This is a genomic window from Mucilaginibacter oryzae (assembly GCF_003148845.1).
Classification (GTDB): domain Bacteria; phylum Bacteroidota; class Bacteroidia; order Sphingobacteriales; family Sphingobacteriaceae; genus Mucilaginibacter; species Mucilaginibacter oryzae.
The window spans coordinates 1-57671 of the sequence record NZ_QGHA01000008.1 but is presented as its reverse complement, the minus strand read 5'-3'; the positions used below and the strand labels follow the sequence as shown (position 1 = coordinate 57671).

The window sequence follows — 57671 nt, the reverse complement described above, 5'->3', positions numbered from 1 at the left end:
CAAAAGGATCCGTTATTGGTTTACAAATTTGAAGCTTTTGAATTGTTCCGAGGCATGTTGGCCAATGTGAACAAGGAGATTGTTAGCTTCCTGTTCCGCGGTGGCATCCCGGTTCAGCAGCAGCCTGAAGAGGTAAGGGAAGCAAGGCCCGAACCTAAAATGGACCTGCGCAAAATGAAAACCACCAAGGCCGAGGTTGTAGCCGAAAACAACGGCGTACCAGTGGATGATTTTCCGCAGGAGGCACAAAAAGTAACCCCGGTAAGGGTTGAAAATAAAATTGGCAGGAACGATCCATGCCCATGCGGTAGCGGCAAAAAATACAAAAACTGCCACGGCGTAGGGCAGAATTAAGAAGTAGACAGCCCCACCCAAACCCTCCCAGGTAGGGAGGGCTTAAAAAAAATAGTTCAATAATAATTAAAACAAAAAGTCTCCCCTTCCGGGGGAGATTTAGAGGGGGGCTATGAAAGCAGTATTTGATCAATCAACCAAACAAACGATAATCAAATACTGCTTTTTCGTTTTATTACTATTCGCATCAACCCATGGCCTGGCCCAAACGCGCGGCAAGGTGGTAGTGGTGAAAGATCCGCTGGTTGATTCGCTGATAGCCAAACGATTTTCACTAAGCGGTGTAAACGGCACAGACGCCACGGGGGTAAGCTACGGTTACAGGGTACAGTTTTTTAGCGGCTCCAACCGCAGCGCCGCGTTTAATGCCCAGGCCAAACTGCAGGCCCAATACCCGGAGCTGCGTACCTACATCACTTATCGCGAACCTAATTTTAAAGTAAAAGCGGGCGATTTCCGTACCCGGCTCGAGGCCGAAAAACTGGCGCACGAGTTACGGTCGTCCTTTTCAAGTATATTTATTCTTTCCGAAAAAATTAATCTTCCTAAAGCGGACACCAATAATGATTAAAGAGCAAATACAGGAACTGTCAGCCAGAATATTTGATGATGTAGTGGCCACCCGTCGCCACCTGCACGCCAATCCCGAATTATCGTTTCACGAAATCCAGACTTCGGCCTACGTTGCCCGTAAACTGGAAGAATTGGGTTTAGAATACCATAAAATGGCCGATACCGGCTTGGTAGCTCTCATACAGGGCGAAAAGCCCTCGGATGCATCAAATGTTGTTGCTTTACGTGCCGATATGGACGCGTTGCCGATACTGGAGGCCAACGAGGTACCTTACAAATCGCAAAATCCGGGCGTAATGCATGCCTGCGGTCATGACGCGCACACTTCATCATTATTGGGCACAGCCCGCATTTTAACCGAACTAAAAAGCCGGTTTGCAGGTACGGTAAAGCTTATTTTCCAGCCTGCCGAAGAAAAACTGCCCGGTGGCGCCAGCCTGATGATTAAAGAGGGCGTTTTGGAAAACCCGAAACCGGCCGCGGTGATCGGTCAGCATGTGATGCCTTTGATTGATGCCGGTAAGGTAGGTTTCCGCGCAGGCAAATACATGGCCTCTACTGATGAGTTGTATGTTACCGTTAAAGGTAAAGGCGGCCACGGCGCGCAGCCTCAGCAAAATATCGACCCGGTAATTATTACCGCCCATATATTAACCGCCCTGCAACAGGTGGTTAGCCGCTTTGCCGATCCTAAAAGCCCATCGGTGCTTTCATTCGGTAAAGTGATTGCCAACGGAGCAACCAACGTGATCCCGAACGAGGTTTACCTGGAGGGTACCTTCCGCACCATGGATGAAAAATGGCGCGAAGAAGCCCACAAACGCATGAAAAAAATGGCCGAAGGCATTGCCGAAAGCATGGGCGGAAGCTGCGAATTCAACATTATGCGCGGTTACCCATTCCTCATCAACGAAGAAAAACTCACCAACGCCACCCGCGGCCACGCCGAAGATTATTTAGGTAAAGAGAACGTACTCGACCTGGATATCTGGATGGCTGCCGAAGATTTCGCTTACTACTCGCAGGCGGCCGATAGCTGCTTTTACCGTTTAGGTACCCGTAACGAAGCACGAGGTATTACCTCATCAGTACATACGCCTACTTTTGATGTGGAAGAGGACGCATTTAAGGTAAGTACCGGATTGATGGCTTATTTGGCTGTGAAGCAATTAGGAAACTAATACTCTTGAGGCGAAAGGCAAAAGGTTAAAGGCGAAAGGTTTAGCTGCTTTGCTATTTCGCCTTTAACACTTCACCATAATATGAAGGCAAAAATTCAGTTACCTTTCACCTATAAATAGGGGCAAAAAATGCAGTTACCTTTTACCTTTCGCCTAATTTCACCATGAAAAAACTCTTCCTGTTGCTTATCCTCGCCACTACAGGCTTCACCGCCAGGGCCCAGCAAATTAACCGCTTTAACCCGGATACCATCCGTACGATAGTGATCGATTCGCTGGTGGATATCCGCTCCCATAAACTTAATGCGCAGGATTTTATCGATGCTGTTTTAGCCGATACCGGTTTTTACAAGGCTTTTCAAAACATGAAAAAATTTGGCTTTACTGCGGAGAACCGGATTTTTACCTATGATAATAAAAACCGCGTAAACGGCCGAATCTACAGGAAGATAGAACACAGCAACGCCGCCGGAAAACATAGAATGGAGTACATAGCCAAAAAGGACAGCGGCGATGTGTACAAAAAAAATGGCAAGTACCAGTTGTACACCGTGGAGATGTTCGATTTTATTTTCATGAATGCCTACAACTCCGATTTTACAAAAGGCGATGCGCTGCCTGGCTCCGGGGGTAAAAATGAATCGTACAAAAGCAAGCTCAAAGCGCTCATCTTTACGCCGGGGCGTAAAATAAGCGGCATCCCCTTCATCAGCAGCAAAACCGAAATATTTGGCAGCGATATGCGCCAGTATTATTACTATGAATTTGCGCGCGGCAAATACCTCGATACCATCCCGGTTTACCGCTTTAAGGTGCGATGTAAACCCAGCACATCAGATAGTGATACCATGATCAAAGAAATGACCACCATTTTTGATGAGCGAACCTTCCAGATCCTCGGCCGCTATATTGATATGAAATTCAGCAATATGTTCTTTGATTTTAATGTGCAGATGAACATCGAACTGAACAATTTTAATGGCGAACCATTACCAACCAAAATTACTTACCAGGGCAACTGGAATATCCCTTTCCATAAAGAAGAGCGGGCAAGCTTTTTGATTGTGCATAAGGATTATAGCCCCCTAACCCCCTAAAGGGGGAATTTATAAAAACGCTGCCGCAGTTCTCCGACCCGTGGTAAAACAGCTTCAGTTTATAAACCGATCTGCATTCAACACATATTCAATGATCCGTTCTTCCTGGTTAAAGGGGGCAAGTTCGTCTAACCCCATCGCTTTAATAGCGACAGCGATTAATTCTTTATCACCTGCATTTGCAGGGAGCAGTTGTTTTTCCGAAAAATGCTTTCCTGCCTCCAGTATGGCTTTAAGAGGGATTAGCCCTATCAGTTCGCTGCCGGTTACCCGAACGCCATATGTGGCAGCCTTCGCACATACTTCCTCAAACACCTGGTGAATAGGGGTGATGTTGATATTGGTGAGGTTCATGGATACCTGGGCGGCGCCATACTCTTCTATATACCAGCCTATGGCTTTTACCGCTTTTAATGAGCCGGGAATGGTTTTGGCCTTACCGTTTTCATCATAAACAACTTTACCTTTTACGGGGTCGCCCTCACGCAAAACCCGGCCGGATTCGCGCACTTCTGAGGCGATGGTATTGGCAAGGTCGACCGATTGGGTATTGAGGTTGATATTGTAGGCTATTAAAAAGTCACGCGCGCCTATCACCGTAGCCCCGCGCTTAACATCATTTTCTGCCGGGCCAAAATCCGGGGCCCAGCCTGGCTGTTTAATCTTGGTAAAAAAACCTTCATATTGACCGGCACGTATCACCGAAAGGTTACTCCGCCGTTTATCCGGCTGTGCTGCTTCATATAAATAAACAGGAATCTGTAGTTCTTCCCCCACCCGTTTGGCAAGGCGGATAGCATAAGCGGCTGTTTCCTCCATTGAAATACCACTTACCGGTATCAGCGGGCAAACATCCGTAGCACCCATGCGCGGATGCTCGCCTTTTTGTTTGCTCATATCAATCAGCTCTCCGGCTGTTTTAATAGCACGGAATGCTGCTTCTATCACCCCGTCAGGTTCGCCGGCAAAAGTTATTACAGTACGGTTTGTAGCCTTGCCCGGATCGACATTCAACAACCTCACATTATCTACACCCTCAACGGCGTTGGCTATTTGTTTGATGATATCAATGTTTACGCCCTCGCTAAAATTGGGCACGCATTCAATCAGTTTATTCATAAATAATTAGTATAGCTGTATACAGCGCCGGTAAACATGGAGTTGTTTCAATTACCTTGCCTGCCGCTAAAATAATTAAAACCATGGTTTTCTTTAAAACAGCCGTGATATTCTTCCTGGCAAATCTATAAGGGCTTACGTGTTTTTACTTATTCAACTCACGTGTTTTTACTTAAAGCTGTAGTCTAACTTTTCAATAGCTTAGCTACTAAGCATCAACCCTTACTCAGCATAAATGAAAGACAATAAAGAGACAAGCCCACCAGAAGAAAACAAAGAAGTAACCAAACCCGCGTTTTCAAACACCGTAACGGTATGGATAGGCATAGTGAGCTCCATAATAACTATTATACTCACAGTATACACCACTTCAAACAAAGTAAGGCTGGATAAACTGGAAAACAGCCTTAACGAAAGATCGACAGAAATAGAAGAATCGAAAGAGCGGGTGGCCCGGTATCAATGGGTTTATTCTTTATATGGCGATTTAAACAGCACCGATGTGCGTAGAAAGAACTTTGCTGTGGGACTGATTACCCTCGCCTTAAACGATAATGAATCGAAAAAACTATTCTCGGCCCTGCAGACCTCAACAGATACTGTTTTGCAAAGCGTTGGACAAAGCGGGCTTCGGGCTTTAAAAGCCTCTGCCATTAATACCGAGCTGGCATCCTTGATATCCAAAGTGGACACCTCCAACACCGCCGCCAGGATCAGCGCTGTTGGCGAACTGGAGAAAAAATACGCCTCATCCCCCGAAGCTATCACTCAAATACTGAATTTTTACAGTAACGAAAACATCTCAACCCTATCGCCTGATGGTATTATTAACGGTCTGTATTTTTTAAACCGTACCGATCCAACAGTATGGAGCCAGCAACAGGTACAACAGGGACAGGATATAATTCAGCGGATTTTAGCTTTAAAACCGGGGCCAAACACGGAAAGAGAAGTGAAAAAATTCCGGGTTATTTTACAAACGGCCGCGAAAGGGAAATAAACAATAACTAACCTTATACCAACGCTTGCGGATCAATAATCATAATCAGCGCATATATTAAAACCAATGTAGCCGCCAGGCAAATTAAACCGGCAAACAGGGCCCGCCACATGCTAAATGTTTTGCCGCCGGTGGCAATGTGTCTGTTTATTTGCTGTCCTTGTAAGCTTTGCACCAGCAATTGCGTACCCCAGGCATAAGCCAAAGGAACTATAAACTTAGGAAAGCGCTCGACATTGATGGTAAGGCCAACTACTAAACAAACCAATATTAACGCGATACCAGCAATTACCCAGGTAACAATAACCTTGTCGCGTTGGTTAAAAGCTTTATAATTTTGTGATACCAGGTAACCGGCAGCCAAGGGGCCAAACAAAAACGTAGTAACACGAATAGTATTAACGGTGTATATTTTAGGCCTTTGCGCTGCTACTTCCTCTTCGGCCTGAACATAATGTGTCATAAGGTTTAGATTAATGTGGCGACTAATATAAAGTTTCCAAATCGATTTCGATAGTTGTTAACATTGAAAGCCCATTGAGCTTAGCAACACAATAATTGATACAAATAAAACAGCTACCGTAATAGCCAATATCAACAACCCAATACCTAAGCCCTTCTCCCAGGCAAAGGCATCTCCGCCACCGGCATTATATGCTGCCATCTGTTCGCCTTGAAAAACTTTTGTTAAAAGCAATGCTATTATTGTATCAATAACCGGAATAAGGAACCACAAATTGGTGACAAAAGGGATAGCTTCAAAGGCTATGATAATACCTATTTCAATTATTACCGCCACGAGCCAGGTAACCAGCACCGCCTTGGGCCTGTTAAATGCCTTAAAGTTTTTAGAGAGCATGTAGGCGGTCGCTACCGGTCCTCCTAAAAAAGTTGCAATGCCTATGGATGTATAACTGTATATCCTGAAATTGTATTGTGTAGGTTGTTCTAATGCCTGGTTCAAAGTTGTTATGATAAGATTAAATATCTAAGATATTGTTTTTATCGCATTATCAGGGAGTAAAAACCTCAATAGTTTCATTACCGACTATTGCAAGCTGTTTGGTTTGCGGATTAAACACAATTTGGGTCAGATTTTTCGACCCAACAATACTTGATCGTTGTTTACCGCTGTTAAAATGTTCAGCTTTATCTACTATCTCCCCTGTATTAATATTAATGATTTTTGGATACTCAAACGTGTCCCAGGCCAGCTCCCCATCAATTGCGAAAAGATTCCCAAATTCAACATCAACTTTAACGGGGGTAGAGATGGTATCTGTTTCGATATTCCAAACAGCGATATGGTTCAGTGGAAAATGTTCTTCCTCATCATCAATAACTTCGTTTGACGAGCCGATAAGCACTTTTGAATCATCGATAAAACTTGCGGTACAGATCTCGGTAGATGAGTTATGACGTAACCTGGGTTTATCAAGAAGGAGTGGATTATTCAGACACTCATCAATATCAAATACGAAAACATCGTCCAAAGGGTGCCAAAACCAACCTTTGCTTATTAAGAATTTGCCAGATGGACTTACCTCTAACCTTGAATGGAAAAAATCCATGGGGTCCCGATCCGATATATTAGTAACGATTTCGCCTGTTTCTACATTCTCAAAATCAAGCCGGCAATATTTAATAGGGCAATGTACCAGATAAGTTGTATCATTAACAGTAATAAAAGCAGCAGGGTACTCGTAGGCGTCGGCATTATAATACGATCTGTTAATCTCGCGTAGCAAATCGCCGTTTTTTAATAACAAACCTTTGGTGCCGAGTTTTTGGTAAATAAAAGCATATTCTCCATTATCGGACGTTATGGCTCCATCAAAACTATAAGCATAAGAATCTCTGAAACGTTCTGCATTTGTTCCATCCATGGCATATTGCCGTCCGGCACTCGCCCAATCTATAATGGTACCATCAAACCAGGAAATAGTTGTGATATAGTTTGCCGTGATTGTTTTGTGTTCCATTTAAAAATAATTAATACCGCAATCACTTCGCAAACATCACCTTCAAAGCCGTAACCTGCTTAACACACCGTGCAGGTTTCTTCTCGTCCTGAACAATGATACGGAAAGGCCCGTCGGTTGGCGCTAATGGTTGGCCGTCAACTTTATCGGCCAAAATAATAGCCCGGTCTGTAAATGCTTTGTCCAGTTCGGCCAGGGCAAAAACAACCCGGTAACCATCGGCAGCTTCAACCAAAAGATATTTTGCCATGCTTTTTCCGTGCAGTTCGGCACCCAGCGTAACGCCTGCTTTGGTAAGGATCTCAGACAAGTACACACCCGAATAAGTATGCTCCCTGCCATCCTTTTCTTTACGGATAACGGTAGTTTGTTGGTACTGCTGCAATTCGGCAGGGCCGATACTTAATGGAGCGGAAACTTCGCCGGTTACTTTTACGGTAACGTCTTTTGCTGTTTGAGCATAACCCGCTCCGGCACTTAACAGTAACCAAAATATAACTACGTATTTTTTCATGAGTATAATATTGTAATGTTCGTAAAACTTAGGGATATTCAACAGGTAAAATCAATTACAGGCATAATCCTCACCTATGCTCTTAATTTTTTCTGTTCCCTCAACATTTGCGCGTAATCCATCCGGCGTACCATGGCGTTAACGGTACAGGCTATGCGGTTGGCCCGGGTTGCTTCGGTTTTAGCGCTATCAATCCATTTGATAAAATACCCCCGGTGACTTTCGGCCAGGCTCATAAAAAAATCATTGCCTTCAGGCTCATACTCCAGGCATTCCTGCAAATCGGCCGGGATAGTGAATTTGAAATCATCGTCGGGCCCGAGCTGTACCCTGAGCATAGCGCCGCGGCCCTTACGCAGGCTTTTGCAGATTTCTCGTTTAATCGATAAAATAAAATTGCCCTCGCCCATAGGCATCAGGGCCATGCCGCGCACTTCCAGTTCGTCAAGTTTGCCTTTTACACGGAAAGATTTTTTATTTCCGGGCTTCATTTGCTGCGCAACATCGGCCGGGATCTCGATATAGGTCCAGCCGGTTTTCTCTCCCTGTTCAGCAAATTGCAATATAATGGTGGTAAAATCAACCATATGTGTTATTTAACCGCATATTACCGTGATGATCACTAAAAAATGTGCGAAAATGTTAAATGTTTGTTAAATCACTCAAATAAGCAATTAATGCTGTAACGGAACGCCGGTTGGGTGTGTCTTATGAGTATAAAAACAATTTGAAAATTAGCACATAAAAACCTTAAAAACAACAACAATATGAAAACTTTAAAATCACTTATGCTTGGCTTAGCTTTATTAGTAGCAGGTGCAACCGCCAATGCAGCAACTAAAATAGATGGAGAAAACCTTACCAAAAATTTCGCGATCAATACTTATATCGATGCCATGACCCGCGGCAAATTGAGCGGCTTCAGCGAGGTGGTTGACCCATCGGCTAAATTCAGCATGCTGCGTGGCACCAAGGTTTTAAGCTTTGATAAAATGCAGGTAGTTGATCAGCTAAAAGCTACAAAAAACACCGAGCAGGATTGCGTTACCAGCACCTCGGTTGTTGAAAGCAATAACGACCTTGCTGTAGTAAAAGTTGATATGAAATACAGCACTTTTACCCGCAGCAACTATGTAACCATTACCAATACCGGCAGCGGCTGGAAAATCACAAACGTGTACAGCGTTTTTAAATAAGCAAGTTTTAGTTTAGTGTTTAATATGTAAGTAGGTAAAGGCCCCGTTGGTTAAGGGGCCTTTTTTATGAGATTAATTTTAAACAGATTGCTCATTGAAGGCCGCTAAAACCCAATCGCTTGTTAAAACGGGGCTCCTTGGCGTACTTTGCTATTACACGCTACTCCTACGGAGTATTAAAATTAGACGGGATTTGACAAAGTTTGCCCAGCTACTCCGGAGGGGTGCCGTGTTTATAGTTTCATTCAACAAAATCTTTTTGGGCTCCTGCGGAGCCTCGTATCTGCAACTTTTTATTTCACCAGCGGATCAAGCACTCTCTGCCATTGATCATAGCCCTTACTATTTAAATGCAGGTAATCATTATTAAACAAACCCGAATCGGGTTGAATTGTACCGGGTTTATAAATAGCCGGAACCAGGTCAACGTAATGACTATGCGGCTTATCTTTCAAATACGTTTTCACCAGATCATTAGCCGCATAAACCACCTCATAATACCTGGCGCGCACCGGACTCGGTTTTATCGACATAAAATAAACCTCGGCCTTTGGCAACTTCCCGTGTATCATTTCCCAAAGTTTGGTAAACGAGGTTAAAACGTCCTGTGCCGATTTCCCGGCTGCGATATCATTCTCGCCCGCATAAATAAAAATTTTGCGGGGCTGATAAGGGAACAGGATATACGGCGTATAGTAGTCGGCTATCTGCCAAAGCTCACAGCCGCCAACACCGCGCCTGATGATGGGCTTACCGGCATAACGCTGTTCCAGGTCGGTCCATTTGCGGATGGATGAACTACCGATAAACAGGATGCCGTTTTTGGGCGGAAAACTGATACTGTCCTGGTGCTTAAATGCCCGGATCTCGTCAGCAAACGGGAAGCCCTGCTGGGCAAACACACCGGCGCTGATGAACAGACCGATGAACATTAAAAAAAGTTTGTTTTTCATTACTGGGTAGCTATGCGTTCTTCAAAAAATAAAAACGGCAATTGGTTTTCAATACCTTTAATAATCCAAACCGGACCGCTTTCGGCATGCAATATAATTTTTATGGATTGATTTTGCTTCTTTTCGCATTCGGCCAGTACCTGCAGGCATGAGCCGCAGGAGGTAATGGGCTTGATGATCGGGAACTCATCCGAGTGAGCAGTTACCGCCATAGCCTCGATAGGATCATCAGGATGGTTAGCCCCCCAATTAAATAAAGCCACACGCTCGGCACATAACCCGGAAGGGTAGGCTACGTTTTCCTGGTTGCTGCCATAAATGATTTTGCCGCTTTGCAGGCGTAAAGCTGCGCCTACACGGAATTTTGAATAGGGAGAATGGGAGTTTTTAAGCGCTTTCTGCGCTTCGAGGCACAGGTCGCGGTCGGTTTTATGGAGATCAGCCAAAGATTCATATTCGTCGAAGGCTATTTTAATTTCATGGTTTATCATATATTATCCACCGATGTTAAAAAATCGGGGGATACAAGATAAGAAAAAAATCTGACAATAAGGAAATTTGAAATCTTTTTGCCATTGCTGTGTTGTTACCAACAATAGTAAAGAAGGCGGCTTTTAGCACACGGATAATGAAATTTTAATCACACCTGAATAAAAAACTCCCATTGATTTTTCGCGATTAAAATGTTAATGAAAAATATTTAATTTTAATACGCTTTAATATTTCTATTTATTTAATATTGTAGTGTCTAAACCATCTGCAATGAAAAAAACTATAAACCTAACCCGAAAGCGATCACTGATTTTTCTTTTAACTTTTATTATTTTAACTGCTGTAGTTTATAGCTGTAAAAAAGATGTGAAAAACACCAATCAGCAGGATATTAATACCCCTTTGGTAGCTGAGGCGAAAAACTGGTATGAAAGCGCCTATCCAACCGGTAACAGTAAGCTAAGCACCATGGCTACTACTACCGATGGCCCGGATTATATCCAGATGTTTAAACCCGACTGGAAGCATACCGCCACCTATGCCCGCTTTAACGATGATGTTATTGAACTGCCTTTAGATGAAGCTACTTCGACAAAATTGGGCATCGGCTTAAAAAGCGACGAGGCAACCGACCCTGTTTATGATCAGGCTTACAGCCACAGCTCATTCCTGATGCTGAAACGCAATGGCAAATACCGAAGCTTTATCATGACGATAATTGCCGACCCGGCTTACCTTAAAAACGACCTGAGCAAGTTAAATGGTAATAAGTACAATAAACGTGACAGCGATTTTACCGGTGTTGTTTTGTATGCTACGCCCAAAGGCAAATTTATTAATGGCTGGTGTTACAAAAACGGCAAGATAACCGAGCATATCGCGCCGGGTAAAATTACCGATACCACAACTACCACAGGAAAGCGAAATACCACGCAAGGGATTAAAACAAACACATACTCTGTAACTACATGTAAAACATGGTTACAGATATCTTATGTGGTTGGCAGCTCGTTACCACCTACCGTAACCGAACTTGAAACCAAGTGTACTACCGTCAATTTCGATACCGGTGGTGGCAGCGGTAGCGGCAGTGGGTCGTCATCAGGCAATGGTGGTGCCGGGGGCGGAAGCGGCACCACCATTGCCTGATGCCACTTCATTACCGCCCTGCGACCAGGCAACGCCATCAATGGAATCAACCAGGATTGTGCTTAACGGCAATACATCAGGAGGGCACACCCCTACCGATCCCTATAACCCGACAAACCCTACCGGGCCCACCAATCCCAACGATCCTAATCCGGGTTTCCCACCACCCGATGATCCCGGGCCGACTGTTAGCCCGTGTTATGTGGTTAATACAATTACGAATAATGTGCAAAACCCTTGTCTGAAAAACATGGTAGATTCAACAATGGTTTCCGGAATAAGTAATCAAATAAACAGTTTGATTAAAGATGTATTTGGCGGAACAGAAAAATTAAACTTAACATTCGTGGATAACGTAACTTTAGCGTCGGGTGTAGAGGGGCATACTGAGATGAACGGAGGGTTTGATGATTTTGGTAACCTGAATATTCAAATCCAGTTAAACAAGGATGAATTGCCGGGGTATTCACAACAATACATTGCAACAGTTATAATGCATGAAGCTTTACACGCATATCTCGAAGCCAAGGGTGTTGATCCTAAAAACCAACATGAAAACATTATAATTGACTACGTTAACAAAATGAGTGCTTCCTTGAAAATCATGTTCCCCGGATTAACGCTATCCGATGCAAAAAATCTTTCTTTAGGAGGTTTAGATCAAACAACTACTTTTTTGTATACAGTAGCAAGGGATATGAAATTGAGTGGCGACTTCGCCGCCACTCAATCAGCATATTCAATAGGTTCATTAGGTAAAAGATGTAAATAGTTATTATGAAAAAGTTATTTGTAGGTATATTATTTTTAGTCGGGTGCTCTTTAAGTTTCAATTGCGCAAAAGCACAAGACAAAATATTAGGAGAAGGAAAATACAGACATACACTATCAGACAGTCTGCTAAGTGAGTTTTCAAGTACTGTATACGATAGTTTTTATAATCCATCCTACATGGCAACAACAACCTCCACATTTGCAATGCTTAAAATCGATATTGACATAGCCGGTAAAGTAAAAGGAATAACGTTTTCCGACAGTGCAGATTCAACTTTCGTTCAGGCCTTCAAAAATAGAAAAAAGAGACATGATGACAAGGCAACGCTTGAAAAATATGCCAAACTAAAAATGTACAAAGACGTGTCACTTTTAATTCCGGTAAGTTTCGAACCTAAGCTCCCTAACTCAGATAAACATTATACAAATAGCTACTTCGAGTCATATCTCAGGTTTAATCATGAAGATTTCACGGGAAAAGCAATAATTCTTACCCCCATTTTTATTCCGGTACTGGCAAAAGGGGAAAGATAGTAATGTAAAAAGAGTGGAGATACCGTTTTCTTAACAACTTCCTTGCCACCAAGCATAAAATAGAACAAAGATTTACTGGGGCAAAAACTACAAACAATTTTTGTGTTATTTACCGTCAATTTCGATACCGGAGGTGGCAGCGGTAGCGGCAGTGGGTCGTCATCAGGCAATGGCGGTGCCGGGGGCGGAAGCGGCACTTCAACTTCGCCCGATGCCACTTCATTACCGCCCTGCGACCAGGCAACGCCATCAATGGAATCAACCAGGATTGTGCTTAACGGCAATACATCAGGAGGGCACACCCCTACCGATCCCTATAACCCGACAAACCCTACCGGGCCCACCAATCCCAACGATCCTAATCCGGGTTTCCCACCACCCGACGATCCCGGGCCGACTGTTAGCCCGTGTTATGTGGTTAATACGATGCCATTGACTATTAAAACAGATAGTTTATCTAAACACTTTCCCTGCGCAACGAAACTTATTATTGAGAAATTGGCAGCAATCGGAGTATACGCTAACTTGGTAACTCCATTTTTAACAACTCAAAGACCTGACATTATTTGGCAAGACGGTTCTTTACCTTGGGCGGCTTCAATACCTAATAGTACGGAAAAGTCCTATAAGCTTGGCGAAACTCAACCTCTATCATCAGGAATCGGTCAGAGTGCTGTTGTTACATTAAACAGACAAATGTTATTGCATAGTTCGAAACTATTAATTGCCGCTGCTATAATCCATGAAACTATGCATGCTTATATAAATTATGGACTTTCAACAGCCCAAGACGACGCCTCACAAGGATATGTTAATTTCAGTAAAGATAATTGGCTATTACCGATAGATCAGTGGTGTACCATAGATGGCTTACCTTCTAATTACAGTAATCATTTAGTAATGTTAACGTCCTACTTCGATCAGGCAGTAACAGCTTTAAAAACCTGGGATAACGCAAGCCATACTGATGAACAATATGCAATGGCTATATTATATGGACTTAACACTTCAGATCCAACAGCTCCTGCTACTCAAATTTCTAATTTACAACAAGCTTTTGATGCTATTAAAAAAAAGTATTCGCTTACAGAAACACAGCTAAATACATTCTATCTTAACTCACTAAACTCCAATGATAAACTTTCAGGTAATTGTAATTAAGAACAAATGAAATATCTTTTAATTATATTTTTGTGTTTAAACATTTTAGGCGCATACGCCCAAAAACGTATCAATAACATTGATAGTATATACTACCTTGTAGACACTGCAAATACTCCATTAAAAGATAGGATGTGGGATATTGGCATAGAATCGCAATATAAATATTTAACTATTAAATGCCCATGTCTTAAATTTAACATTGAACCTACTTTTATCTACAAACTAAAAGATCCGGGGCAAAAAATTAACGACGGCTATTTTTCAAAACTCAAAATTGTTAGTCTTGCAAAGCTTATTGAGCTTACAAAAAAAACCACTGATTTGACAGCACAAACCTTGTATATCTTCTATATTATAGAAAAAGATGCCAACGGAGGATATATTTATCACAAAACAAGGTTAATACAACCTCGTAAAAAGGAAGTTAGTATTGAATATGAGAATATACCATCTGAGGCAAATCATAAACAGTAAACCCTACCGGGCCCACCAATCCCAACGATCCTAATCCGGGCTTCCCGCCACCCGATGATCCCGGGCCGACTGTTAGCCCTTGTTATGTGGTAACTGACATAACTAATAAATTAAACGGATGTAACGGAGATGTTGTTAATAAGCTTATCAGTAAAGACTTAACAGGTAAGATAAGAGATATCATCCAGGATATCTTCAACTCATCTGATAATATTAATTTAAACTTTGTTGAAAGCTCGGATACTAAGGGGGTCGCTGCAAGTTCGAACATAATTCAAAATGGCAGCGTTGTAAATATAGAAGTTAGAATAAATACAAGTATATTGCCATGGGGCGCATCGCAAGATTATAAGGGATCTATAATCCTTCATGAAATTTTACATGGTTACTTTAATTACAAGGGAATTGATTTTAAAAACCAACTAAAACAGCACAGCGATATTGCTCATAATTACATAAATGATATCGCTTCTATTCTTCAGCAAGCATTTAAAACAGACGCTGAAAATGCTAAGGCTCTCGCGTTTGGAGGCCTAAAAGACTTTGCGATAGCATACCCCGGAGAATATGATCAATTACTTCAGGATAATGGCCTTACAGAATCTAAAAGAAATAGCGATGCAGAATTTCAACGGGCCGGATTAAACGGAATGCCATGTAAGTAATAATGATAAACGAATTATGAAAAAAAAATCTTATTAATCTTAGTGTTATTAACATCATTGGTACCCGTGACAATAGCGCAACATAATACAAAAGATAGCGTAATTCGAAGCTTTAACGATCTTAAATGGAGTTTGAGGAATTATTATAACCCCATTGATGATTCTGTTAAAAATAATTGCTGGCAAGGTTGTGTGTTTATCCGCTTTAAAATTAGCAGAAATCAGAAACTTGTTAATATTGCTTTTACCAAGCATACGCCAGTTTTTGTAGCTGAAGCAATAAATCGGGGAATTGCGAGAATAAACCAGCGAGGTTTGGATATTAAAAAGGTGCGAGGTGAAACGGAAAAAGTTTACCTGTTACCTTTTATTATTTACAATGACGATGGTTGTGGATTTATGACGGGATGGGAGGACAATAATTATAAACCGGACGAAAAAATAACAATGCGGCAAATGACCTACCATCAATCCACAAATTCTATTAGAAACATTCTCAACTTTACAGATGAAGAAGAACTGAATTTGATCAATTGCGTTTTGCTTGCCCCTGTAGAAACACCAATTGTAATGTACTAAACATTTTCATGAGGGGCAGGACATTAATATACTCAGACAATTTGTCACCAAATTGCTCTCAAGAGTATATTGCCCGGTTAATGCACTACATGCCTACTTAACCACTACTAACAATTTTGATTCGTGGCAACACTCAATTATTGCAACTACATTTGTTACGCAGATGTCAGTCGATTTACAGCAAATGTTTCCAACATTGAATAAGCAGACGCAACGAATCTCTCTTGGAGTGGTTTAGAAAACACCGACTCGTTTAAACAAACTGTAGGAAATGATATTACAACACAAGGAAATTACGTTGCTGCATTGTTAGCTTATACAACCGGAAGTAAAGGCACCAAATGTAAATAAAATGTTATGAAAAAATATTTAAACTTTCTGATCGTTTTCTTTTTTTTCTTTTGCATAAGCAATTCAAACGCTCAAATAAAATTCAATACAGACATTAAATCCATCCGGAACGAAAAATTTAAACGAAGTCCGGCAGATAGTCTATATTTTGAAATCAATAATTTCATATACCGAGCCTTTTATAACCCTCTTTATATGAGCAATAAAAATCCAACGTTTGCAGTTTTAAGAGTTGACATAACCTGGAATGGCCAGGTTACAGATATGAGATTTTCGGATAGTGCCGATTCTGTTTTTATCAAAGCATGGAACGAAAAACTCAAAACGCATGATATTAAAGCTACTTTCAGGAGATATGCTATAGCAAAATCATATGAATATGTTTCTTTATTAATCCCTGTAAGTTATGAGCCGATGCAACCAGAATCTGATAAGCATTATACAAACAACTATTTTGAGTCGTATATGAAATTTAATAAAAGGGATTTCGAAGGGAAAGCAATTATTTTAGCACCCATTTTTATACCGGTACTGGCAAATGGAGAGATGTAATTTGATGTCTGAATACAAACGGTAGCGGCGGTGGAAGCGGATGCCGACCATGTCCAGTTTGACCGCAACCTCGAAAACATCAGCACCACCCGTAACAAGGAAGCAGGTACCCGTTTCGCGGTTGAAGCCGATACTTCATTGCAGGATTTTTACAGCAAGTGGGACCGCTTTGCAGCTACCCCTGTAACTACCCAAAGCTACCAGGCTATGTACAACGCCTTGAACCCTGCCGAAAAGAAACTGTACGATAGCAAAAACTACTTTTACGAGGTAAGCTTCACCAACAAAGGCGGCCTGGTAACCCCGCTGCTTATTGAGTGGACTTACGCCGACGGCACCAAAGAACCAGAGAAAATTTCTGCCTACATCTGGCGTAAAAATGAGAATAAAATAACCAAGGTATTCGCGAAAACCAAAGAGGTGAAAGGCATCAAACTGGACCCATACCGCGAAACCGCCGATATTGACGAAAGCAACAACAGCTGGCCAAGAGAGTACGCCCCATCAAGGTTTGAGTTGTTTAAACAGCAGACCCTGCCAAGAGGCGCGACATCCGGCGCTAATCCGATGCAGGAAGCAAGGAAAGGTGGACAGTAAAGTTTTATAAAAGTAAACAGCCTCCAGATCGAAGATCGGGAGGCTGTTTACTTTATTGGGTTCTTTTTTAATGAAATTTAAATCAGTAAGATTTAGTTATCTTAGTTAATAAATCTTATTTACTTAATGGCTGGCGTAACTCCTCTTATTGTAACAGCGTTTGAAAAATATAAAAACGTAATTTTTAATGTTAATGTAGATTTAAATTTTTGGACAAGTTTTATAGACAAGAACATTGACAGCTATCAATATACAAATGGTATTCCCAACGATATATACGATGCAATATTCGGGGTTTACGATTGGGATGTTTCATCTGGCACAGGATATTTAAAATCCAATATTCTGGGACGGACTATTCTTAAAAGTGATTTAAAACGCGAGAGACAAGATTTCTTTTCATGGGTACGCAATTTGGCTGTTTTGAAAAGTTATAACGCATTGGAACTTTTTCTACACCAAGCAATTTGGATCGCTTATTTTCCGAGCGAAAAAAATCCCATCATTAGTAAAAAAGCGGCAGATAACTTACAGAACAAAATTAAAGAGTTTCTTGTATTAGCTGGTTTACCAACTGATACTAAAAACAATCGCCATATCATGGTTTTGTTAAGATGTAAAGCGTTAGGATATTCGATATTCTTGGACAGCCCTATGAATGTAGATCTAATTACGACCTGGGCTAATTTTTTTGAGATGTTTTCTGTTTTAAGAAATGTTATAGCTCACCAAGGTACTGTAATCAATAACGATACTTTAAACGAAATACAGTCAAAATCTAAAGATATTTTCAAAAGACATTTTGATGTAGTTAGTGATCAGTTTAAAGAAAAAAACCTTAAACCTAAGGAAGCTGATTTTGATAATTTTATTAACATCGTTAATACATTTGCTTTGAATTCTGTTAAAATAGCATTGGGCGAATGCGATTTTAAATTCCTAAACATGTATTGAGTTTTGTGATAAGAAATAAATGAATTCTCAGATTGAAACGGTTATAGGTTTAGTTGATCATAATATTCTATCAAATGTTCCGTTATATCGAAAATGAAAGCAATCTCTTTTTTCATACTCGTATGCATGCTGCTCATTTCCACCATACCTGGAAAAGCCGAGCAAACTATGAACATGAAAAATTGCTGCCATAAAATGGCCAATATGCCGCAAAAGCATCATGGTACTTCAAAAGGTTGCGATGGTGGTATGTGCGTAACCATGCTATCGTGCAATAATTGCTGCTTTTTAAAAACCGAGCCAGTTAAGGTAGAAGCGCAGGCTATCACTGTTGATAGCAAAACAACCCTGCCGTATTTAATAGGTAACTTATCAGGTTACGCCAACACCTGCTGGAATCCTCCGAAAGTTTAAATGAAAAGAACATCTGCCAATCCTCAATAGCGTATCTTTTTATTTAAACATTCAATTTAAAAAATCATGAAAAAATTTCTTTTCATCACTACTGTGATGCTGTTTACTTTGGTTAATATCTCATTTGCTAATACACCTTGCTGCAATAGCAAAATGAACCATTGCACTAAATGTGCAAAATCATGCACCAAGCCAACCTGTTTGGATAATTGCAGTAAAACCTGCAAAGCCGCGGGCGATTGCAATAAAACTTGTAGCAAGTAATTTATAGGAAAGGCCGGGATCAACACCGGCCTTTCTGTATTTATATCCTACTGCTCATTAAGCAAAAATTTATACTGCCGGTGTTGGCTCAAACAAGCTTGCGTAGTTCTTCCGGTAGGCAAACAACAAAAACACCTGTAACACAATCACCGCCAAACCAATTGGCAAACCGGCCGGTGCCAAAATGGCATGGAACAGAAATATATTAAGCGAAATAGGCAGTAAAATCAGCGTAAATAACGCGGTGTAACGGTTAATGAGTAAAAACAGACCGGCAACTATTTCAATTATCTTCATATATTGAAAAAAGTAGCCCGAGCCAAACAAGCCGCCGCTAAATGCCTGTGCTTTATCGCTGATAGGTGGTTGGGCCATGTGCAAAAACTGGAAAAAGAAATTTAAACCAAACACCACGAACACCAGGCCCGGCAAAACGCGGGCGATAGCACTGCTATTTTCATAATTAAGGAGTTTAAATATAAGGTTATACACTAAGTTTAGTAATTTAAATGACATAATCAAATCCCCTCATGTATAACCTGCTAATGGGGCATTACTTTTGATAAAACAGGAGATATGAACATTCAGAAAATAACTTTTGGCAACGGTTGCTTTTGGTGCACCGAAGCCGTTTTCCAGGCACTTAATGGTGTAACATCAGTAACGTCGGGTTATATGGGCGGTAAGGTTTTAAACCCAACATATGAGCAGGTTTGTACAGGCGCCACCGGCCATGCCGAGGTGATCAGCCTGGAATATGATGCCGATAAATTATCGTTTGATGAATTGTTGCTGGTTTTCTTTAAAACGCACGATCCAACCACGCTTAACCGCCAAGGTAATGATGTGGGCACACAATACCGCTCGGCTATATTTTATTATAACGATGAGCAAAAACAGGCTTCGGAGGCCATGATTAAAAGGTTAACCGACGAACACGTTTTTAACAGCCCGATAGTAACCGAAATAACCCCAGCCAGTACATTCTATCCGGCCGAAGATTATCATCAAAACTATTTTAACGATAACTACAACAAGCCGTATTGCGCCTTTGTTATCCAGCCAAAACTCAATAAATTTGCCAAGGAGTTTAAGGATAAAATTAAACCGGAGTTGTTGTAAAAAGCTTCATCTCTTAAATAACCAAATTATTTGTCATCCTGAGCTACAGCGAAGGATCTTCTTCGATAAGCCGGGCGGCTATACAGGGCGAAGAAGATGCTTCGTTCCTCAGCATGACATAGTTTGTTATTTATTATCTGCCTTTTCTCCATCAATCACTATGAAAAAAAGCTACAGCTATCTTTTATCAGGCCTGTTATTATTCAGCGCCTGTTCGTCCGCAAAAAAAACAGTTTCAAATACAAGCATCACTAATGATGGCAAGGTTTGGGCATCGTTATGGCAGCAGCGCGCCGCCGAATACAAGGCATTGTGCTTCCAGGCCTACAATATAGCTAAACTCAGGGTTGACGAAGGGATAAAGAAAACGGGCGATAAACCCTGGGCCATAGTAACCGATATTGACGAAACGGTTTTAGATAACAGTCCGTACGATGCGCACCGTGCCCTGCGCAACCTGGATTACAGCGACGCCACCTGGAAGCAGTGGACAGATAAAGCCATTGCCGATACCGTACCAGGTGCACCCGCTTTTTTAAAATACGCGGCATCAAAGGGCGTAACCATTTTTTATATTACCAATCGTAATGAAAACGAGCGCACATCAACTTTAAAAAACCTGCAGCTGTATAACTTACCCAATGCTGATGACGCCCATTTACAGTTAAAAACTACTGTATCAAGTAAGGAAGCGCGCCGCATCAATGTTTTGAAAACGCATAACATCCTGTTGCTTTGCGGTGATAACCTGCCCGATTTTGATTTACTGTATGACAATCACCCGTCGGAAGAGAGTCGTATCGCCACTACTCAAAAGCTAATGAAGGACTTTGGAGACCGTTATATTGTTTTGCCGAACCCCTCGTACGGCGATTTTGAAGGCGCGCTTTTTCAGTTCAATTATAAACTCACACAGGCTCAGAAAGATTCTGTAATCAAGGCAAACATCAAAGCCGATCAATAACCAATAAGATGTTTTTTAGTCTCCCTTTGCGGGGAGATTCACAGGGGGCTTTCATAACTTTTTACCCCGCTTTGCGTATAATCGACACCATGAACCGGTTTTATCGGGCGGCTAAAGCTTTCGGGTTAGCCCCTAAGCGCTTATAAAATGTTGCGCCGGTGTCATAATGTTGCGCTATAATGCGCATAAAAGGTAAATAAATTGCATTTTTGCATACTACATTATTCAGTTAACCCCCTGTTTAACTATGAGTGATAAAACTATTCTGGTTTGGTTTAGGAATGACTTGCGTATTCGTGATAACGAGATTTTGTTAGAAGCTGTACGCAAGGCCGATAAAGTACTGCCGGTTTATTGTTTTGATCCTTATTATTTTCAAACAACCGCTACAGGGGGGCATAAAACAGGAAGTTTCAGGGCGAGGTTTTTATTGGAGGCGGTAGCCGACCTGCGAAAAAACCTGCAGGCTTTCGGTGCTGAACTGTTGATCAGGATCGGTAATCCCGCCGGAATTATTCCCCTGCTTGCCGAAGAATACCATGTAAGCGAAGTTTACCATCACCGTGAGGTGGCTTACGAAGAAACCAGGATCTCTGAGCAGGTAGAGGCCGCCCTTTGGAAAATGAAGCTTAACCTTAAGCACTTCATCGGGCACACCATGTACCATAAGGAAGATCTTCCTTTTCCGATAAAAGATATCCCCGACAGTTTCGCGGTATTCAAGAAAAAGGTGGAGCGCGAGAGCAGTGTGCGCCCTGTTGTACCAACGCCCGATCATATTACTGTTCCTGAAATAGCCGACGCGGGAGAACTGCCAACATTACATCAATTAGGCTTAACCGAGCCTGTTGACGATCCGCGCGCTACCGAAAACTTCCAGGGTGGGGAAACCGCGGCTTTGGTTCAGTTGCATAAAAGTCTTGCAGGTATTGATAGCCCTGCCAAACAGAAGGGTAAAAATGGCAACGATGCATCAACCAAACTTTCGCCGTGGATGTCTATCGGCTGTATATCGCCAAGGCAGGTTTACTGGGAAACTCAAAAGTATGGCAATAACGGCAACCTGTTAAAACTCGAGCTGCTTTGGCGCGATTACTTCAGGTTTATGTTTAAAAAACACGGCCAGAAATTTATCAGCGCCAAAAACCAGGCTGCCGAATTAGCTGCCGACCAGAACGCGCTTTTTGAAAAATGGAAACTCGGCGAAACCGGTGTACCATTAATAGATGCCGCCATGCACGAGCTTAATGCTACCGGATATATCAGCAATCAAAACCGGCAGATAGTGGCCAATTATTTGGTAAACACCCTTAAAGCCGATTGGACAAAGGGTGCCGCCTATTTTGAAGAAAAGCTGATTGATTACTCGCCGGCCAGTAATTGGGGCAACTGGGCTTTTATTGCCGGTGTTAATGATGCCAAGGAAAGTAAGTACGCTATTGCCACCAAATTGCCTAAAGAACTGGAAGCCAAAACCGATTTTGTGCTCACCTGGCAGCCGTCATCAATTGATGAGGCCGGGGATTTGGTGGAAGCGTAATAAGCAACTTGTTTTATTAGAAATCAAGTAATGTGGCCGTCTTAATCTCTTTTACGGCGCTTAATCTGTGATCGTTGGTAAGGAAATAGTCTGATCCATGTATTAGTGCTGTCGCTATCTGTAAAGCATCCGGTGTCCTCAGATGATATTGCGACTTTAATTGGGCAGCTCGCTCTGCTATTTTGTTCGAGATTTCGAAAATCTGAATCCCATCTGCATTTAAAAGGATGTTTTTGTATTGCGAAACCAATTTTGGTTTCTTCTCCTTTATAGGTTTAACTAATACTTCTAAAAGAGTGATCGACGAGGTGATAAAAATAAATTCATCATTGTCGTTTGCGGAGAAGCATTCGCGTAATTTATCTTGATAAGTTGAATGTCCTTCAATAAAATAAATTAAAGGAGCTGTGTCGAGAAAAACTCGCTTACGATAAAAGTTCGTTATAAAATTTGGTCTTTCTGTTAATGTTGCCATTACCACTGGCGCTCGTGGTCAACATAATCATCTATATCTATTTTACTCCAAACGGATGCACCTAAGCCTGATATAGATGACAATTTTACCTTACTTTTCTTTTGTTCCGGTTTGCGAATCATCAATGCGAGCTTTTCAAAAAGACTTTGCTGAGCCTCCCTATCAAGCTGTTCTACCTGTAGTAAAATATCATTAATATTTAAATCCGTGTTCATATTAACAAATATAACGAAAATCTAATTTACTCGTTTAATAAGCCATTTACATTTAATCATCCTTTCATCAATCAAAAAACGAGCTCCTTTGTTACTTACGGGTAAAATCAGCCTAACACTGGTTAAATTTCTTTGCAATTAATTATGAAGTATATAACGGTATATGTTTACTTTTGTGCCGTTTTAAAGATCAGTTTAACATGGATCGTCTCAATTATATCAATAGCGGTAACGCTGCCTACATATCTTCCCTATACGAACAGTACAAACAGGAGCCGGAATCAGTAGATTACGGATGGCAAAAATTTTTTGAAGGCTTTGATTTTGGTAAAGATACCGAAGCTTCAGCCGCCATGCAGCCGGGTGTAGTTGGCGAAGCCACTCCCGAGCATTTCCTGAAAGAAATAAGCGTTTTAAATATGATTGACGGCTACCGTTCGCGCGGGCATTTGTTTTCAAAAACAAACCCGGTACGTGAGCGCCGTCATTATTACCCGGGAAAAGATCTTGAAACTTTCGGTTTAACTGATGCTGATCTGGATACCGTTTTTAACGCGGGCGTTGAGGTTGGCTTGGGTGCCGCTACATTGCGCGATATCCGCCAGTTGCTGGAAGATACCTATTGCCGCTCAATTGGCGCGGAATACAAATACATCCGTAACCCTATAAAAATTAAATGGTTTGAAGAGCGGATGGAAAGCCGCCGCAATACGCCATCGTTCACCCTTGATGAGAAAAAGGAAATGCTCAGCAAACTGAACGAGGCGGTAACCTTCGAGAACTTTTTGGGAACCAAATTTTTGGGTCAGAAACGCTTCTCGTTAGAGGGTGCCGAGGCACTGATCCCGTCTATGGATTCTGTTATTAAAAACGGTGCCGACCTGGGTATCGAAGAGTTCATCATCGGTATGGCGCACCGTGGCCGTTTGAACGTGCTGACCAACATTATGGAGAAAACTTATAAAGAAGTATTCTCCGAGTTTGAGGGTAAAAACTACGATTCTGAATCACCGTTTGGCGGCGACGTGAAATACCATTTAGGTTTCTCAACCGATGTGCAAACCAAAAGCGGTAAAAAGGTTCACCTGAGCCTTTGCCCTAATCCATCGCACCTGGAGGCTGTTGACCCGGTTGTAGAGGGGATTACCCGTTCAAAAATCGACTTTAAATATGGCGGCGACCATTCAAAAATCGCCCCGATCCTGATCCATGGCGATGCTTCAATTGCAGGCCAGGGCATTGTGTACGAAGTTTTACAGATGGAAAAACTGGATGGCTACCGCACCGGCGGTACTATTCACCTGGTTATTAACAACCAGATTGGTTTTACCACCAACTATAAAGACGCCCGTTCAAGTACCTATTGTACCGATGTGGCTAAAACTGTGCTATCGCCGGTATTCCACGTAAATGGCGACGATGTTGAAGCTTTGGCTTACGTGGTTAACCTGGCTATGGAGTACAGGCAGGTGTTTAACGAGGATGTGTTTATCGATATCCTCTGCTACCGCCGTTACGGGCATAATGAGGCGGATGAGCCTAAATTTACCCAGCCATTGTTGTACAAGGCTATTGAGGCGCACCCTAACCCGCTTAAAATTTACAACCAGAAGCTGATTGACGAAGGCAGTATTGACGCGGAATTTTTGAAAGGTATGGAGAAAGCCTTCCGCGATGAGTTGCAGCAAAAGTTGGATGAAGTAAAATCGGAAGAGCGTTTTACCGATACCATCGCCATGTTTGAAGGCGCCTGGAGCGGTTTGCATTTAGCAAGCCATAAAGAACTGGTAAAGCCGATTGATACATCCGTTCCGGAAGAGCAATTACTGGAAATAGGAAACAAGATCACCACGTTGCCGCCAAATAAAAGCTTTTTCAAAAAGATCGAAAAGCTTTTTGAAGACCGCAGCGCCATGGTAAACAATACCAAAGTGTTTGACTGGGCCATGGGCGAATTGCTGGCTTACGGTACCCTGCTAAAAGAAGGTTACCCGGTAAGGTTAAGCGGCGAGGACGTTAAACGCGGTACCTTCTCACACCGTCATGCGGTATTAACCTTAGTAGATTCGGAAGATGAATTTACGCCGCTGGCCGATATCAACGCAGAAGCTAAACTGAGCATTTATAATTCGTTATTATCTGAATACGGCGTATTAGGTTTTGAATATGGCTATGCCCTTGCCAATCCTAACGCTTTAACCATCTGGGAAGCGCAATTCGGCGATTTCTTTAACGGTGCACAAATCATCGTTGACCAATACATTGCCAGCGCCGAAACTAAATGGCAGCGTGGTAATGGTTTGGTAATGTTGCTGCCACATGGTTACGAAGGCCAGGGCCCCGAACACTCATCGGCCCGTGTAGAGCGTTTCCTTGAGCTTTGTGCCGATGATAATATCCAGGTGGCTAACTGCACTACGCCTGCAAACTTTTTCCATATTTTAAGGAGACAGATGCACCGCGATTTCAGGAAGCCGCTCATCATCTTTACACCGAAAAGTTTACTGCGCAGCCCTAAATGCGTATCTCCGATTGAGGATTTCACCAACGGCAAATTCCACGAGCTGATTGATGATACCTATGCTGATCCTAAAAAGGTGAAACGCGTACTGTTTTGTACCGGTAAGGTTTATTACGATTTGCTGGAGAAACAACAGGCCGATAAACGCAAAGATGTTGCCATAGTACGTATTGAGCAATTGTACCCAACCCCGATAACGCAGATATTAAAGGTTAAGGCCAAATACGAAAAAGCTACCGAATTTATCTGGGTGCAGGAAGAGCCGGAAAACATGGGTGCATGGCCATACATTTGCCGCAAGTTCCATAACGATCACCTGATTAACCTGAGCGTGGTATCGAGGATTGAAGGTGCAAGTACTGCTACCGGTTTTGCCAAGCAGCACGCGGCGCAGCAGGCTTACATTGTATCAAAAGCGTTTGAAGCGCCTGCAGGCAAAGTAGTTAAAGAAGCTATTAAAAAAACAACAAAGAAAATGGCTGATGCCGGTGCTGATTGATCATATTATCATTAGTCTCCGCAATTGAAACATCCATTTACAAAAAAAAAATCTACAAAACGATCATATGAGTTTAGCGATTAAGGTGCCTACCGTAGGCGAATCAATTACTGAAGTAACCCTTGCAAGCTGGAAAAAGAAAGATGGCGACCGCGTTGAAATGGACGAGGTGATTGCCGAACTGGAATCAGATAAGGCTACTTTTGAGCTTACTGCCGAAAAAGCCGGTACTTTAAAAATTGTTGCCGCCGAAGGTGATGTTTTAGCCATCGGGGCTGTTGTTGCCAGCATTGAAGATGGCGGCGCTGAAGCTGCTGCCCCTGCCCAGGCAAAAGAAGAAGCAGCGCCCGCCGCCCAGCCGCAACCTGAAGTTGTTGCTAACGCGCCTGCTCCGGCACCGGTAGCTGCTGCCCCTGCTTCGGGTTCAGAATCATTGGAGATCAAGGTACCAACCGTAGGGGAATCAATTACCGAGGTAACTTTATCGCGCTGGATTAAAAAAGACGGCGAAGCGGTTGCAATGGACGAAGCTATAGCCGAACTGGAATCAGACAAAGCTACTTTTGAGCTTACTGCCGAAAAAGCAGGTACTTTAAAAACCTTAGCCAAAGAAGGTGATGTATTGCCTATAGGTGCCGTTGTTTGCACCATTGAAGGTGCCGGTGCTGCTCCTGCTGTTACACCGGTTAGCCAGGCCGTTGTAAACGCTACCGACGAATCGCCGCGAGGTGGTGCCGCTGCCGAAAGCGCTAAAACTTATGCATCAGGCACTCCGTCGCCTGCTGCTGCCAAAATATTAGCTGAGAAAGGCGTTGCCGCCGGTTCGGTAGCTGGTACCGGTGTTGATGGCCGTATTACCAAAGGTGATGCCCTGAACGCGCAAGCCGCCCCTGCTAAACCAGCTGCCGCTCCTGCCGCCGCCGCTGCAATTACGACTGCTCCTGCCACTGCTGCGGCATCCGGCGAGAGAAGCGAGAAACGTGAAAAAATGACTTCGTTGCGTAAAACTGTTGCCAAACGTTTGGTATCGGTTAAAAATGAAACGGCTATGCTTACCACCTTTAACGAGGTTGATATGCAGCCTATCATGGAGTTGCGCGCTAAGTACAAAGATAAATTTAAAGAGAAACACAATGTTGGCTTAGGTTTCATGTCGTTCTTTACCAAAGCGGTTACCGAGGCTTTGAAAGATTGGCCTGCTGTTGGCGCACGTATTGAAGGCGATGAGATTGTATACAGCAACTTCGCCGATATTTCTATCGCCGTGTCTGCTCCTAAAGGCCTGGTGGTTCCGGTAATCCGCAATGCAGATAGCATGAGCCTTGCCGAAATTGAAAAAGCCATCGTAGTATTGGCTGGCAAAGCCCGCGAAAACAAACTGACCATCCCTGAAATGACAGGCGGTACCTTTACCATCACTAACGGTGGTGTTTTTGGTTCGATGCTTTCAACCCCTATCATCAACGCGCCGCAATCGGCCATCCTGGGTATGCACAACATTATTGAGCGCCCGGTAGCTGTTAACGGACAGGTGGTAATCCGCCCGATGATGTACCTCGCTTTATCTTACGATCACCGTATCATCGACGGTCGTGAGTCGGTAAGCTTCCTGGTAAGGGTTAAACAACTGTTGGAAGATCCTGCAAGGTTACTATTGGGCGTTTAATCCCGCTTTACTTTAGATATTGAAAAGCCCGGAGTTTTTATTGCTTCGGGCTTTATTTTTGAATTACTGTTTCAAAAACACCTTCGCTACATCCACCTTTAGCTTATCTACCCACATCTGGTACATTTTAGGCGAGGGGTGCAACCCGTCACTTGCCAAAAGCGTAAGATCATTGGCGGCAAGGCGCGAAATGCCTGTTATGTCGATATAGTTAACATGATTTTCAGTACTGATCGCGGCGTTGATCGCGTTAAACTGGTCAATCTGCGGACTGATCGTATCGCCCCTGCCGTTGGCATAAGGCGTAACGCCGTAATCGGGTATAGATAGTACAAATACATGGCTATGGTTGCCGCCCGCAAATTTAATGGCTGTATGGAGTAGCTGCTGAAACTTACCCCGGTAATTATCCTGGCTCATACCGCGATATTGATCGTTTACGCCGATAAGCAGGGTAACCATATCATAAGTTTTGTTTTTGACCTCACTTTGGTTAATGGCCTCAATCAGTTCGTCGGTAGTCCACCCGGTGCGGGCTATAATGGTTGGCGCAAGTATTTTGATACTGTAACCTTGTTGAGCCAACAGGTTCGGAAAGTTCTGATCATGCGGCACATCTTCACCAATGGTGTAAGAATCGCCGAGGGCGAGGTATGTAAGGGTATCCTGTGCCACAATAGCTGGTTTTGTAGGGGTGATATACCCGTTTGGCGTCGGCGTGTTTTTGTTTACGCAGGCCGAAAGGGCAAAAATGGTAACTAAATTTAAAATGACGATCCTCATTTACAATATCTCCATACCAAAAAGTACGGAAATATGGTGTTTAAGGATTTGTTTTACTTCATTAATATCCACAGGGTGGCCCAGCTCTTTCCGGATGGAGGTCACCGCTTTATCATCAATACCGCAAGGCACAATATTGCCAAAATATTCCAGATCGGTATTCACGTTCAGGGCTAAACCATGCATGGTTACCCAACGGCTGCAGCGCACGCCCATGGCGCAAATTTTACGGGCTTTTTCATTATCGGCATCAAACCATACGCCGGTATAACCTTCGTAACGCCCGGCTCTTAAACCCAGATCGGCCAGGGTAAGGATCACGGCTTCTTCCAGGGTACGCAGGTACAGGTGGATATCTGTAAAAAAATTATCCAGGTCCAGTATAGGGTAGGATACAATTTGCCCCGGGCCGTGATAAGTGATATCTCCCCCACGGTTTATAGGATAGTAAACCGCGTTTTTGGCTTTTAAGCCCGCGGCGTCCAGTAACAAATGTTCGGGTTTACCGCTTTTACCTAAGGTGTACACATGCGGGTGCTCGCAAAAAACAAGATAATTAAACGTTTCGTCGGCCTCAATGGTATTGTAGTTTACCGTAGTACCCGCGTTTTTGGCGGCGGCCTCATAAGCTGCTTCCCGGCTACGGTTCTCTATTTTGGTTTGCACCGTTTGGCTAAAAAGCGCTTCCTGCTTATCCCAGGCTTCCTGGTAATCTATAAGTCCCCAATCCTGAAAAAATACTTTTTTATTTTTCATCACTATCCCTTTACGTAGCCTACCATGTAGTTTTCATACTGCAAATAACCAACCGAGTAATCAATAACCGTATCTTTTTTGTGCAGGCGTGCATCCACCACCCCATGGTGTTCAAACTCAAAAGGCTCAAGAAAGATATTATCGGCAAATGAAACCTCTTTTTGGCCGTTGCATTTATAAATAGCTTCTTTGGCGCACCAGCAAACATAAAGCTGTTCAATTTTTTGTTTTTCGCCTATAAAAGCCAGCTCTTCAGGCCGCATAAATTTACCGGCAATGCGCTCAACCTTTTGTTTGATCTGCTCAATATCTATCCCTACTTTATGTGTTTTGCTGATCATTACCGCGGCATAATCATACGAATGGCTCAATGAGATATGGTAGGGTAAATTAACCAGGTAAGGCTTGCCGTGTTCGTCAACCTTACAGTCGATATACTCGTCGGTGCGGAGCATTTTACGCAGCAAAACGCGGGTGCCCAGCCAGTGCAGGTGGCGTTTGCCATTGCTCAGGCTTTCTACAAAATCCTTCTCTTCCTGGTTAAGTTGTAACTGGTTGTACAGGTTGGTAGCTTCCTCTTCAATGCGCCAGAGTGCAAACTCGGTGTCATCATCAATACGCTGCCTGTATGCTATCGCCATAAAAGTAAAATTGCAAAATAGGTTGCAAACATATGTCAAAAAAAAGAAAATTGTATATACAGGTTTTAATATTAGTAAGCCGCTGTTTTACAATTAGTTTAACAATAATCCGAAAGTTATCCGCAGCGAACGGGAAGGTGCTGTTTTATTAATAAACGTGGTACGCTTTAAACTGATTTTCATAATTTTGTTGCCCAGCATCATCAACATGATATTATCAGATAAGCGCATCCTCGAAGAGATTGATTTAGGGCATATTATAATTGAACCTTTTAACCGCGAATACCTCGGTACCAACTCGTACGATGTGCATTTGGGCAAATACCTGGCTACCTATCGCAACCGGGTGCTTGATGCCAGGGTTCATAATGAAATTGATGGTTTCGAGATCCCGAAAGATGGCTTTGTTCTGCAGCCAAATACCTTGTATCTCGGCGTGACTATGGAATACACCGAAACTCACCGCCATGTACCTTTTCTGGAAGGTAAATCAAGCACCGGCAGGCTGGGCATTGATATCCATGCTACAGCGGGTAAAGGCGATGTAGGCTTCTGTAACACCTGGACACTTGAAATTTCATGTGCGCAGCCCGTAAAGATCTATCCCGGTATGCCTATCGGTCAGCTTATTTATTTTGTGGTTGAAGGTGATATTGAAACGATGTATAACAGCAAGGCCAACGCCAAGTACAATAACCCCACCACCCGCCCGGTTGAAAGTATGATGTGGAAGAATAAGTGGTAATAGTTCTGAATCAGAATTTACAGAATTTTAGAATGTGCAGAATAAAAAGAGATTAGTAATTCTGAAAATCCTTTAATTCTATAAGTCAATTCTGACAATATAAAACGCTGAATAAATTTTTGCGTATCTTGGTTCATATTTACCATTATGAACTTTAAACGCTTGTCAGCCGCCTGTTTGGTTATTTTAGCCCTTGGCGCTACCCTTGCTTTTGTTAAGCCTGATGACGGGCTGGTAACCAGAATTATGGCGCAGCTTGATAAGTGGCGAACCGAACATCCGCAGGAAAAAGTTTACCTGCACTTTGACAAACCCAACTATGCTATAGGTGATGATATCTGGTTTAAGGCCTATGTAACCATCGGCAGCGACCACCGCCTCTCGGCCTATAGTGACATCCTGAATATTGACCTGATAGATGAAAACGACTCGGTAAAAAGAAGCCTTAAACTGCCCTTAACAGCGGGCCTTGCAGCAGGCGATTTTGCACTGGCCGATAGCATGGCCGAAGGTAATTACCGTATCCGCGCTTATACCAACTGGATGCGTAATGAAGGCGACGCCTATTTTTTTGACAAAACCATAGCTGTTACCAACAGTATCAGTAATAAGGTTTTCACTAAAACCATTTACAATTACAGCAACGTTAACGGCAAGCCAAAAACCGACGCGGTTATTACCTATACCGATTTAAATGGGATACCCTATGTAAGTAAACCGGTAAGCTACGAAGTGGAGATCAATGGTAAACAGGTAACCCGCGGTAAAGGTATTACCGATGGTAAGGGCAATATTACGGCTACCTTTGCCACCAATACAAACGTGGCCTTTGTGTCGGGCCATATCAGTACAGATATAAAATTTGATGATAAGCACATCGCTACCAAGGTTATTCCGGTCAAAGCGCTATCAAACAAAGTTGATGTTCAGTTTTTTCCCGAAAGCGGGAATATGCTTAACGGCGTATTCTCGAAAGTGGCCTTTAAAGCGGTAGGTGCCGACGGACTGGGCGTAAATATTAAAGGTTATATAACCGACGATCAAAATAACCAGATCACCAACCTGAGCGAAGCTCATTTTGGTATGGGCACTTTCAACTTTGAGCCCGAAAGCGGTAAAAATTACAAGGCGCACGTTACCTATCCCGATGGTTCGGAAGGCGTTATCGATTTGCCAAACGCATCTGACAATGGTTATATCCTCAATATTAATAATTTTCGGGACGACAGAGTTTTTGTAACGATAGTGCCGGGCAAAAATGCCGCATCGGGTACTGCTAATTCCTTATCAGGCTTAACTATAATAGCGCAATCTGGCGGCGAGCTTTGCTACGCCGGCAAAAGTAAAGATGGCGCTACCACGTTTTCGGCGGTAATCCCTAAAGAGAAATTTCCTTCGGGCATAGTTCAGTTCACCCTGCTCTCGGCTGCCGGCGAACCGTTGAACGAGCGGTTGATATTTATCCAAAACCCCGACGGTTTGAAACTTGCCGTATCATCCGAAAAACAAAGCTACAAGCCCCGTGAAAAAGTTACCATCAACCTCAATGCAAAAAACAGCGGTGATAAACCGGTAATTGGAAGTTTTTCGGCAGCAGTTATCGATGAAGCTAAAGTAGCTACTGATGAAGCGGGTGAAGGCTCGATATTTTCAACCCTGCTGCTCACTTCCGATCTAAGAGGCTATATCGAAAAGCCAAACTATTACTTCACCAACGTAAATGCCGAAACCAAGGCCAACCTGGATGTACTGATGCTTACCCAGGGTTACCGCCGCTTTGAATGGAAACAGCTATTAGCTGATAAATTTACCCCGATAGTATTCAAACCCGAAAAATCGCTGGAGATCACCGGTCACCTGAAAACTTTTGGTGGCAAACCTGTGCCAAACGGTAAAGTAACGCTGGTATCTACCGCGGGTGGTATGTTTATTTTAGATACAGTAGCCGATGCCGAAGGCAAGTTCACTTTCAAAAATCTTATCTTCCGCGATAGCTTAAAATTCCTGGTCCAGGCGCGTACCGCGAAGGATCGAAAAAATCTGGATATTACGCTGGATAATGTAACGCCGCAGCCCGTAGGTCGCAATAAAAACTGGCCTGATCTGCAAACAAACATTAACGATGGCGTATCGGCTTATCTCATCAACAGTAAAAAAGTATTTGACGAGCAGGTAAAATACGGTGTAGGCAATCATACCATCGTACTAAAAGAAGTGGTGATTAAAGAAAAACGTGAAAACCCTTTTCAAAGTTCGGCCAACTTAAACGGAGGCGGTAATGCTGATCAAACCCTTACCGCTAAAGACCTGATTTACGGCGGCGGCATGCTCTCGCAGGTGTTGCAGAGCAGGCTTAACTTTGTAATATTTAGAAATGGCATACCTTATTCAACCCGAAGCCCTAATACACCCATGCAGGTTATAGTAGACGGAACTTATTTTGAAGCCGATTTTCTTGACAATATTACCCCGAACGACGTAGCCACCGTTGAAGTGTTACGGACCATTGGTAATACCGCCATTTACGGTTCAAGAGGGGCGGGTGGTGTTTTAGTGATCACTACCAAGCGGGGAGGAGGCAGTTCGGTTTATAACAGGTATGCCCCCGGTATAGTTACCTATGCGCCCAAAGGCTATTATCGCGCACGCGAGTTTTATGCGCCTAAATATGATGACCCGAAAACTAATGCCGCCATGCAGGATCTGCGTTCAACAATTTACTGGGCACCGGATTTAATTACTAATCAGGATGGCAATACATCCATGAGCTTTTTTAATGCCGATGGGAGGGGAACCTACCGGGTAATTATTGAAGGGATTGATGCCGAGGGTAATTTAGGTAGGCAGGTTTACAGGTATAAGGTGGAGTAGGGGAGGATTAGGGAGTCCGAAAGTCCGCAGTCCGAAAGTCCGGAAGTCGGAAGAGAACGACAGTTACTTATTTCGGACTGCGGACTTTCCGACTTCCGGACTAACAACCTCAATTATTCGCGAGGTAAAACTTTTCCCAAAAATCAATCGATTTCTGTATCTCACTGCTGCCGCCCATTTGTCCGCGGCCCATTCCGCCACCCATGCCGCCACGGCCTCTGCCTCCGCGACCGCCGCCCATACCGCCGCCGCCCATTCCGCCTCTTCCACCACGACCGCCGCCGCCGCCACCAAAGCCACCGCCATCACCTTCTCCCGCTCCTGCTTCGCCTGCCGGGCGTTTAAAACCGTTTATTTTAAAGTTAAAAGCCCATTCATTTTTAAAAGCATCGTTACCTGCATGGAAAAAACTCAGCGGAATAGCGGCTTCATAAATTAAATTCCCCTCAGCATCATAATTAATAGCGGCTTTAATGCCATAAGTATTTGATGTGGTAATTATATCGCCCTCAATATCTTTAAAGCCAACCACTTTAATATAACGCAGCTTCGTAATACGCTCGCGCATCAGCTCATCCCTGTCGGCCTGGGTAATTTCCGTATCACCGGCGCGGGGTTTAGGAAAATCGGGCTTTTCGTCAGGGGCGGATAAGGGGAACGTGACCATAAAAGCGTCCTTCCTTTTTCCTTTTGGGTCGATAGTCAGGGTTACGCCGGCGTTGAGTACTTTTATTTTGTCCAGTTTATCGGTTATGCGGATGGCTGCATACAGGTAATCTTTGTCGTTAGCGAGCGCATAGTTCAGCTTCTTTTCGTCGTTATAATACCTGAGGCTGTCGCCCCATTCTTTAATGCTGCCATCAATATTGATGGGTGCCGGAGGGGCCTGCAGATTGTTTTTATTGTTTTGTGCGGATAACTGATGCGTCGGCAATAGTAAAACCAGTGCCAAAGCTAAGCCGGGAAGAGCTTGTTTCATGGTGAAATTTTTAGGGGTTGATGTGTAACATGATTTTTAGACCATGGAACACCATTTTAACAGTTTTATTATTTGTTTTTGAGTAAATTTGTAGTTACGTATGCCAACCGAGATACAGGAAGAAACATTTACACTCGAAGAGTTACTTGCAGGACTTAAAGAGGTGCATCGTTTAATACTTTGGAACGATGATTTTAATACTTTTGATCACGTAATTCATTGTATGATGAAGTACCTGGATTACTCCGAACCACAAGCCGAAAAGATTGCCTGGAAGGTACACAACGAAGGCAAGTGCGCCGTACTGGAAGGCTCATTTACCGAGATGGAAATTTACCGCAAAATCCTTCAGCAGGAAGGTTTAACAGTTTCTGTAGAATAAATGCTAACAACTATCGGCATGATAAAAAAATTGTTTCTACTTTTATTAATAGCCGGTTGGATAAGCCTCCCGGCATGTGGACAAGGGAAAAGCCTTACGCTCCTGTTTATTCGCCATGCCGAAAAACCTGACGTTGGCGATAACCTTTCGTGCGCAGGCTTTAACCGCTCGCTTAAACTGCCGGAAGTAATCAAGGCTAAATTTGGCATACCCGATCATATCTACGTACCTGCCCTGCACATGGGAAAATCCACCCCGCGTGGGCGTATGTTTCAAACCGTGTCTCCGATGGCTGTAAAATACAACCTAACCATCAATACTAAATTTGAGGAAGAGGATGATAATGGTATTGCTGCCGATCTTACCTCGAAGAAAGGAACCATCCTGATTGTTTGGGAGCATAACCAGATCAAACCTTTGCTTAAAGCATTGGGTTTAAAAGTGAAAAACCTTGATTGGCCTGCTAATGACTTTGACAGCATTTGGATAGTTACCTTTAAAAAAGGCAAACCGACTTTAACACAGGATAAAGAAGGAATTAACCCGGCGGCAGGGTGTAGTTTTTAACTTAAGCCGTATTTTCAGACGCTTGGTGAAACCACCGACCACAGGCTTGGAATAGCATTTGTTCGATAGCGCCGAGTGCTTAACGTGGCGCTGCGATTGTATCGCGCGCCCGTGCGTTAGAAACGCAAACCCATTTAAGCACACGATGTAATCGGCCGCAAGGTTTTGGAATTGCATCCGTGCATTAATTCCTTTCCAAAAACCAACTTCCCAACTATATTTCCTAATTTAGTGTACAAAACACAATTAATATACTATGTCCATATCCCGAAACATCCGCGGTAAGGCTTTATTGCTGATGACACTTATGGCAGGCGGCCAGGCTTTTGCCCAGCAGCCCCGCCAAAAACTCGATTTTGATAAAAACTGGCATTTTAACCTCGGCGCGGTAGAGCATGGCGAAACCCCTTCGCTTGATGACAGCAAATGGCGCACACTCAGCCTCCCGCACGACTGGAGTATTGAAGGTAAATTCTCTAAAGATAACCCTGCCACTCCCGAAGGGGGCGCGTTACCCGGCGGCATTGGCTGGTACCGTAAAACCTTTACCGTTCCAGCAGCAGCAAAGGGCAAGCTGGTTTATATCGATTTTGATGGCGTTTATCAAAAAAGTGATGTTTGGGTAAACGGCCACCATTTAGGTTTCAGGCCTAATGGTTATATCTCATTCAGGTATGAGCTTACACCTTACTTAAACTTCGGCGGTAAAAACACCATCGCCGTTAAGGTTGATAACTCGGTACAGCCCAACTCGCGCTGGTACTCGGGTTCGGGTATTTACCGCCATGTTTGGTTGGAGACTACTAACAAAACCGCTATCGATGAGTGGGGTACTTATGTAACCACTACCGATGTAAGTACTTCATCGGCAAAAGTAAATGTACAGGTGCAGTTACATAACGACAAAGCCGCATCACAACTAACAGTTACAACTAAACTGTACGATGCCGCCGGCAAATTTATAGCGGCTGCAGGCGAAGCCACGTCAGCAAAGCAGAATGGAGCGGAATCGTTAACTGTAACAAACACCCTCACAGTTAAAAATCCGGTGTTATGGTCGGTAGATAAGCCTTATCTATACAAAGCGGTAACGCAGGTAACCCAGGGTAAAACCATAGTTGATGAATATACCACTACCGTTGGTATCCGCTATTTTGATTTTGATGCCGATAAGGGTTTCAGCCTGAATGGCAAGCCTATGAAAATTTTAGGCGTATGTAACCACCACGACCTGGGCAGCCTCGGCTCGGCGGTGAATACCCGCGCTTTAGAGCGCCAGCTGCAAATGCTTAAAGCCATGGGCTGTAACGGTATCCGTACCTCGCACAACCCGCCTGCCCCCGAACTGCTTGACCTTTGCGATAAAATGGGCTTTATTGTAATGGACGAGGCTTTTGATTGTTGGGAGTGGAAAAAAGCCACTTACGATTATCACCTGTTTTTTAAAGAATGGCATAAACGTGACCTCGAAGATCAAATAAAACGCGACCGCAACCATCCGAGCATTATGATCTGGAGCGTTGGTAACGAGATCCCTCAACAGGCCGATACTTCGGCTTATCGCATCGCACCAGAACTGGCAGCCATTGTTCACAGCCTGGATAAAACCCGTCCTATTACTACCGCGAATGACCGTCCCGATACCAGCAACAAAATTGTAAAATCGGGCGCTATCGACCTGATCGGGTATAACTACCATGAACGCGATTATCCAACATTTCATAACCGTTACCCCGGCAAAAAATTCATCGCCACCGAAACCACCTCGGGCCTGGAAACGCGCGGGTATTATGAAATGCCTTCAGATAGCATCCGTGTATGGCCTACCAGCTGGGATAAACCTTTTGTTAGGGAAGGTAACAACGTTTCGGCCTATGATAACACCCGACCACCTTGGGGATCAACGCACGAAATGACCTGGAAGATCATGAAAAAGTACGATTTCCTGTCGGGCATGTTTATCTGGACAGGCTTTGATTACCTTGGCGAGCCTACCCCGTACTCATGGCCCTCACGCAGTTCATACTTCGGTATTATTGACCTGGCCGGCTTCCCTAAAGATGTTTACTACATGTACCAAAGCGAGTGGACTAAAAAAGATGTACTCCACATTTTCCCGCACTGGAACTGGGAACCGGGCAAAATGATCGATATCTGGGCCTACTATAACAATGCCGATGAGGTTGAGCTTTACCTGAACGGTAAATCGGTAGGTATTAAAAAGAAAACCGGCGATGACCTGCATGTGATGTGGCGCTTAAAATTTGAGCCGGGCACTTTGAAGGCAGTTTCGCGCAAAAATGGCAAAGTAGTATTAACCCGCGAAATCCGCACGGCCGGTGCGCCTGCTAAAGTTGAACTGATTGCAGATCGTTCATTAATTAAAGCTGATGGCAAAGACCTGTCGTTTGTAACGGTAAAGATTTTGGATAAGGACGGTAATATAGTGCCGGATGCTGATAACAAGGTAAATTTCAAAATTACCGGCGAAGGTTTTATTGCCGGTGTTGATAACGGCGACCCGGTAAACCATGATTCATTTAAGGTAAATTACCGCAAGGCATTTCATGGCTTAGCGCTGGCCATTGTGCAGGCAAAGGAAAAAGCAGGGAACATTACGCTGAGCGCAACCGCCGATGGACTAACCGGCAGCACATTGGTATTGAAAAGCAAGTAATATTCCTAACACCGGGGACAATGATCCCTTTCGTTGTTCAAAAAAATACCCCTATCTACGCAAGTGCGGATAGGGGTGTTTTTTTTAGAACCTTTTATAAAATTTCAGAGGCATAATTTCCCTTTTCGCGCTATAAAGTTTAAGGCGCCGGAACAAACTTAACCTGGTATAAGTATGGCCATTTTTTGCCGGTTAAAAACAAGCGCTGCTCTTTGGCGTCCCAGGCTATACCATTCAAAACGTTATTATTCCAATCCCTGTTCTGTGGGCGGCTGGCTACCGGGTAAATCTCCTTCATATCAATCACCTGCTCAACCGCGCCTGTTCTAGGGTTAATTACCAGGATATTATCGGTTTGATAAACGTTGGCGTAAATTTTACCGTTGATGTACTCCAGTTCGTTAATCGAATCTATCTGTTGTTTATCATCACATACATCGATATGACCTATCTGGTGGTAATCATTCTTATCCAAAAACCAAATGCGGTTGGTGCTATCATCCATATATAATTTAGTGCCATCATAACACATCCCCCAGCCTTCGGGGCCAATATTGTTGGTAAAGCTGCTTAAAAGTTTTAGGGAGTTTTTATCGTACACAAAGCCAACTTTCTCTTTCCAGGTAAGCTGAATTACCTTATTGCCCACTACTGATAAACCCTCGCCAAAATATTGAGTATCAAGTTTCGTTTCCTGCAATACTCTGCCAGTATTTAGATCAACTTTCCGAATGGACGAATGTTTATAATCGCCTAAACTTTCGTACAGCACACCATCCACATACTGCAAACCCTCTGTATAAGCGGCAGTATCATGCGGAAAAGTTTTTTCAACCTTGTAAGTGTACCTGGCCGGGGCTTTGGCAGCCAGCAGCAGGATGTTGGTTGATACATCGTTACTTGTACCACCTGCGTAAACTTTGGCGGTAATGATCCTGATGCCCAAACCAATGCTATCGGTTTTAAGACTAACGGCTCCAGTATCTTTGCTTGAAGTGAAACGGGCCGAATCAAGCAGGTAAACAACCGAGTCGACTTTACTATCACCCGGGTAACCCACCTTAATATCAATTTTATCCCCGGCTTTATAGGTACTGCCCGCTTCGGGTGTTATGGAATAATCAGTCCCGGATGTATCTGGTTTATGCTTACAGCCGCAGCCAAAAGCCGTAAGGGCGAGGGCGGCAAAAAATAGTTTGATATTTTTATTCATAGTGTTAGGTAGCCGAAGGCCAAAACGCGTCTTCAATGTGGTTTAGTATGTAATTGCCCGCTTTATCAAATAAAATAGCGATGATATCAAAACGTACTTCGCCCTGGTGGTTCATGAGGTATATGTATTCGTCGGCGGCACCCGCCAGTAACCTTTGCTTACGGTTATCCACAAAATCCTCAGGCTCACCAAAACTGTTGCCTGTGCGGGTTTTTACTTCGGTAAATATAATAACCTTGTTTTTATATGCAATGATATCTATTTCGGCTTTTCCGAAGGTCCAGTTCTCGTCAAGAATCTCGTAGCCAGCTTTTTCAAGATGGGCCCTGGCTAAAGCTTCGCCGGTGCGGCCCAAGTTAAGGTGTTGGGCCATTATTTAATGATTACTGATCCCAGGAAATCGGATATCGTTTTCTCTACCTTTTTCATGCGCATGTATTGGCTAAGCAGAATCTCCTGGTCGGCTTCGTTATCCGCCTTTTGCAATTGTGAACGTAGGTCTTCCAGCATTTTGCCCACTTTGTGCTTTTTGAGATGGAAAATTGCACCGAGGATGGTGGCCTTCATATTAGCCTGTTCATCATTCACGGTAATTTTATGCATCTCGTACCAGTTTTCACTCAGCGAGTATTTGCTGGCCAGCATGTTAATGGTCAAATCAACAATCTCTTTATCCTTATGATGGATAAAATAATTATCATCAGGCAGCACACCGTTCTCCACTTCGCGGCGGTATATTTCCGTAATCTGCTTGCAAACCGGGTGGTCGAAAACAACATCGCTTAACTCGGCTATAATAAAAGGACCTATATACGTGTTGGCAATGCCGTCCCAATCAATCATGCGGCTGCCATAGTGCAGCAGCAACCTCACTATTTCCTTTTCCTGGTAGGCATCGTCTTTAGCAACCGGCGGTTCCAATTCAACCGGTTCATCAAAAAAGTGCGGTTCATCGGGTGGCAGTTCGGTATAACGGGATTGTTGCTGCTGCCGTTGCTGCTCGTCTTTTTTTGCTTTGGCGGCGCGCATCTTATTGAGCTCGGATAAAAGCGCGCGCTCATCTATCTGCAATAAACCGCTGCACTCCTGTATAAATACCGATGCCTTGATGCTATCCGGGATTTTGGCGATACTTTCCACAATCTCACGGATCACATCCGCCTTTTTTATCGGGTCGTTACCAACCTCTTTAAGCAGGATCTGCGTTTTATAAAGAATGAAATCTTTTTTATTTTCATCGATATGCTTTTTAAAAGCGCTCGAACCTTTGGCCTGTACAAATGAATCCGGGTCGTGACCATCTGGAAAGGATACCACCTTTACGTTGAGCCCGGCTTCCAGAATCATATCCAGCCCGCGGAGCGATGCTTTGATCCCCGCCGCGTCGCCATCGTAAAGGATAGTGATATTTTTGGTAAAACGGGCAATCAGCTTAATTTGCTCGGTGGTGAGCGATGTACCCGAAGAGGCCACCACGTTTTCAACCCCGGCCTGGTGTACAGAAAGTACGTCGGCATAGCCTTCAACCAGGTAACAATTATCCTGCTCGCGGATCGCCTTTTTAGCGAAGTAAAGACCGTAAAGAACGTTTGATTTATGGTAGATCTCAGATTCAGGCGAGTTAACGTACTTGGCTACGTTTTTATCCTTTTTAAGCGTACGGCCGCCAAAACCTATCACCCGGCCCGTAAAGCTATGAATAGGGAACATTACCCTGCCGCGGTACCTGTCAAACAACGAACCGTTTTCGCGTTTTACTGATAGGCCGCTCTCTACCAGAAACTGTTCTTTATATCCCTGGTTCAGGGCTGCACCGGTAAAGGCCTCCCATTGATCGGGCGAATAACCCAGTTCAAACTTTTTAATGGTTTCGGCAGTAAAGCCGCGTTCTTTAAAATAACTCAGGCCTATGCTTTGTCCCTCATCAGTGTTAAGCATGGCTTCGTGAAAATATTTGGCGGCAAATGCCGTCACAATCATGAGGCTTTCGCGGCGCAGTTCTTCTTCCCGGTTTTCGGGGGCTTCAACGGTTTCCTCTACCTCAATGCCGTACTTTTTGGCCAGCCATTTCAGGGCTTCCGGGTAGCTGAACTTTTCCAGCTCCATCAAAAACGTCACCGCAGATCCGCCTTTGCCGGTAGAAAAATCTTTAAAAATTCCTTTAGCAGGCGATACGGTGAACGATGGTGTACGCTCATTTGCAAACGGCGAAAGACCTACATAATTAGCTCCCCGTTTTTTTAACTGCACAAACTCCCCTATCACCTCCACAATGTCGGTGGCTTCCATAATACGGTCGATAGTGGATTTCTGGATCATGCGTTTACTGCAAAGTTAGGGTAAAACGTTAATGGTTAATTAACATTCGTCAAGATACGGTTTTATTTACCTGATAACGAGGCTTCAAAAATGTTACCGCTATCCCGCCCAAAACAATTACACTTCCCAAAAACTCGTTAAAACCTAAGCGTTCATTCAATAAAAATGCCGCCAGCAGTCCCGCGAAAACCGTTTGGCTTAACAAAGCGATAGATACTTTGGTAGATTCGAGGTAGCGCAGCGAATAATTAATGGTAAGCCACCCGGCCAGCTGGCAAATTAAGCCCAAACCTATAAAGCACAGCCAAACTTTTGCCGAAAGGTGAATGATATCATGATGCATAATGCCGTTAATGAGCAGTAAAAACACGCTCGAACTCAGCATGCTGTAAAACATAAATGTAAACACATCAATACCGGCCATTATATTTTTGGTAATGATAATATAGGTGGCATAAAAAAAGCTGGCCAGTACAGCCAGCAATATGCCGGCATTAAGTTCCATATGTAAAATATGCTGATAGCCAACCAGTACCACCATGCCCATAATGGCTATAAACGTACCTATCCAAAACAGCAGACCCGATTTCTTTCTGAAAAACAAAAAACTCATCAGGCCTACCCAAACCGGGGCCAGGTTAGCAACAAGCGTTGATACCGTAGCGCTTATTTTTAACAGGGAAATATTCCATACCGCAATATCCATCGCGAAAATCATACCGGCGGCTATCGAGATCAGTAATTGCCTTTTTTGTATCCGGAGCTTGCCTTTAAAAATACAGAAAGGCGCCAGGCAAATCCAGGCCACAAAAACCCTGTAAAACGCCGAACCGATTGGTGATACACCCGCAAGCTTTACCAATATAGGCGAAAAAGAAATACATAAAATGCCAATAGCAAGGCTTAACCTCGGGTTCATGGGCAATAAATTTAATGAGCGGCAAACTTACTGAATGCGCGTGTAATATCGCCGTGTTTTAGATACCTTTATACTTCCTGTACAATAAGTTAACCTTCCATCCCGCTAAACAATGAAACACCCCTGGCTTGTACCGGCTGGCAAAAAACAAGCCTGCAGATCGTTTTTCCAGCTCAATACTGCTAATACAGGGCTATTATAAGCCTGGTTTACAAAAACTGTGAATAGAGCAAACAAATTGCGCTACAATAAGCTTTTATTATAAGCGACGAAAATTTAAAATAACTTTAAATCAACAATTTATATTACCTTTGTAACAAAGTTGGGTACTATTCGTAATAGTTGTAAACCTTATGTATGATATGAAAAAATCGTTATTAGCTATGGCCGCCATTTCCTTTTTGTTATTGGCCGGCTGCGAAAAAAGTAATGTGGCACCTACAAAAAACAGTACTTCTATAAAAAGCAATGCTGTTAATGCAACAAGTAAAACTAAAGATACCATTTGGCTTGCAAAACCGGCTATTACGCCAGCTATAAGCAAGGATACGATCTGGATTAAGTAACCACATTAAAAACGATCAGCGCGAACATTATATGTCCGCGCTGATCGTTATGTTGATATCGCCTTCCTGCTCCCTCCAAAGCTGATAACCTATCCTATTCCGAGCGTAAAATTGGCCTTCAGAGCATAATTACCGTACCAAATCCACATACCAATTTTATTTTACATATCGGGCATCATTATTGGCTTTTAACTTTGCGCACCTAAACGCCTCTTGCCTCATTTTACCCTCAGGTTTCAAAGCTTGGTTACATAATTAATTGTATTTTTGCGGCTCTAAATTTTAATACAAACACATAATTACACATTATGAGCCAGCGAACTAAGATCAAAGCATTGCTGCAAAGCCAGCAAACCGAAATTGATGTAACCGTTAAAGGATGGGTGCGCGCATTCCGTTCAAATCGTTTTATTGCTTTGAATGATGGCTCAACTAATAATAACATCCAGATCGTGGTTGATTTTGAAAACACCGATCCGGCCTTGCTTAAACGCATCACCGTTGGCGCGGCGCTTAGCGTTCAGGGTAAACTGATCGCCTCGTTGGGTAAAGGCCAAACTGTTGAGGTAGTTGCAAATGAAATTGAGATACTGGGCGATTGCGATCCTGAAACATATCCTATCCAGCCAAAAAAACACAGCTTAGAGTTTTTACGCGAAAACGCACACCTGCGTTTCCGTACCAGCACTTTTGGGGCTATTTTCAGGTTGCGCAACAGCCTGGCCTTCGCTGTGCACCGGTTTTTCCAGGAGCGGGGTTTTGTATACCTGCATACACCTATTATCACCGCCTCGGATGCTGAAGGCGCGGGCGAGACTTTTCACGTCACCAACTTCGACCTGAACAACATCCCGAAAACAGATACCGGCGAGATCGATTTTAAGCAGGACTTTTTTGGCCGCCCCACCAATTTAACCGTATCCGGACAGCTGGAAGGCGAGCTTGGCGCCATGGCCCTGAGCGATATCTATACTTTTGGCCCGACCTTCCGTGCCGAAAACTCAAACACTACCCGCCACCTGGCCGAGTTTTGGATGATTGAGCCTGAAGTTGCCTTTAACGATCTGGTTGACAACATGGACCTTGCCGAAGACATGCTGAAATACGTAATCAAATACGCGTTAGATAAAAACGCCGATGATATCGAGTTTTTAACCCAGCGCTTATTAGAAGAGGAGAAAACAAAGCCACAAAACGAGCGTTCGGAAATGACCCTGACCGAAAAATTGCAGTTTTGCTTAAATAACGATTTTGAGCGCCTTACCTACACTGAGGCTATTGAGATATTAAAAGAATCGACCCCGAACAAGAAGAAAAAATTTGTTTATCCGGTTGAAGGCTGGGGCACCGACCTGCAAAGCGAGCACGAGCGTTACCTGGTAGAGAAACACTTCAAAAAACCCGTGATCCTGACCGATTACCCAAAAGAGATCAAAGCGTTTTACATGCGCCAGAATGACGACGGGAAAACTGTACGCGCCATGGACATCCTGTTCCCGGGTATCGGCGAAATTGTAGGCGGTTCGCAGCGTGAAGAACGCCTGGATAAACTGGAACAACGCATGCACGAAATGGGCATCCCTACCCAAGAACTTTGGTGGTACCTGGATACCCGCCGTTTCGGTTCATGCCCGCATGCCGGTTTTGGTTTGGGTTTTGAGCGCCTGGTGCTGTTTGTTACCGGTATGGGTAACATTCGCGACGTGATCCCTTTCCCAAGGTTCCCAAAAAATGCGGAATTTTAGTTTTTTGGATTACACCGATTTTGGATTGATTACACCGATTTTTTGACTGCAAAAATTTAAGCTGATTTTTCTTATCTCATTTAAAAGGCTAATCAAAATAATCAACCTAATCTTAAAATCGGTGTAATCATCGAAAAATCCCCAAAAAAAATGCCGTCACAAATAGTACTTGCTATCCATATCAATGCGGCGGTTGAAAAGGTTTTTGATATCGCCCGTGATATTGATATCCACGTAGAATCAACCAGGCACACCGGCGAGCGGGCCATTGCCGGACGAACCAGCGGGTTGATTGAGCTTGGCGAAACCGTTACCTGGCGGGCTAAGCATTTTGGTGTATGGCAAAATCTTACTTCCAAAATCACCGAAATGGAATACCCTCATCATTTCACCGATATTATGGTTGATGGGGCGTTTAAAAGCTTTACACACGAACACTACTTTTACCCCATCCTGAACCAAACGATGATGCGGGATATTTTCACATTCGAATCGCCTTGCGGGATCCTGGGCGACGTGGTGAATAAACTTTTCCTTTCAAATTATATGACAAGGTTATTGCTGAAAAGGAATGAGGTAATCAGGCAATATGCTGAAGCCCCCCGGCCCCCTGAAGGGGGAGTTTTCTAAGCTATCCTAAACCGTTTACTACGAAACTAATAACTTCCTTTGTTTTCAGATTTATCCTTACCTGGAAATAACAATTCCCACCATCCAGTACCATAATAAATACCTTTTTCCAATCCTTCTTATTTGCTACGCTACATAAACAGTTTAGATATACTTCTTTTTCACCTTTTTGATTAACGCCTGCAATTACCTGCTTATAATATGTATCAGGATTTCTTACCAGGTTATAACCGCCTTTTTTTTCACGCTTTTCAATCGCTTTTTTTAAGATGATATCAATTTCTATAAAATCCGCATTTTCTAATTTTGTAAAGCGACAACCTTCCCCGAAGAAGGATCTGATTGCTTCCTGATCTTCAGGCAATACCGCATACTTAGACATATCAACAGGACAGATCTGTTTATATTCCAACAATTGCTTAGGTTGGCTAATCGGGTTTAATGACTGCAGTGAAATGAATAACGATAAGATGATTAAACGCATTGTGAAAAGCTAACAAGGTTAAGTTACACTTAAACGTTGATTTTCCGTTTTTATTTGACAAATTAAACACCGGCATACCATCTGCACATCTGAAATCTGCACATCTGCCCCCTCCGGTCAAACCATTGTAAACATCATCCTGGCGAACATTCTATCGCCTCAATTTGTCGTATCTTTATATAGTGAAATATGTAAAATTCACTAACTCACTAATTCAATAAATCACTAATCAGCATGCCATACAATCAATTAACACCCGAAGAAGAAAGGGTAATATTATACAAAGGTACCGAGCGCCCGTTTACAGGCTCATTACTTAACAATAAGGCACAGGGCCTGTACGTTTGCAAACGTTGCGACGCGCCCCTGTACCGGTCGGAAGATAAATTTGAATCATTTTGCGGATGGCCAAGTTTCGACGACGAGATTCCCGGTGCGGTTCGCCGCGAAGTGGATGCCGACGGCCGGAGAGTAGAAATTCTTTGTGATAATTGCGGCGCCCACCTCGGCCACGTGTTTGAGGGGGAATACATGACGCCTAAAAACACCCGCCACTGTGTCAATTCAGTATCGATGAAATTTGTTCCGGCTAACGACGCGAAATAAATCGTAAAACTTTAAGGAGTACGCCCGCAGGTTCACCGCTCGCGGGCGTATTGTTTTCCACATTCCTGCAGTTCATGCGTTTTTTAACCGCAATTTAAATATTGATACCACCGTTAAGCAAAGCCATTATGTAATCGGCAATAATTGTCGGCCAAACGTCAGTTATTTCGCAATGTTAAATTATCGTAATCCGCAAGTTTTGAAGATATTAAATTCGGTCATCCCTATTAATCGGCTGTTTTCAAGTCTGTTAATTTTCATGTGGACAACTCCGCCAGCGCGAAGTGTGGATAACTCGGGTATTTGTGAAAAACTATCGCTTACAACATCACAACCCAAACCTTAACTTTGCTGTACAAGGTAATAAAAAGGCATTCAGCCGGCAGCCCGACGCGTTCGTCAATTCCTAATTAAACAACTGGCTGCCAGAGAGTTACACAAAACAATTGCTAAGGAGCAATCCGAGGGCAACAAAATGTAAGGCTTTATTGAAAAATAAGGCCCGCTTTCGTGTCTGAATACCTCAACTGAATAAAAAATTAAAAAAGGTAAACTTCAATGAGTTTGGAAAACGAATTATTGCTAAGGGAAAACAAAGACCGTTTTGTTATCCTTCCCATCAAGTATCCTAAAATCTGGGAGATGTACAAAAAGGCCGAAGCCAGCTTCTGGACGGCTGAGGAGATCGACCTGTCGGACGATCTGAAACATTGGGAAAACCTTAATTCGGGTGAGAAACATTTTATTTCGCACATCCTTGCCTTTTTCGCGGCAAGCGACGGTATTGTGAACGAAAACCTGGCGGTAAATTTCATGAGCGAAGTTCAACTGCCGGAGGCACGTTGTTTTTACGGTTTCCAGATCATGATGGAAAATATCCACTCTGAAACCTATGCCCTGCTGATAGATACGTATGTAAAAGACCCAACTGAAAAAGACCGTCTTTTCCACGCGATAGAAACCGTACCATGTGTAGGCAAAAAAGCGGAATGGGCTCTGAGGTGGATCAATAACGGTAACTTTGCTGAGCGCCTGGTTGCTTTCGCCGCGGTAGAGGGTATTTTCTTTTCGGGAAGCTTCTGCTCTATCTTCTGGCTTAAAAAACGCGGCCTGATGCCCGGCTTAACTTTCAGCAATGAACTGATCTCGCGTGATGAAGGTTCGCACTGCGAATTTGCCTGCTTATTATATAGCATGCTTGAAAACAAATTACCGGCAGAACAGGTTACAAAGATCATTACCGACGCGGTGGAGATTGAAAAGGAATTTATTACCGATGCCCTGCCGGTTAACCTGATAGGCATGAACGCCAAACTGATGAGCCAGTATATTGAATTTGTGGCCGACAGGTGGCTGAGCGAACTGGGTTACGATAAATATTACAACGCGACCAATCCGTTCGACTTTATGGAGATGATCTCCCTGCAGGGCAAAACCAACTTTTTTGAAAAACGCGTGGGCGACTATCAAAAAAGCGGGGTATTAAACGCTTCGGCCGAGAGCAAAAGCTTCTCGCTGGATGATGATTTTTAATTGGGAGATCAGAGGTTGGAGATTAGAGGTTAGACCTTGCTTCAATGTCGTGCAACCCTTAAATCGGGAAATTAAGGTTCAGAAAATAATCAAATCACAATAATATTAACTTAAAAAAGCTTCGCTTTTAACGGGGCAAGGAGGGGGAAAATGTTCGTAGTAAAAAGAGACGGCAGAAAAGAGTCCGTAAAATTTGACAAGATCACAGCACGTATTGAAAAACTGTGCTACGGGTTTCAATTAGTCGACCCGATTGATGTAGCTAAAAAAGTAATTGAAGGTTTGTTTGACGGCGTAACCACCTCCGAGCTGGATAACCTGGCTGCCGAAACCGCCGCTTCATTAACCACCAAACACCCGGACTACGCTTTGCTGGCCTCGCGCATCGCGGTATCAAACCTGCACAAAAACACCATCAAATCGTTTTCTGAAACCATGCGCCTCCTGTATGAATATGTTGACAAAAAAACAGGTAAAGACGCATCGCTTATTGCCGATGATGTGTACGAAGTGATTAAAGAAAATGCCGAACTGTTAGACAGCACCATTATCTATGATCGCGACTTCGGTTTCGATTACTTCGGTTTCAAAACCCTCGAAAAATCGTACCTGCTAAAGATAGACGGGAAAATTGCCGAGCGCCCGCAGCATTTGTTTATGCGTGTTGCCGTTGGTATCCACAAAAACGATATCGAAAGCGTTATCAAAACCTACCATTTAATGAGCGAGCGTTGGTTTACACATGCCACCCCTACGCTGTTTAATGCCGGTACCCCGAAACCACAAATGTCGTCATGCTTTTTGTTAACTATGAAGGATGACAGCATTGAAGGTATTTATGATACGCTGAAACAAACCGCTAAAATTTCGCAAAGCGCCGGTGGTATTGGTTTAAGCATCCACAACGTAAGGGCTACAGGTTCGTACATCAGCGGCACTAACGGTACCAGCAACGGCATTATCCCAATGTTGCGCGTATTCAACGATACCGCCCGTTATGTTGACCAGGGCGGCGGCAAACGTAAAGGCGCTTTCGCTGTATACCTGGAGCCATGGCATGCCGATATCTTCGAATTTTTGGATCTGCGTAAAAACCACGGTAAAGAAGAAATGCGAGCCCGCGACTTGTTCTACGCCCTTTGGGTATCCGACCTGTTTATGCAGCGCGTAGAAGCCAACGAAGACTGGAGCCTGTTCTGCCCGCACGAAGCACCAGGCCTGGCCGATTGCTGGGGTAAAGAGTTTGAAGCGCTTTACACTAAATACGAAAGCGAAGGCCGCCAGCGCCGCACCGTGAAAGCTCAGGAACTTTGGTTCGCGGTATTGGATGCCCAGGTTGAAACCGGTACGCCGTATTTATTATATAAAGATGCAGCCAACGGTAAATCGAACCAACAAAACCTGGGTACTATTAAAAGCTCCAACCTTTGCACCGAGATCATCGAGTATACCGATGCAAACGAAGTTGCTGTTTGTAACCTGGCATCATTAGCATTGCCGCGTTACATTAACAACGGCGTGTTTGATCATGATAAACTGTACGAAGTAACTTACCAGGCTACCATCAACCTTAACAGGATCATCGACGGTAACTATTACCCGGTTAAAGAAGCGGAGTACTCAAACCTGCGTCACCGCCCTATCGGCTTAGGTGTGCAGGGTTTGGCCGATACTTTCATCCAGCTGCGTATGCCGTTTGAAAGCGACGAGGCTAAACAACTAAACAAAGAGATCTTCGAAACCATTTACTTCGCGGCCATGACAGCTTCGAAAGATATGGCTATCAAAGACGGGCCTTACGAAACCTTTAAAGGCTCGCCGCTGTCTCAAGGTAAATTCCAGTTCGATCTGTGGGGTGTTAAACCGGAGAGCGGTCGTTGGGATTGGGAAAACCTGCGTTTAGATGTAATGAACCATGGTGTGCGTAACTCATTATTGGTTGCACCGATGCCAACTGCTTCTACCTCACAAATTTTGGGTAACAACGAGTGCTTTGAGCCATATACTTCGAACATTTACACCCGCCGTGTTTTAAGCGGTGAGTTTATTGTAGTGAACAAATACTTACTGCGCGACCTGGTTAACCTTGGCTTGTGGAGCACCGGCATGAAAGATAAGATCATCAGCGCTAACGGTTCGATCCAGGATATTCCGGAAATCCCGGCTGATATCAAAGCGTTATACAAAACCGTTTGGGAGATTAAAATGCGCAGCATTATTGATATGGCTGCCGACAGGGGCGCGTACATTTGCCAGTCGCAATCATTAAACCTGTTCATCAACTCGCCAAACGCTTCGAAGCTGACATCAATGCACTTCTACGCGTGGAAAAAGGGCTTAAAAACAGGCATGTATTACCTGCGTACACAAGCAGCATCGCAAGCGGTTAAATTTACGGTTGAAAACCAGGGCGGTAAAAACATGGATCCGGTTATCCCGGCCGTTGTTGACGCTGTTGCCGACGAAATTCCTGCAGGCCCTACCTGCTCAATGGAAGAAGGCTGCGTGACTTGTTCTGCGTAACTTTTTAGTCGATAGACGATAGTCCATGGACCATAGCCAAAAAGCTATAGTTCATGGACTTTTTATTTTAATGACATTCATATTTTATAAGATATCCCGCCGTTAGATAACTTAGTAAACTTTTTCCATGGACTATGGACCATCAACCATGGACTAAACAAATGACCAAACACGAAATCATCCGTTGCGAACGCTGCCAAACGCCTTTTGAATGTAAAGCCAATTCATTCACCAAATGCCAGTGCAGTACGGTGCAGCTTACGCTTAACGAGGTACAGTATGTGAGTGAGTTGTATGATGGATGCCTGTGTGCTGATTGCTTGCTGGTTATTCAGCGGGAGTATAGGGAAAGTATGGGGTTGGTTTGATAAAGTCCGAAGATCTGTAAATTCATTTATAATTCATTGATTACAGTTATTTTAGCTTACAATTTCCAACAAAGAAATGACAAGCCTAAATAGTATCCCTGCATTATTGTTATTATGCCTTATTCTGTTCACAATAACAGCCTGCACAAAAAACGGCGAACCTAACGCGCCTACAGGTCAAATAGCTATCAGTAAATTAAAACTAAAAATAAACCAGCCCGATTCGATGCTGCTTGTTGGTGCAGATACTACTAAAGCAGTAACCTGGACCATCAACCCGGCAGGTTCAGATACGCTGCAAACCCATACTATTGCCGCCCTGGTTAAATTTAATAAGGCTGGGCAGTACACCATTAAAGCCAGCAATGGCGCTATCACCTCCAATACAGTTACCGTTACGGTAATCGATTCTGTCTGGGCACCGGTTTACAATGCAAATTTCTCTGCCGACGAGCAGATTAATTTTACGCCCCGTATTATTAAAAGCGCGCAATCCGATTCGAGCTACATAGGCTTTACAGCAACTACCAAAAACAGTTATTGCACCAATTCGCGCCTGGAGTATGGCAGTTATTTCGACAAATCCGACTATTATATCCAGTTCAATGGTATATTTTTCGTGATACCCGAATGCGGCATTGGCAGCAGCCCGGTTTCCGCCACTAACGATTATAGCTCTTATTTAACGCCGTTAAAGCCCGGTACTTATCCAATTCACATTCTTTTCGAGGGCACAAATCATAACGGCACGATAGAAGTTACCTCAACCCAGGTTATTTTTCATTGGGATAACACATCAGGGGTTATAATTTCGCCAACTACCTTGTCAAGGTAAAAGCTGTTCTCAATCGGCGAACAGGCAAGCTTAGCAAAACTTTAACCGGCAATAATCAACTGCCAATTAATCCTTTTCCATTTCCATCAGTCATACATATGTACATCTTCAATACAGATGATGAGTTAAAGAATTTGCGCCATGAAAAGGAAATTTGTTGCTTTGGCACTATTAAGAGCCTGTTTAAAAACAGATGAATAAAATTGTTATGTGTTGAAAAGTGGATAAAAAGGGAATCGCCGATCAAATGGTCATTTTTGTATTATTAGTGTAATTTGATAATTCGTAACAATTCGTGTAAAAATTTTAAATTACACATGCCAATATTTTTGTAACGGGTTAAAATCGATTTTCGTGGTAATTGTGTATAGTTTGAAAATCAATTCGTGTATGAATTCTGATTCGTGCTTTATTCAAATGGACACATTTGTTTAGAGCGTTCTCCTTTCCAATATTCGATTACAACCCCATCCCCGTAGTAAAAAATGCATTTATGCTCACCGGTAATTTACCCGTAGGTTTCAGGCTTCCGCTTAATACTTTAGCTGCCGATTTTTGCAGTTCGGGTGTCATCTGGTAGCAAACCATCAGGCTGCCGGCCTTTTCCAATCCCGGCAAACCGGCTATAGTATAGGCATTGGCAAATACGCTGAAGGCTGTGTTTTTACGCGAGGCCAGATCGGCTATCAACAACTTTACATCGTTGTTATAATCAAGTTTGCTTTGCGGGCGCAGGCGGGTATCATGGATCCCCACTATAATTTGTGGGTATTGTTTAAGCCAGGTAAGGATATTGCTGATTTCGATAGCCGGTGCATCCTTATGGACTATAAATATGCGGCTGTTAGGAAAGTATTTCGCGGTTTCCATCTGGAAAGGCGTTGGCGAGGTTACGCCAATGCTCACAATCGCTGTTTTTAAAAACGGGTTGAACTTTGGGTTACTGTTTTTTAACTGTGTAACCGCGGCGTCGCTGAGTTGTTGTACCAGGGTTTTAGCTGCATCGCTATTGATATCCTGGCTAAGGTTAACCAGCGAGGTTGGTTTATATTGGTTAAGCCCGGTCCAGTATTTTGCCGCGAGAATCTTTTTTATCCTTTGTTCAAACTCGGCGGCGCTAACGCTGCCATGCCTTACCGCCTTACGGATCAGGTTAATGGCCCGGTCCGAATTTTCTGATAATTCAATAATGTCGTTTCCGGCTATAAATGCCTTTACATCGGCCTCGCCATTAGGAAAATATTTGGTAACGCCTTTCATTTCCATAGCATCGGATATTACAAGGCCTTTAAATTTTAACGAATCTTTTAAAATGCCCGTAATAATAGGGCGCGAAAGGGTAGAAGGCAACTTCGGTGTTTTATCCAACGATGGGATGTTCATGTGCGCTATCATTACGCCACTGATACCCGCATTGATGGCCTCGCGAAAGGGGTACATCTCCAGCGAATCTAACCGCCCCCGGCTATAGGGCAGTAAGGGCAAATCAAAATGCGAATCTACATTGGTATCACCATGCCCCGGAAAATGTTTGGCTGATGTTAACAAGCCCGCATCCTGCATGCCTTTAAAGTAGGCTATCCCTTTTTTAGCCACATTATACATGTTATCGCCAAACGAGCGATAGTTAATAACCGGGTTGTTGGGGTTGTTATTCACATCCATATCGGGGCCAAGGTTCATTTGCATACCCAGGCGCTTAAAATCGTAAGCTACCTGTTGCCCCATTTTATAAATCAGGTTATTATCCTGTATGGCGCCCAAGGTCATCTGGTAAGGGTATGATATGGTAGAGTCAAGGCGCATGCCCAGGCCCCATTCGCCATCCATGGTTATTAGCAGGGGTACTTTGGCCAGCTTTTGATATTTATTGATAAGCGCGGCCTGCCGTACAGGCCCTCCCTGGAAAAAAACCACCCCGCCCAGTTGCTGTTCTTTAATTACCTGCCCAACCGAATCTTCATAGGCCTGCCCTTTATTGGTATGCGCGCGCACAAAAAGCAATTGTGCCACCCGTTGCTTCCGGCTCATTTTGTGATAAACCGAATCAACCCAGCGGTTTTGCCTGCTTAATGATTGGATATAACTTTCTCCCTGCCCAAAAGCATCACCGGCAAAAAAAATAAATATGATAATTATAAGATATGAAAAGCTGAGTTTGTTGCGTTGCATAGGCCAAATGTAGCGTAATTCTGAAATTTTGATGAAAATGATGTTGCAACTATCACAAAAATTAAACCACTAATAAACCTTCGTGTTATTTGGCAATCTATCACGTTTATAAACATACATACGTAACCGGGGCGTCGCGGGTTAAAGCTCAGGCAGCCTGCCGTTACTACACTATTAAAAACAAATAAAACGATGAAAAAATTACTCTTTTTGGCAATATGCCTTTTTAGCTTAGCTGGTTCGGTAAGTGCACAGGGATATTATTATGGCCCCCGCCATCGTCGCCCGCGCCCTGTTGAACGCCGCGAGCCGCAGCGCCGTTATGACGATTTTTATACACCCAAGGTTGGTGTTGCCGTAGGCTTAAACGCTTCCAATACGGTTGATGCTTACGATAGCCGTTTCAGTTCGAGTTCGATTGCAGGCTGGCATGCGGGTTTAACGTTTGATTTACCTATTACATATCCGCTGTCATTCGCGCCCGAAGTTTTGTTTTCGCAAAAGGGTTACGAGGCTAATGGTCCTGATTACAATTTTACCCAGCGTACCAATTATATCGATGTGCCTTTACTGGCTAAGTTCAGGGTAGTTAGGGGATTTAATTTATTGGTTGGTCCGCAGCTTACTTTCTTAACATCAACCAAGAATACGTACGATACCGGCGACGTAAGAACGATAGACCATATTGATAATGATGCATCGCACAGCTATGTAGCAGGTGTGGTAGGTGTTAGCTTTGATATTAACCGTAACGTAGAGATCCGCGGAAGGTACAACATTGATTTAGGCGAGAACCAGCCTTATGCCGATCAGAATTTACCCAGCTACCGCAACCAGGTTTGGCAAATTGGCTTAGGCTTTAAGTTTCAGTAAACCGGAATTACAAAAATTTGCCTGAGCCGGGTTTGAGTTAAAGATTTAATCGCTTTTTAAAACTTGATTTAAAGCTCTATTTTAAGTTGCAGTTTTATATCCTGAAAAAGCGTTTATCGGCCTACAAGACGCAGGTTTCTTAAGAAAGGAGTATAACAAAGCCGGTTTCCGTGTATTCGGAACCGGCTTCGTTTTTTTTGGTGAATTTATCACTCCCGCGGCGGATGAGCCGAAAGAATCCTGATTTCTTTAGGATAATAATTGTTGATGCGATTAGGCAGTAATTTAGCCCAGCCCAGCGGATGGTCTTGGTAAGTCATCAGTGTCCATCCTTTATCGGTAGTGTTTAAATCGATGTTATCCCTGCGCAGGTATTGAATGGCTTGTTCTTTATTTAAGGCGGTTTGCAAAACTGCATCTTTATTAACAATAACGCTTAAGGCCAGTTCATGATCGGGTATAAGATCTTTACCCGCAAGCTTGCCAATAAGTACGCCCGATTTTTTTATGTATAGATGGCGCTGCAAAATGTTGAGGCTTTCTTTATGATTGCGGTTAATAGCCATCCAATCATCATTTACTTTAAAGTAGTAAAACTCGTCCGGGTTGTTAATATATGAGCGCACCAGGTCAAGCTCTTTACCCGGAAGTTTTTGCTGTGTGTTGTTTTTAAAGGAAACCAGGTTGCCGCTGTTTTCTTTTTTGCGCAGGCACGAGGCAAATAATCCCTCGCCTTTCACCTTGCCTGGGTAAAACCGGTATCCCCAGGCTTTTTTTACCGGCGATTGTGTTTCAACAATTCCCCAGTCGTCATTAATCGGGATCCTTACACTTTCCAGTTCAAACGCTGTACATAACCAGTCAAGCATATCCTCGTTTTCCTGGTGCGAGTAGGAGCAGGTACTATAGATCAGGTAACCATCTCCTTTTAAAGCCGGGTATACATCGGCCAGGATACGTTCCTGCCGCTGATGGCATAAGTTTACATTACTTTCCGACCATTCGTTCATAGCCTCCGGATCTTTCCTGAACATGCCCGAACCCGAGCAGGGAGCATCTACCAGGATAATATCGAAAAAGCTTTTGAGGCGGGTAAAATCTTTGGGGTCGTTATTGGTAACTATGGTATTTGCAGTCCCCCACCTGCTCAGGTTGTCGGCCAGTATAGGTACGCGGGTTTTGATGATCTCATTGGCCACTAAAAGATCAGCGGGTTGCAGGGCCGAATTAAGTAACGTGCTTTTGCCTCCGGGGGCCGCGCAAAGGTCAAGCACCTTTATGGTATCGTCATTATTTTGATGGATGTTTTTAACGATATGGTCAATAAACATAGATGATGCTTCCTGCACATAATAGCAACCGGCATGAAAAAGGGGATCAAAAGTAAACGACGGACGGCTATCGAGATAATACCCTTGCGGGCACCATGGCACATTTGATGTGTTTTTTAGATCGGAAAGCTTAAAAGGATTAACCCTTATGGAGGTTGGCGCATCTTCAAACCGATGCGCTTTTATAAAATTTTCTTCGTCGAAACCATCTTCTTTGCTCAATGAGGCGATGAAATTGGGTGGGAAATTATGCTCGTTCATATACATTTCAAATATACGGATAACCATAATGTAACGCCTTATATAATAAACATGCACTAAATCAGGGTACGGATGCTTGGTTTACAGCGAGTTGCGAAATTGTTTTAATTATTTAAAATTTCTTATGGCTGATAGTGGTTTTTCTCTTTACATTTGCAGCCCCGCTCAACCGGGAGAGGGTTGTTTTTTGAAATTAAGGTTGAATAGAAAAAGGTTTAAAAAAAGTTGAAAAAACTTTTTGATAGCTAAGAAAAAATTCACACCTTTGCAGCCCGCAAACGAGGAAGAAAAGAGAGGGGTGAGGCGGTTCAAAACTTGAAATAAAAAAATAAAAAAAGTTTTGGAAATAAAGAAAAGGTTGTTACCTTTGCAACCCCGAACGGAAGGGAGCTTGAAAGAGCGAAAGAAGTTGAGGCTAAGCGAGTTTAGCTGATAAGAAAGAAGAAGTTTAACAGGCTTCAAAACAAAAAGTGAAAGGGAGCGATTCCCGCGCTAAAAAATTGACAAATCAAACCGGTTAAAACCGGAGATTATATAGCTGAACTGAGAAGGGAGGCGAAAAAGTTCTTTTAAGAAATGGAAATCATGTAGCGTAACGGGAGGTGAGCTAAGACTAAGGTCAAAGTAAACCGAAGAGTTACAATAAAACAAGCGGAATCTGTATAAAGATATATAATGAACAGATTCTATTATTAATAATAGGGTCAGAGATTCAAACAAAGCATTTTACAATGGAGAGTTTGATCCTGGCTCAGGATGAACGCTAGCGGCAGGCCTAATACATGCAAGTCGGACGGGATTGGGACTTCGGTTCCATGAGAGTGGCGCACGGGTGCGTAACACGTATGTAACCTACCTTAGTCAGGGGGATAGCCTCTCGAAAGAGAGATTAAGACCGCATAAAATCATGATATGGCATCGTATTATGATCAAATATTTATAGGACTAAGATGGGCAT

58 protein-coding genes and 1 rRNA gene (1 of these 59 running past the window's edge) are annotated in these 57671 nt (G+C 43.3%); 37 read left to right on the top strand and 22 right to left on the bottom strand.

Annotated elements, in window-relative coordinates:
* The 4 genes from secA to LX99_RS18835 form a co-directional block, all read left to right on the top strand.
* Nucleotides 1-354, top strand: partial view of a preprotein translocase subunit SecA gene (gene secA, locus LX99_RS18850; RefSeq protein WP_109609268.1) — the 3' end only. 2958 nt of this gene lie to the left of the window's left edge; only the last 354 of its 3312 coding nucleotides appear in the window; its start codon lies off the left edge, out of view; the stop codon is at nt 352-354.
* A gap of 112 nt (nt 355-466) precedes the next feature.
* Nucleotides 467-925, top strand: a complete 459-nt coding sequence (locus tag LX99_RS18845) for an SPOR domain-containing protein (RefSeq protein WP_022830982.1) — start codon at nt 467-469, stop codon at nt 923-925.
* Nucleotides 918-2108, top strand: a complete 1191-nt coding sequence (locus LX99_RS18840) for a M20 metallopeptidase family protein (protein ID WP_022830981.1) — start codon at nt 918-920, stop codon at nt 2106-2108. Before LX99_RS18845 ends, LX99_RS18840 begins: the two co-directional genes overlap by 8 nt.
* Before the next feature lie 164 nt (nt 2109-2272).
* On the top strand, nt 2273-3205 hold the full coding sequence (locus LX99_RS18835) for a hypothetical protein (protein WP_109609267.1): 933 nt from the start codon (nt 2273-2275) through the stop codon (nt 3203-3205).
* Nucleotides 3206-3259: 54 nt separating this feature from the next.
* On the opposite strand, the gene ftcD is transcribed toward LX99_RS18835, so the two are convergent.
* Nucleotides 3260-4324 carry a glutamate formimidoyltransferase gene (gene ftcD / locus LX99_RS18830; protein WP_109609266.1) on the bottom strand — a complete coding sequence of 355 codons (1065 nt, stop codon included), beginning with the start codon at nt 4322-4324 and terminating at the stop codon, nt 3260-3262.
* Nucleotides 4325-4559: 235 nt separating this feature from the next.
* Here ftcD and LX99_RS18825 point away from each other — a divergent pair, with 235 nt between their 5' ends.
* Nucleotides 4560-5324, top strand: coding sequence for a hypothetical protein (locus LX99_RS18825; protein ID WP_109609265.1), 765 nt, complete (start codon nt 4560-4562; stop codon nt 5322-5324).
* 13 nt (nt 5325-5337) lie between these two features.
* Here the strand turns inward: LX99_RS18825 and LX99_RS18820 are convergent, their stop codons facing one another.
* From LX99_RS18820 to LX99_RS18800, 5 genes are all read right to left on the bottom strand, one after another.
* Nucleotides 5338-5787 (bottom strand): hypothetical protein, encoded by a 450-nt coding sequence (locus LX99_RS18820; RefSeq protein ID WP_109609264.1) that lies wholly within the window; start codon nt 5785-5787, stop codon nt 5338-5340.
* A gap of 57 nt (nt 5788-5844) precedes the next feature.
* Entirely contained in the window at nt 5845-6288 is a 444-nt protein-coding gene (locus tag LX99_RS18815) for a hypothetical protein (protein WP_022832066.1), read from the bottom strand.
* A gap of 49 nt (nt 6289-6337) precedes the next feature.
* Entirely contained in the window at nt 6338-7306 is a 969-nt protein-coding gene (locus tag LX99_RS18810) for a hypothetical protein (RefSeq protein ID WP_109609263.1), read from the bottom strand.
* A gap of 22 nt (nt 7307-7328) precedes the next feature.
* Nucleotides 7329-7820, bottom strand: a complete 492-nt coding sequence (locus tag LX99_RS18805) for a molybdopterin-dependent oxidoreductase (RefSeq protein WP_109609262.1) — start codon at nt 7818-7820, stop codon at nt 7329-7331.
* A gap of 74 nt (nt 7821-7894) precedes the next feature.
* Nucleotides 7895-8407 carry a YdeI/OmpD-associated family protein gene (locus LX99_RS18800; protein ID WP_109609261.1) on the bottom strand — a complete coding sequence of 171 codons (513 nt, stop codon included), beginning with the start codon at nt 8405-8407 and terminating at the stop codon, nt 7895-7897.
* A 180-nt stretch (nt 8408-8587) separates the two neighbouring features.
* On the opposite strand from LX99_RS18800, the gene LX99_RS18795 reads away from it, so the two are divergent.
* The gene (locus tag LX99_RS18795) at nt 8588-9016 is read left to right on the top strand and encodes a nuclear transport factor 2 family protein (RefSeq protein ID WP_109609260.1); all 429 of its coding nucleotides are present in this window, start codon (nt 8588-8590) and stop codon (nt 9014-9016) included.
* A 293-nt stretch (nt 9017-9309) separates the two neighbouring features.
* Here LX99_RS18795 and LX99_RS18790 read toward each other — a convergent pair whose 3' ends face one another.
* Together LX99_RS18790 and LX99_RS18785 are read right to left on the bottom strand one after the other, a co-directional pair.
* Nucleotides 9310-9969 carry a GDSL-type esterase/lipase family protein gene (locus LX99_RS18790; protein ID WP_109609259.1) on the bottom strand — a complete coding sequence of 220 codons (660 nt, stop codon included), beginning with the start codon at nt 9967-9969 and terminating at the stop codon, nt 9310-9312.
* On the bottom strand, nt 9969-10460 hold the full coding sequence (locus LX99_RS18785) for a cytidine deaminase (RefSeq protein WP_109609258.1): 492 nt from the start codon (nt 10458-10460) through the stop codon (nt 9969-9971). Before LX99_RS18785 ends, LX99_RS18790 begins: the two co-directional genes overlap by 1 nt.
* A 367-nt stretch (nt 10461-10827) precedes the next feature.
* Here LX99_RS18785 and LX99_RS18780 point away from each other — a divergent pair, with 367 nt between their 5' ends.
* From LX99_RS18780 to LX99_RS18730, 11 genes are all read left to right on the top strand, one after another.
* Complete coding sequence (locus LX99_RS18780) at nt 10828-11610, top strand: hypothetical protein (RefSeq protein WP_170122745.1); 783 nt, start codon at nt 10828-10830, stop codon at nt 11608-11610.
* Nucleotides 11495-12382, top strand: coding sequence for a hypothetical protein (locus tag LX99_RS18775; RefSeq protein WP_146203162.1), 888 nt, complete (start codon nt 11495-11497; stop codon nt 12380-12382). The genes LX99_RS18780 and LX99_RS18775 overlap by 116 nt, the downstream gene beginning before the upstream one ends.
* Nucleotides 12383-12387: 5 nt before the next feature.
* Nucleotides 12388-12918 carry a hypothetical protein gene (locus tag LX99_RS25390; protein ID WP_146203161.1) on the top strand — a complete coding sequence of 177 codons (531 nt, stop codon included), beginning with the start codon at nt 12388-12390 and terminating at the stop codon, nt 12916-12918.
* Between the two features lie 102 nt (nt 12919-13020).
* The gene (locus LX99_RS18765; protein ID WP_146203160.1) at nt 13021-14079 is read left to right on the top strand and encodes a hypothetical protein; all 1059 of its coding nucleotides are present in this window, start codon (nt 13021-13023) and stop codon (nt 14077-14079) included.
* Nucleotides 14080-14085: 6 nt separating this feature from the next.
* On the top strand, nt 14086-14556 hold the full coding sequence (locus LX99_RS18760; RefSeq protein ID WP_109609253.1) for a hypothetical protein: 471 nt from the start codon (nt 14086-14088) through the stop codon (nt 14554-14556).
* An 86-nt stretch (nt 14557-14642) separates the two neighbouring features.
* Nucleotides 14643-15221, top strand: a complete 579-nt coding sequence (locus tag LX99_RS18755) for a hypothetical protein (protein ID WP_109609252.1) — start codon at nt 14643-14645, stop codon at nt 15219-15221.
* Nucleotides 15222-15287: 66 nt separating this feature from the next.
* Nucleotides 15288-15800: a hypothetical protein gene (locus LX99_RS18750; RefSeq protein WP_146203159.1), complete on the top strand. Its 513-nt coding sequence runs from the start codon at nt 15288-15290 to the stop codon at nt 15798-15800.
* A gap of 546 nt (nt 15801-16346) precedes the next feature.
* On the top strand, nt 16347-16703 hold the full coding sequence (locus tag LX99_RS18745; protein WP_109609250.1) for a hypothetical protein: 357 nt from the start codon (nt 16347-16349) through the stop codon (nt 16701-16703).
* A gap of 30 nt (nt 16704-16733) precedes the next feature.
* Entirely contained in the window at nt 16734-17300 is a 567-nt protein-coding gene (locus tag LX99_RS18740) for a hypothetical protein (RefSeq protein WP_109609249.1), read from the top strand.
* 126 nt (nt 17301-17426) lie between these two features.
* Nucleotides 17427-18254 carry a hypothetical protein gene (locus tag LX99_RS18735; protein ID WP_109609248.1) on the top strand — a complete coding sequence of 276 codons (828 nt, stop codon included), beginning with the start codon at nt 17427-17429 and terminating at the stop codon, nt 18252-18254.
* A gap of 93 nt (nt 18255-18347) precedes the next feature.
* Nucleotides 18348-18668, top strand: coding sequence for a hypothetical protein (locus LX99_RS18730; protein ID WP_146203158.1), 321 nt, complete (start codon nt 18348-18350; stop codon nt 18666-18668).
* Nucleotides 18669-19001: 333 nt separating this feature from the next.
* On the opposite strand, the gene LX99_RS18720 is transcribed toward LX99_RS18730, so the two are convergent.
* Nucleotides 19002-19448, bottom strand: coding sequence for a DoxX family protein (locus LX99_RS18720; RefSeq protein WP_109609245.1), 447 nt, complete (start codon nt 19446-19448; stop codon nt 19002-19004).
* 60 nt (nt 19449-19508) lie between these two features.
* Here LX99_RS18720 and msrA point away from each other — a divergent pair, with 60 nt between their 5' ends.
* The 3 genes from msrA (at nt 19509) to LX99_RS18705 (ending at nt 22558) form a co-directional block, all read left to right on the top strand.
* A complete protein-coding gene (gene msrA / locus LX99_RS18715) occupies nt 19509-20054 on the top strand; it encodes a peptide-methionine (S)-S-oxide reductase MsrA (RefSeq protein WP_109609244.1) in 546 nt (181 codons plus the stop codon).
* A 160-nt stretch (nt 20055-20214) separates the two neighbouring features.
* Nucleotides 20215-21018, top strand: a complete 804-nt coding sequence (locus LX99_RS18710; RefSeq protein ID WP_109609243.1) for a 5'-nucleotidase, lipoprotein e(P4) family — start codon at nt 20215-20217, stop codon at nt 21016-21018.
* A gap of 247 nt (nt 21019-21265) precedes the next feature.
* Entirely contained in the window at nt 21266-22558 is a 1293-nt protein-coding gene (locus LX99_RS18705) for a DASH family cryptochrome (RefSeq protein ID WP_109609242.1), read from the top strand.
* Between the two features lie 16 nt (nt 22559-22574).
* Here the strand turns inward: LX99_RS18705 and LX99_RS18700 are convergent, their stop codons facing one another.
* Together LX99_RS18700 and LX99_RS18695 are read right to left on the bottom strand one after the other, a co-directional pair.
* Entirely contained in the window at nt 22575-23033 is a 459-nt protein-coding gene (locus LX99_RS18700) for a type II toxin-antitoxin system VapC family toxin (RefSeq protein WP_109609241.1), read from the bottom strand.
* Entirely contained in the window at nt 23033-23248 is a 216-nt protein-coding gene (locus tag LX99_RS18695) for a hypothetical protein (RefSeq protein ID WP_109609240.1), read from the bottom strand. Before LX99_RS18695 ends, LX99_RS18700 begins: the two co-directional genes overlap by 1 nt.
* Before the next feature lie 200 nt (nt 23249-23448).
* On the opposite strand from LX99_RS18695, the gene LX99_RS18690 reads away from it, so the two are divergent.
* Nucleotides 23449-26268, top strand: coding sequence for a 2-oxoglutarate dehydrogenase E1 component (locus LX99_RS18690; protein ID WP_109609239.1), 2820 nt, complete (start codon nt 23449-23451; stop codon nt 26266-26268).
* 67 nt (nt 26269-26335) lie between these two features.
* On the top strand, nt 26336-27934 hold the full coding sequence (gene odhB, locus LX99_RS18685; protein WP_109609238.1) for a 2-oxoglutarate dehydrogenase complex dihydrolipoyllysine-residue succinyltransferase: 1599 nt from the start codon (nt 26336-26338) through the stop codon (nt 27932-27934).
* A gap of 63 nt (nt 27935-27997) precedes the next feature.
* Here the strand turns inward: odhB and LX99_RS18680 are convergent, their stop codons facing one another.
* Genes LX99_RS18680 through LX99_RS18670 form a run of 3 tightly spaced genes read right to left on the bottom strand, consistent with a single transcriptional unit; the run spans nt 27998 to nt 30114 of the window.
* On the bottom strand, nt 27998-28717 hold the full coding sequence (locus tag LX99_RS18680) for an SGNH/GDSL hydrolase family protein (protein ID WP_109609237.1): 720 nt from the start codon (nt 28715-28717) through the stop codon (nt 27998-28000).
* The gene (gene lipB / locus LX99_RS18675) at nt 28718-29473 is read right to left on the bottom strand and encodes a lipoyl(octanoyl) transferase LipB (protein WP_109609236.1); all 756 of its coding nucleotides are present in this window, start codon (nt 29471-29473) and stop codon (nt 28718-28720) included.
* Nucleotides 29474-29475: 2 nt separating this feature from the next.
* Complete coding sequence (locus LX99_RS18670) at nt 29476-30114, bottom strand: 4'-phosphopantetheinyl transferase family protein (protein ID WP_022830770.1); 639 nt, start codon at nt 30112-30114, stop codon at nt 29476-29478.
* Between the two features lie 208 nt (nt 30115-30322).
* Between LX99_RS18670 and dcd the strand changes: the two genes are divergently transcribed.
* Nucleotides 30323-30859 carry a dCTP deaminase gene (gene dcd, locus LX99_RS18665; protein WP_109609369.1) on the top strand — a complete coding sequence of 179 codons (537 nt, stop codon included), beginning with the start codon at nt 30323-30325 and terminating at the stop codon, nt 30857-30859.
* Nucleotides 30860-31006: 147 nt separating this feature from the next.
* Nucleotides 31007-33730: a TonB-dependent receptor plug domain-containing protein gene (locus tag LX99_RS18660; RefSeq protein WP_109609235.1), complete on the top strand. Its 2724-nt coding sequence runs from the start codon at nt 31007-31009 to the stop codon at nt 33728-33730.
* Between the two features lie 109 nt (nt 33731-33839).
* On the opposite strand, the gene LX99_RS25770 is transcribed toward LX99_RS18660, so the two are convergent.
* Entirely contained in the window at nt 33840-34709 is an 870-nt protein-coding gene (locus LX99_RS25770; protein WP_170122744.1) for a hypothetical protein, read from the bottom strand.
* 100 nt (nt 34710-34809) lie between these two features.
* Here LX99_RS25770 and LX99_RS18650 point away from each other — a divergent pair, with 100 nt between their 5' ends.
* The 3 genes from LX99_RS18650 (at nt 34810) to galB (ending at nt 38335) form a co-directional block, all read left to right on the top strand.
* Nucleotides 34810-35091 carry an ATP-dependent Clp protease adaptor ClpS gene (locus tag LX99_RS18650; protein ID WP_109609234.1) on the top strand — a complete coding sequence of 94 codons (282 nt, stop codon included), beginning with the start codon at nt 34810-34812 and terminating at the stop codon, nt 35089-35091.
* A gap of 18 nt (nt 35092-35109) precedes the next feature.
* Nucleotides 35110-35658, top strand: a complete 549-nt coding sequence (locus LX99_RS18645) for a histidine phosphatase family protein (protein WP_109609368.1) — start codon at nt 35110-35112, stop codon at nt 35656-35658.
* 256 nt (nt 35659-35914) lie between these two features.
* A complete protein-coding gene (galB, locus tag LX99_RS18640) occupies nt 35915-38335 on the top strand; it encodes a beta-galactosidase GalB (RefSeq protein WP_109609233.1) in 2421 nt (806 codons plus the stop codon).
* A gap of 139 nt (nt 38336-38474) precedes the next feature.
* Here galB and LX99_RS18635 read toward each other — a convergent pair whose 3' ends face one another.
* Genes LX99_RS18635 through LX99_RS18620 form a run of 4 tightly spaced genes read right to left on the bottom strand, consistent with a single transcriptional unit; the run spans nt 38475 to nt 42786 of the window.
* A complete protein-coding gene (locus LX99_RS18635; RefSeq protein WP_109609232.1) occupies nt 38475-39548 on the bottom strand; it encodes a glutaminyl-peptide cyclotransferase in 1074 nt (357 codons plus the stop codon).
* Nucleotides 39549-39552: 4 nt separating this feature from the next.
* Nucleotides 39553-39921 carry a YraN family protein gene (locus LX99_RS18630; protein WP_109609231.1) on the bottom strand — a complete coding sequence of 123 codons (369 nt, stop codon included), beginning with the start codon at nt 39919-39921 and terminating at the stop codon, nt 39553-39555.
* On the bottom strand, nt 39921-41867 hold the full coding sequence (gene dnaG / locus LX99_RS18625) for a DNA primase (protein WP_109609230.1): 1947 nt from the start codon (nt 41865-41867) through the stop codon (nt 39921-39923). Before dnaG ends, LX99_RS18630 begins: the two co-directional genes overlap by 1 nt.
* 49 nt (nt 41868-41916) lie before the next feature.
* Nucleotides 41917-42786 (bottom strand): DMT family transporter, encoded by an 870-nt coding sequence (locus LX99_RS18620; RefSeq protein ID WP_109609229.1) that lies wholly within the window; start codon nt 42784-42786, stop codon nt 41917-41919.
* A gap of 362 nt (nt 42787-43148) precedes the next feature.
* Between LX99_RS18620 and LX99_RS18615 the strand changes: the two genes are divergently transcribed.
* The 3 genes from LX99_RS18615 (at nt 43149) to LX99_RS18605 (ending at nt 45727) form a co-directional block, all read left to right on the top strand.
* The gene (locus LX99_RS18615) at nt 43149-43352 is read left to right on the top strand and encodes a hypothetical protein (RefSeq protein WP_146203157.1); all 204 of its coding nucleotides are present in this window, start codon (nt 43149-43151) and stop codon (nt 43350-43352) included.
* 308 nt (nt 43353-43660) lie between these two features.
* Entirely contained in the window at nt 43661-45097 is a 1437-nt protein-coding gene (gene asnS / locus LX99_RS18610; RefSeq protein ID WP_109609227.1) for an asparagine--tRNA ligase, read from the top strand.
* 150 nt (nt 45098-45247) lie between these two features.
* Nucleotides 45248-45727 carry an SRPBCC family protein gene (locus LX99_RS18605; RefSeq protein ID WP_109609226.1) on the top strand — a complete coding sequence of 160 codons (480 nt, stop codon included), beginning with the start codon at nt 45248-45250 and terminating at the stop codon, nt 45725-45727.
* Nucleotide 45728: 1 nt separating this feature from the next.
* On the opposite strand, the gene LX99_RS18600 is transcribed toward LX99_RS18605, so the two are convergent.
* Entirely contained in the window at nt 45729-46211 is a 483-nt protein-coding gene (locus LX99_RS18600; protein WP_109609225.1) for a hypothetical protein, read from the bottom strand.
* A 234-nt stretch (nt 46212-46445) separates the two neighbouring features.
* Between LX99_RS18600 and LX99_RS18595 the strand changes: the two genes are divergently transcribed.
* The 5 genes from LX99_RS18595 (at nt 46446) to LX99_RS18575 (ending at nt 52076) form a co-directional block, all read left to right on the top strand.
* A complete protein-coding gene (locus tag LX99_RS18595) occupies nt 46446-46817 on the top strand; it encodes a methionine-R-sulfoxide reductase (RefSeq protein WP_109609224.1) in 372 nt (123 codons plus the stop codon).
* A gap of 558 nt (nt 46818-47375) precedes the next feature.
* Nucleotides 47376-48350 carry a ribonucleoside-diphosphate reductase small subunit gene (locus LX99_RS18590; RefSeq protein ID WP_022830658.1) on the top strand — a complete coding sequence of 325 codons (975 nt, stop codon included), beginning with the start codon at nt 47376-47378 and terminating at the stop codon, nt 48348-48350.
* A 150-nt stretch (nt 48351-48500) separates the two neighbouring features.
* Nucleotides 48501-50873 carry a ribonucleoside-diphosphate reductase subunit alpha gene (locus tag LX99_RS18585; protein WP_109609223.1) on the top strand — a complete coding sequence of 791 codons (2373 nt, stop codon included), beginning with the start codon at nt 48501-48503 and terminating at the stop codon, nt 50871-50873.
* Nucleotides 50874-51034: 161 nt separating this feature from the next.
* The gene (locus LX99_RS18580) at nt 51035-51241 is read left to right on the top strand and encodes a cysteine-rich CWC family protein (RefSeq protein WP_109609222.1); all 207 of its coding nucleotides are present in this window, start codon (nt 51035-51037) and stop codon (nt 51239-51241) included.
* A 76-nt stretch (nt 51242-51317) separates the two neighbouring features.
* Nucleotides 51318-52076, top strand: a complete 759-nt coding sequence (locus LX99_RS18575; RefSeq protein ID WP_109609221.1) for a hypothetical protein — start codon at nt 51318-51320, stop codon at nt 52074-52076.
* 459 nt (nt 52077-52535) lie between these two features.
* Here the strand turns inward: LX99_RS18575 and LX99_RS18570 are convergent, their stop codons facing one another.
* Nucleotides 52536-54248, bottom strand: a complete 1713-nt coding sequence (locus tag LX99_RS18570) for a glycoside hydrolase family 3 protein (RefSeq protein WP_109609220.1) — start codon at nt 54246-54248, stop codon at nt 52536-52538.
* Nucleotides 54249-54440: 192 nt separating this feature from the next.
* Here LX99_RS18570 and LX99_RS18565 point away from each other — a divergent pair, with 192 nt between their 5' ends.
* Nucleotides 54441-55121, top strand: a complete 681-nt coding sequence (locus tag LX99_RS18565; protein ID WP_109609219.1) for a porin family protein — start codon at nt 54441-54443, stop codon at nt 55119-55121.
* Nucleotides 55122-55330: 209 nt separating this feature from the next.
* Here LX99_RS18565 and LX99_RS18560 read toward each other — a convergent pair whose 3' ends face one another.
* On the bottom strand, nt 55331-56740 hold the full coding sequence (locus tag LX99_RS18560; protein ID WP_245927964.1) for a methyltransferase RsmF C-terminal domain-like protein: 1410 nt from the start codon (nt 56738-56740) through the stop codon (nt 55331-55333).
* 701 nt (nt 56741-57441) lie between these two features.
* Between LX99_RS18560 and LX99_RS18555 the strand changes: the two genes are divergently transcribed.
* Nucleotides 57442-57671, top strand: a 16S ribosomal RNA gene (locus LX99_RS18555); the annotation flags it as partial.

Excerpts from the sequence above, each read along its gene's own strand:
- LX99_RS18595 (WP_109609224.1), top strand. The coding sequence starts at position 46,446 with ATGCCATACAATCAATTAACACCCGAAGAAGAAAGGGTAATATTATAC.
- odhB (WP_109609238.1), top strand. The coding sequence starts at position 26,336 with ATGAGTTTAGCGATTAAGGTGCCTACCGTAGGCGAATCAATTACTGAA.
- LX99_RS18825 (WP_109609265.1), top strand. The coding sequence starts at position 4,560 with ATGAAAGACAATAAAGAGACAAGCCCACCAGAAGAAAACAAAGAAGTA.
- LX99_RS18570 (WP_109609220.1), bottom strand. The coding sequence starts at position 54,248 with ATGCAACGCAACAAACTCAGCTTTTCATATCTTATAATTATCATATTT.
- LX99_RS18590 (WP_022830658.1), top strand. The coding sequence starts at position 47,376 with ATGAGTTTGGAAAACGAATTATTGCTAAGGGAAAACAAAGACCGTTTT.
- dnaG (WP_109609230.1), bottom strand. The coding sequence starts at position 41,867 with ATGATCCAGAAATCCACTATCGACCGTATTATGGAAGCCACCGACATT.
- LX99_RS18700 (WP_109609241.1), bottom strand. The coding sequence starts at position 23,033 with ATGGCAACATTAACAGAAAGACCAAATTTTATAACGAACTTTTATCGT.
- LX99_RS18735 (WP_109609248.1), top strand. The coding sequence starts at position 17,427 with ATGGCTGGCGTAACTCCTCTTATTGTAACAGCGTTTGAAAAATATAAA.
- LX99_RS18785 (WP_109609258.1), bottom strand. The coding sequence starts at position 10,460 with ATGATAAACCATGAAATTAAAATAGCCTTCGACGAATATGAATCTTTG.
- LX99_RS18645 (WP_109609368.1), top strand. The coding sequence starts at position 35,110 with ATGATAAAAAAATTGTTTCTACTTTTATTAATAGCCGGTTGGATAAGC.
- LX99_RS18745 (WP_109609250.1), top strand. The coding sequence starts at position 16,347 with ATGAGCAATAAAAATCCAACGTTTGCAGTTTTAAGAGTTGACATAACC.
- LX99_RS18720 (WP_109609245.1), bottom strand. The coding sequence starts at position 19,448 with ATGTCATTTAAATTACTAAACTTAGTGTATAACCTTATATTTAAACTC.
- LX99_RS18680 (WP_109609237.1), bottom strand. The coding sequence starts at position 28,717 with ATGAGGATCGTCATTTTAAATTTAGTTACCATTTTTGCCCTTTCGGCC.
- LX99_RS18580 (WP_109609222.1), top strand. The coding sequence starts at position 51,035 with ATGACCAAACACGAAATCATCCGTTGCGAACGCTGCCAAACGCCTTTT.
- lipB (WP_109609236.1), bottom strand. The coding sequence starts at position 29,473 with ATGAAAAATAAAAAAGTATTTTTTCAGGATTGGGGACTTATAGATTAC.
- LX99_RS18575 (WP_109609221.1), top strand. The coding sequence starts at position 51,318 with ATGACAAGCCTAAATAGTATCCCTGCATTATTGTTATTATGCCTTATT.
- LX99_RS18840 (WP_022830981.1), top strand. The coding sequence starts at position 918 with ATGATTAAAGAGCAAATACAGGAACTGTCAGCCAGAATATTTGATGAT.
- LX99_RS18705 (WP_109609242.1), top strand. The coding sequence starts at position 21,266 with ATGAGTGATAAAACTATTCTGGTTTGGTTTAGGAATGACTTGCGTATT.
- LX99_RS18565 (WP_109609219.1), top strand. The coding sequence starts at position 54,441 with ATGAAAAAATTACTCTTTTTGGCAATATGCCTTTTTAGCTTAGCTGGT.
- LX99_RS18660 (WP_109609235.1), top strand. The coding sequence starts at position 31,007 with ATGAACTTTAAACGCTTGTCAGCCGCCTGTTTGGTTATTTTAGCCCTT.
- LX99_RS18600 (WP_109609225.1), bottom strand. The coding sequence starts at position 46,211 with ATGCGTTTAATCATCTTATCGTTATTCATTTCACTGCAGTCATTAAAC.
- LX99_RS18605 (WP_109609226.1), top strand. The coding sequence starts at position 45,248 with ATGCCGTCACAAATAGTACTTGCTATCCATATCAATGCGGCGGTTGAA.
- LX99_RS18805 (WP_109609262.1), bottom strand. The coding sequence starts at position 7,820 with ATGAAAAAATACGTAGTTATATTTTGGTTACTGTTAAGTGCCGGAGCG.
- dcd (WP_109609369.1), top strand. The coding sequence starts at position 30,323 with ATGATATTATCAGATAAGCGCATCCTCGAAGAGATTGATTTAGGGCAT.
- asnS (WP_109609227.1), top strand. The coding sequence starts at position 43,661 with ATGAGCCAGCGAACTAAGATCAAAGCATTGCTGCAAAGCCAGCAAACC.
- LX99_RS18650 (WP_109609234.1), top strand. The coding sequence starts at position 34,810 with ATGCCAACCGAGATACAGGAAGAAACATTTACACTCGAAGAGTTACTT.
- ftcD (WP_109609266.1), bottom strand. The coding sequence starts at position 4,324 with ATGAATAAACTGATTGAATGCGTGCCCAATTTTAGCGAGGGCGTAAAC.
- LX99_RS18615 (WP_146203157.1), top strand. The coding sequence starts at position 43,149 with ATGAAAAAATCGTTATTAGCTATGGCCGCCATTTCCTTTTTGTTATTG.
- LX99_RS18635 (WP_109609232.1), bottom strand. The coding sequence starts at position 39,548 with ATGAATAAAAATATCAAACTATTTTTTGCCGCCCTCGCCCTTACGGCT.
- LX99_RS25770 (WP_170122744.1), bottom strand. The coding sequence starts at position 34,709 with ATGAAACAAGCTCTTCCCGGCTTAGCTTTGGCACTGGTTTTACTATTG.
- LX99_RS18800 (WP_109609261.1), bottom strand. The coding sequence starts at position 8,407 with ATGGTTGATTTTACCACCATTATATTGCAATTTGCTGAACAGGGAGAG.
- LX99_RS18810 (WP_109609263.1), bottom strand. The coding sequence starts at position 7,306 with ATGGAACACAAAACAATCACGGCAAACTATATCACAACTATTTCCTGG.
- LX99_RS18710 (WP_109609243.1), top strand. The coding sequence starts at position 20,215 with ATGAAAAAAAGCTACAGCTATCTTTTATCAGGCCTGTTATTATTCAGC.
- msrA (WP_109609244.1), top strand. The coding sequence starts at position 19,509 with ATGAACATTCAGAAAATAACTTTTGGCAACGGTTGCTTTTGGTGCACC.
- LX99_RS18795 (WP_109609260.1), top strand. The coding sequence starts at position 8,588 with ATGAAAACTTTAAAATCACTTATGCTTGGCTTAGCTTTATTAGTAGCA.
- LX99_RS18820 (WP_109609264.1), bottom strand. The coding sequence starts at position 5,787 with ATGACACATTATGTTCAGGCCGAAGAGGAAGTAGCAGCGCAAAGGCCT.
- LX99_RS18760 (WP_109609253.1), top strand. The coding sequence starts at position 14,086 with ATGAAATATCTTTTAATTATATTTTTGTGTTTAAACATTTTAGGCGCA.
- LX99_RS18695 (WP_109609240.1), bottom strand. The coding sequence starts at position 23,248 with ATGAACACGGATTTAAATATTAATGATATTTTACTACAGGTAGAACAG.
- LX99_RS18670 (WP_022830770.1), bottom strand. The coding sequence starts at position 30,114 with ATGGCGATAGCATACAGGCAGCGTATTGATGATGACACCGAGTTTGCA.
- LX99_RS18560 (WP_245927964.1), bottom strand. The coding sequence starts at position 56,740 with ATGGTTATCCGTATATTTGAAATGTATATGAACGAGCATAATTTCCCA.
- LX99_RS18630 (WP_109609231.1), bottom strand. The coding sequence starts at position 39,921 with ATGGCCCAACACCTTAACTTGGGCCGCACCGGCGAAGCTTTAGCCAGG.
- LX99_RS18790 (WP_109609259.1), bottom strand. The coding sequence starts at position 9,969 with ATGAAAAACAAACTTTTTTTAATGTTCATCGGTCTGTTCATCAGCGCC.
- LX99_RS25390 (WP_146203161.1), top strand. The coding sequence starts at position 12,388 with ATGAAAAAGTTATTTGTAGGTATATTATTTTTAGTCGGGTGCTCTTTA.
- LX99_RS18730 (WP_146203158.1), top strand. The coding sequence starts at position 18,348 with ATGAAAGCAATCTCTTTTTTCATACTCGTATGCATGCTGCTCATTTCC.
- LX99_RS18835 (WP_109609267.1), top strand. The coding sequence starts at position 2,273 with ATGAAAAAACTCTTCCTGTTGCTTATCCTCGCCACTACAGGCTTCACC.
- LX99_RS18620 (WP_109609229.1), bottom strand. The coding sequence starts at position 42,786 with ATGAACCCGAGGTTAAGCCTTGCTATTGGCATTTTATGTATTTCTTTT.
- LX99_RS18585 (WP_109609223.1), top strand. The coding sequence starts at position 48,501 with ATGTTCGTAGTAAAAAGAGACGGCAGAAAAGAGTCCGTAAAATTTGAC.
- galB (WP_109609233.1), top strand. The coding sequence starts at position 35,915 with ATGTCCATATCCCGAAACATCCGCGGTAAGGCTTTATTGCTGATGACA.
- LX99_RS18845 (WP_022830982.1), top strand. The coding sequence starts at position 467 with ATGAAAGCAGTATTTGATCAATCAACCAAACAAACGATAATCAAATAC.
- LX99_RS18690 (WP_109609239.1), top strand. The coding sequence starts at position 23,449 with ATGGATCGTCTCAATTATATCAATAGCGGTAACGCTGCCTACATATCT.